51 protein-coding genes and 1 pseudogene (1 of these 52 running past the window's edge) are annotated in these 57,671 nt (G+C 47.7%); 38 read left to right on the forward strand and 14 right to left on the reverse strand.

Annotated features, from left to right (window positions below):
• Positions 1-337 (forward strand): hypothetical protein (locus Q4Q54_RS17245; RefSeq protein WP_311989083.1); only part of this gene is annotated, 337 nt, incomplete at its 5' end.
• Between the two features lie 171 nt (positions 338-508).
• On the opposite strand, the gene Q4Q54_RS17250 is transcribed toward Q4Q54_RS17245, so the two are convergent.
• Positions 509-631 (reverse strand): hypothetical protein, encoded by a 123-nt coding sequence (locus Q4Q54_RS17250; protein WP_311989084.1) that lies wholly within the window; start codon positions 629-631, stop codon positions 509-511.
• A gap of 224 nt (positions 632-855) precedes the next feature.
• On the opposite strand from Q4Q54_RS17250, the gene uvrD reads away from it, so the two are divergent.
• Entirely contained in the window at positions 856-3,024 is a 2,169-nt protein-coding gene (gene uvrD, locus Q4Q54_RS17255; RefSeq protein ID WP_006084318.1) for a DNA helicase II, read from the forward strand.
• A 138-nt stretch (positions 3,025-3,162) separates the two neighbouring features.
• Complete coding sequence (ubiA, locus tag Q4Q54_RS17260; protein WP_311989085.1) at positions 3,163-4,023, forward strand: 4-hydroxybenzoate octaprenyltransferase; 861 nt, start codon at positions 3,163-3,165, stop codon at positions 4,021-4,023.
• Here the strand turns inward: ubiA and torT are convergent.
• Positions 4,020-5,138: a TMAO reductase system periplasmic protein TorT gene (gene torT, locus Q4Q54_RS17265; protein WP_311989086.1), complete on the reverse strand. Its 1,119-nt coding sequence runs from the start codon at positions 5,136-5,138 to the stop codon at positions 4,020-4,022. The two genes, ubiA and torT, sit on opposite strands and share 4 nt — an antisense overlap.
• 296 nt (positions 5,139-5,434) lie before the next feature.
• On the opposite strand from torT, the gene Q4Q54_RS17270 reads away from it, so the two are divergent.
• From Q4Q54_RS17270 to Q4Q54_RS17285, 4 genes are all read left to right on the forward strand, one after another.
• Positions 5,435-5,830, forward strand: coding sequence for a VOC family protein (locus Q4Q54_RS17270; protein ID WP_006079934.1), 396 nt, complete (start codon positions 5,435-5,437; stop codon positions 5,828-5,830).
• A 34-nt stretch (positions 5,831-5,864) separates the two neighbouring features.
• Positions 5,865-6,914 (forward strand): nitronate monooxygenase, encoded by a 1,050-nt coding sequence (locus Q4Q54_RS17275; RefSeq protein WP_311989088.1) that lies wholly within the window; start codon positions 5,865-5,867, stop codon positions 6,912-6,914.
• Between the two features lie 132 nt (positions 6,915-7,046).
• On the forward strand, positions 7,047-8,225 hold the full coding sequence (locus tag Q4Q54_RS17280) for a hypothetical protein (protein WP_311989089.1): 1,179 nt from the start codon (positions 7,047-7,049) through the stop codon (positions 8,223-8,225).
• 153 nt (positions 8,226-8,378) lie between these two features.
• On the forward strand, positions 8,379-9,461 hold the full coding sequence (locus Q4Q54_RS17285) for an AI-2E family transporter (RefSeq protein ID WP_311989090.1): 1,083 nt from the start codon (positions 8,379-8,381) through the stop codon (positions 9,459-9,461).
• A gap of 3 nt (positions 9,462-9,464) precedes the next feature.
• On the opposite strand, the gene Q4Q54_RS17290 is transcribed toward Q4Q54_RS17285, so the two are convergent.
• Both Q4Q54_RS17290 and Q4Q54_RS17295 read right to left on the reverse strand, forming a co-directional pair.
• Positions 9,465-9,761, reverse strand: coding sequence for a helix-hairpin-helix domain-containing protein (locus Q4Q54_RS17290; protein WP_311989091.1), 297 nt, complete (start codon positions 9,759-9,761; stop codon positions 9,465-9,467).
• 107 nt (positions 9,762-9,868) lie between these two features.
• Positions 9,869-10,447 carry a nucleoside triphosphate pyrophosphohydrolase family protein gene (locus Q4Q54_RS17295; RefSeq protein WP_311989092.1) on the reverse strand — a complete coding sequence of 193 codons (579 nt, stop codon included), beginning with the start codon at positions 10,445-10,447 and terminating at the stop codon, positions 9,869-9,871.
• A gap of 218 nt (positions 10,448-10,665) precedes the next feature.
• On the opposite strand from Q4Q54_RS17295, the gene Q4Q54_RS17300 reads away from it, so the two are divergent.
• On the forward strand, positions 10,666-12,780 hold the full coding sequence (locus tag Q4Q54_RS17300; protein ID WP_311989093.1) for a M13 family metallopeptidase: 2,115 nt from the start codon (positions 10,666-10,668) through the stop codon (positions 12,778-12,780).
• Between the two features lie 51 nt (positions 12,781-12,831).
• Here Q4Q54_RS17300 and Q4Q54_RS17305 read toward each other — a convergent pair whose 3' ends face one another.
• Positions 12,832-15,225, reverse strand: coding sequence for a fatty acid cis/trans isomerase (locus tag Q4Q54_RS17305; RefSeq protein ID WP_311989094.1), 2,394 nt, complete (start codon positions 15,223-15,225; stop codon positions 12,832-12,834).
• Positions 15,226-15,487: 262 nt separating this feature from the next.
• Here Q4Q54_RS17305 and Q4Q54_RS17310 point away from each other — a divergent pair, with 262 nt between their 5' ends.
• A complete protein-coding gene (locus Q4Q54_RS17310) occupies positions 15,488-16,117 on the forward strand; it encodes a flavin reductase family protein (protein ID WP_259543525.1) in 630 nt (209 codons plus the stop codon).
• A 220-nt stretch (positions 16,118-16,337) separates the two neighbouring features.
• Positions 16,338-17,219, forward strand: a complete 882-nt coding sequence (locus tag Q4Q54_RS17315; RefSeq protein ID WP_006084283.1) for a LysR family transcriptional regulator — start codon at positions 16,338-16,340, stop codon at positions 17,217-17,219.
• A 19-nt stretch (positions 17,220-17,238) separates the two neighbouring features.
• On the opposite strand, the gene Q4Q54_RS17320 is transcribed toward Q4Q54_RS17315, so the two are convergent.
• From Q4Q54_RS17320 to ubiD, 3 genes are all read right to left on the reverse strand, one after another.
• Positions 17,239-18,930 carry an amidohydrolase gene (locus Q4Q54_RS17320; protein WP_311989096.1) on the reverse strand — a complete coding sequence of 564 codons (1,692 nt, stop codon included), beginning with the start codon at positions 18,928-18,930 and terminating at the stop codon, positions 17,239-17,241.
• 697 nt (positions 18,931-19,627) lie between these two features.
• Positions 19,628-20,338, reverse strand: coding sequence for an NAD(P)H-flavin reductase (gene fre / locus Q4Q54_RS17325; protein WP_311989097.1), 711 nt, complete (start codon positions 20,336-20,338; stop codon positions 19,628-19,630).
• Between the two features lie 114 nt (positions 20,339-20,452).
• Complete coding sequence (ubiD, locus tag Q4Q54_RS17330) at positions 20,453-21,934, reverse strand: 4-hydroxy-3-polyprenylbenzoate decarboxylase (protein ID WP_006079949.1); 1,482 nt, start codon at positions 21,932-21,934, stop codon at positions 20,453-20,455.
• Between the two features lie 159 nt (positions 21,935-22,093).
• Here ubiD and Q4Q54_RS17335 point away from each other — a divergent pair, with 159 nt between their 5' ends.
• Together Q4Q54_RS17335 and Q4Q54_RS17340 are read left to right on the forward strand one after the other, a co-directional pair.
• The gene (locus tag Q4Q54_RS17335; protein ID WP_311989098.1) at positions 22,094-22,903 is read left to right on the forward strand and encodes a hypothetical protein; all 810 of its coding nucleotides are present in this window, start codon (positions 22,094-22,096) and stop codon (positions 22,901-22,903) included.
• A 130-nt stretch (positions 22,904-23,033) separates the two neighbouring features.
• Positions 23,034-24,257, forward strand: a complete 1,224-nt coding sequence (locus Q4Q54_RS17340) for an MFS transporter (protein ID WP_311989099.1) — start codon at positions 23,034-23,036, stop codon at positions 24,255-24,257.
• Between the two features lie 88 nt (positions 24,258-24,345).
• On the opposite strand, the gene Q4Q54_RS17345 is transcribed toward Q4Q54_RS17340, so the two are convergent.
• From Q4Q54_RS17345 to arfB, 4 genes are all read right to left on the reverse strand, one after another.
• Positions 24,346-25,023, reverse strand: a complete 678-nt coding sequence (locus Q4Q54_RS17345; RefSeq protein ID WP_311989129.1) for an SDR family NAD(P)-dependent oxidoreductase — start codon at positions 25,021-25,023, stop codon at positions 24,346-24,348.
• 81 nt (positions 25,024-25,104) lie between these two features.
• Entirely contained in the window at positions 25,105-25,554 is a 450-nt protein-coding gene (gene accB, locus Q4Q54_RS17350) for an acetyl-CoA carboxylase biotin carboxyl carrier protein (RefSeq protein ID WP_311989100.1), read from the reverse strand.
• 35 nt (positions 25,555-25,589) lie between these two features.
• Positions 25,590-26,030 (reverse strand): type II 3-dehydroquinate dehydratase, encoded by a 441-nt coding sequence (aroQ, locus tag Q4Q54_RS17355; RefSeq protein ID WP_028759381.1) that lies wholly within the window; start codon positions 26,028-26,030, stop codon positions 25,590-25,592.
• A 208-nt stretch (positions 26,031-26,238) separates the two neighbouring features.
• Positions 26,239-26,670, reverse strand: coding sequence for an alternative ribosome rescue aminoacyl-tRNA hydrolase ArfB (gene arfB, locus Q4Q54_RS17360; RefSeq protein ID WP_311898526.1), 432 nt, complete (start codon positions 26,668-26,670; stop codon positions 26,239-26,241).
• A gap of 136 nt (positions 26,671-26,806) precedes the next feature.
• Here arfB and Q4Q54_RS17365 point away from each other — a divergent pair, with 136 nt between their 5' ends.
• From Q4Q54_RS17365 to Q4Q54_RS17395, 7 genes are all read left to right on the forward strand, one after another.
• Complete coding sequence (locus tag Q4Q54_RS17365; protein WP_011845671.1) at positions 26,807-27,172, forward strand: STAS/SEC14 domain-containing protein; 366 nt, start codon at positions 26,807-26,809, stop codon at positions 27,170-27,172.
• Between the two features lie 36 nt (positions 27,173-27,208).
• Positions 27,209-27,418 carry a DUF3012 domain-containing protein gene (locus tag Q4Q54_RS17370; protein ID WP_006079957.1) on the forward strand — a complete coding sequence of 70 codons (210 nt, stop codon included), beginning with the start codon at positions 27,209-27,211 and terminating at the stop codon, positions 27,416-27,418.
• 202 nt (positions 27,419-27,620) lie between these two features.
• The gene (locus tag Q4Q54_RS17375; RefSeq protein WP_311905669.1) at positions 27,621-28,064 is read left to right on the forward strand and encodes a hypothetical protein; all 444 of its coding nucleotides are present in this window, start codon (positions 27,621-27,623) and stop codon (positions 28,062-28,064) included.
• 368 nt (positions 28,065-28,432) lie between these two features.
• Entirely contained in the window at positions 28,433-29,905 is a 1,473-nt protein-coding gene (locus Q4Q54_RS17380; RefSeq protein WP_311989101.1) for a TolC family protein, read from the forward strand.
• Between the two features lie 10 nt (positions 29,906-29,915).
• Positions 29,916-31,181 (forward strand): efflux RND transporter periplasmic adaptor subunit, encoded by a 1,266-nt coding sequence (locus Q4Q54_RS17385; protein WP_311989102.1) that lies wholly within the window; start codon positions 29,916-29,918, stop codon positions 31,179-31,181.
• Between the two features lie 29 nt (positions 31,182-31,210).
• Positions 31,211-34,426 carry a CusA/CzcA family heavy metal efflux RND transporter gene (locus Q4Q54_RS17390; protein ID WP_311989103.1) on the forward strand — a complete coding sequence of 1,072 codons (3,216 nt, stop codon included), beginning with the start codon at positions 31,211-31,213 and terminating at the stop codon, positions 34,424-34,426.
• A 119-nt stretch (positions 34,427-34,545) separates the two neighbouring features.
• Positions 34,546-34,869, forward strand: a complete 324-nt coding sequence (locus tag Q4Q54_RS17395; protein ID WP_220591221.1) for an antibiotic biosynthesis monooxygenase — start codon at positions 34,546-34,548, stop codon at positions 34,867-34,869.
• Between the two features lie 93 nt (positions 34,870-34,962).
• Here the strand turns inward: Q4Q54_RS17395 and mscL are convergent, their stop codons facing one another.
• Together mscL and Q4Q54_RS17405 are read right to left on the reverse strand one after the other, a co-directional pair.
• The gene (mscL, locus tag Q4Q54_RS17400; protein WP_220591220.1) at positions 34,963-35,373 is read right to left on the reverse strand and encodes a large-conductance mechanosensitive channel protein MscL; all 411 of its coding nucleotides are present in this window, start codon (positions 35,371-35,373) and stop codon (positions 34,963-34,965) included.
• A gap of 217 nt (positions 35,374-35,590) precedes the next feature.
• Positions 35,591-36,244 (reverse strand): annotated as a pseudogene (locus tag Q4Q54_RS17405) (substrate binding domain-containing protein); the annotation flags it as partial.
• Positions 36,245-36,366: 122 nt separating this feature from the next.
• On the opposite strand from Q4Q54_RS17405, the gene csrD reads away from it, so the two are divergent.
• The 19 genes from csrD to Q4Q54_RS17500 all read left to right on the forward strand — a co-directional run.
• Positions 36,367-38,310 carry an RNase E specificity factor CsrD gene (gene csrD / locus Q4Q54_RS17410; protein WP_311989104.1) on the forward strand — a complete coding sequence of 648 codons (1,944 nt, stop codon included), beginning with the start codon at positions 36,367-36,369 and terminating at the stop codon, positions 38,308-38,310.
• Between the two features lie 246 nt (positions 38,311-38,556).
• A complete protein-coding gene (locus Q4Q54_RS17415; protein ID WP_311989105.1) occupies positions 38,557-39,435 on the forward strand; it encodes an MSHA biogenesis protein MshI in 879 nt (292 codons plus the stop codon).
• Positions 39,432-40,034 carry a hypothetical protein gene (locus Q4Q54_RS17420; RefSeq protein WP_006083273.1) on the forward strand — a complete coding sequence of 201 codons (603 nt, stop codon included), beginning with the start codon at positions 39,432-39,434 and terminating at the stop codon, positions 40,032-40,034. Before Q4Q54_RS17415 ends, Q4Q54_RS17420 begins: the two co-directional genes overlap by 4 nt.
• Complete coding sequence (locus Q4Q54_RS17425) at positions 40,031-40,681, forward strand: MSHA biogenesis protein MshJ (RefSeq protein WP_300478510.1); 651 nt, start codon at positions 40,031-40,033, stop codon at positions 40,679-40,681. The genes Q4Q54_RS17420 and Q4Q54_RS17425 overlap by 4 nt, the downstream gene beginning before the upstream one ends.
• On the forward strand, positions 40,668-40,988 hold the full coding sequence (locus Q4Q54_RS17430; protein ID WP_311906277.1) for an MSHA biogenesis protein MshK: 321 nt from the start codon (positions 40,668-40,670) through the stop codon (positions 40,986-40,988). The genes Q4Q54_RS17425 and Q4Q54_RS17430 overlap by 14 nt, the downstream gene beginning before the upstream one ends.
• A 14-nt stretch (positions 40,989-41,002) precedes the next feature.
• On the forward strand, positions 41,003-42,682 hold the full coding sequence (mshL, locus tag Q4Q54_RS17435; RefSeq protein WP_311989106.1) for a pilus (MSHA type) biogenesis protein MshL: 1,680 nt from the start codon (positions 41,003-41,005) through the stop codon (positions 42,680-42,682).
• Positions 42,683-42,688: 6 nt separating this feature from the next.
• The gene (locus Q4Q54_RS17440; RefSeq protein ID WP_261272932.1) at positions 42,689-43,597 is read left to right on the forward strand and encodes an ExeA family protein; all 909 of its coding nucleotides are present in this window, start codon (positions 42,689-42,691) and stop codon (positions 43,595-43,597) included.
• Positions 43,594-44,955: a tetratricopeptide repeat protein gene (locus Q4Q54_RS17445; RefSeq protein WP_311989107.1), complete on the forward strand. Its 1,362-nt coding sequence runs from the start codon at positions 43,594-43,596 to the stop codon at positions 44,953-44,955. Before Q4Q54_RS17440 ends, Q4Q54_RS17445 begins: the two co-directional genes overlap by 4 nt.
• Positions 44,952-46,712 (forward strand): GspE/PulE family protein, encoded by a 1,761-nt coding sequence (locus Q4Q54_RS17450; protein ID WP_115335629.1) that lies wholly within the window; start codon positions 44,952-44,954, stop codon positions 46,710-46,712. The genes Q4Q54_RS17445 and Q4Q54_RS17450 overlap by 4 nt, the downstream gene beginning before the upstream one ends.
• 2 nt (positions 46,713-46,714) lie before the next feature.
• Positions 46,715-47,935, forward strand: a complete 1,221-nt coding sequence (locus Q4Q54_RS17455) for a type II secretion system F family protein (protein ID WP_311989108.1) — start codon at positions 46,715-46,717, stop codon at positions 47,933-47,935.
• A gap of 50 nt (positions 47,936-47,985) precedes the next feature.
• Entirely contained in the window at positions 47,986-48,480 is a 495-nt protein-coding gene (locus Q4Q54_RS17460) for an MSHA biogenesis protein MshF (RefSeq protein WP_220591877.1), read from the forward strand.
• 75 nt (positions 48,481-48,555) lie between these two features.
• Positions 48,556-49,173 (forward strand): prepilin-type N-terminal cleavage/methylation domain-containing protein, encoded by a 618-nt coding sequence (locus tag Q4Q54_RS17465; protein ID WP_311989109.1) that lies wholly within the window; start codon positions 48,556-48,558, stop codon positions 49,171-49,173.
• A gap of 111 nt (positions 49,174-49,284) precedes the next feature.
• Complete coding sequence (locus Q4Q54_RS17470) at positions 49,285-49,806, forward strand: type II secretion system protein (protein WP_311989110.1); 522 nt, start codon at positions 49,285-49,287, stop codon at positions 49,804-49,806.
• A 170-nt stretch (positions 49,807-49,976) separates the two neighbouring features.
• The gene (locus Q4Q54_RS17475; RefSeq protein ID WP_311989111.1) at positions 49,977-50,474 is read left to right on the forward strand and encodes a type II secretion system protein; all 498 of its coding nucleotides are present in this window, start codon (positions 49,977-49,979) and stop codon (positions 50,472-50,474) included.
• On the forward strand, positions 50,464-51,018 hold the full coding sequence (locus tag Q4Q54_RS17480; RefSeq protein WP_311989112.1) for a type II secretion system protein: 555 nt from the start codon (positions 50,464-50,466) through the stop codon (positions 51,016-51,018). Before Q4Q54_RS17475 ends, Q4Q54_RS17480 begins: the two co-directional genes overlap by 11 nt.
• Complete coding sequence (locus Q4Q54_RS17485) at positions 51,018-51,866, forward strand: type II secretion system protein (RefSeq protein ID WP_311989113.1); 849 nt, start codon at positions 51,018-51,020, stop codon at positions 51,864-51,866. Before Q4Q54_RS17480 ends, Q4Q54_RS17485 begins: the two co-directional genes overlap by 1 nt.
• Entirely contained in the window at positions 51,856-52,335 is a 480-nt protein-coding gene (locus Q4Q54_RS17490; protein ID WP_311989114.1) for an MSHA biogenesis protein MshP, read from the forward strand. Before Q4Q54_RS17485 ends, Q4Q54_RS17490 begins: the two co-directional genes overlap by 11 nt.
• Positions 52,325-56,956 (forward strand): DUF6701 domain-containing protein, encoded by a 4,632-nt coding sequence (locus Q4Q54_RS17495; RefSeq protein WP_311989115.1) that lies wholly within the window; start codon positions 52,325-52,327, stop codon positions 56,954-56,956. The genes Q4Q54_RS17490 and Q4Q54_RS17495 overlap by 11 nt, the downstream gene beginning before the upstream one ends.
• Positions 56,957-57,296: 340 nt before the next feature.
• Positions 57,297-57,671, forward strand: partial view of a rod shape-determining protein gene (locus Q4Q54_RS17500; RefSeq protein WP_105251284.1) — the beginning only. Its footprint extends 675 nt past the window's final position; the window shows 375 of its 1,050 coding nt (coding positions 1-375); the start codon lies at positions 57,297-57,299; its stop codon lies beyond the right edge, outside the window.

The raw sequence follows: 57,671 nt of genomic DNA on the forward strand, positions 1-57,671 counted from the left end.
ATTAATTCTCTCTTGGTTTGTCATTGAACATATAATTCTTGATATTTTCTTAAATGAAGCTAGTGGTAAAATGACTGAAACAAACCACTCCCCTAGACTCGATGATATGCTTAAAAAAATAAAAAACACTGATAACTATCATGATTATGCATCAGTTATCCCATTGATAGAAAAAGCCAGAGATACACGAAATGGTTTCGCTCATCGAAATAAGCAAGTGGATAAGGATTCTGCAGAAAACTCTTTGAATGCAGCATTAGTGTTAGCTTCCTACAAATTGAAGATCGATTTGAAGCATAGTATTTGTGTCCCCCCGCTTCTTTCTTATGGCAATTAGGGTTTATCAAAGTTTATGAGTTTAACGAAACATCAATTGTTAAATTTTGCCTAAGCTATTGGTTCGTGCCTAACTTGTTCAAAGACAACGAGTTACTGAGCCACCCATTGTTAAATTTACAAAATACATGCTAGTCAGAAGACTTCCAGATTACTGTAGGGGTTGGCAAGATTAAGCACTGGCATGTAAGTGACCGTCTGTGACATGGATGTCACGGTCGAGCACACAGGGATGTGCTTGCTGCGAGTCACTGAAATGACAGTGATTAATCGTTGAGAATAAATTATTAATCAATTACTTAATTTTCTTTATTTTGAAAAGGCTCCGCCAGCCAAGACATTCATTTCTGCTTAAGTTCGATTAGGCACTGCGGCAATCTTGCAGATAAAGCACAAACCAAGGTGCGGCAATATACTACTCATCTTATGGCTATCGTCTTATGCAGCTTGTCTTGTGGATCAAACGCGCAGGCGGGTTTTCTTCTGTTATAATGCCCCCTCGATTTTTTGGAGGCGAGAATGGACGTATCTTCTTTACTAGACGGCCTGAATGATAAGCAGCGCGAGGCTGTCGCGGCACCGCAATCTAGCATGTTAGTGTTGGCGGGCGCGGGCAGTGGTAAAACTCGGGTGTTGACCCACCGCATTGCGTGGCTGATGCAGGTTGAACAGCAGAGCCCTTACTCGATTCTTGCGGTGACATTTACCAATAAAGCTGCGGCTGAGATGCGCGAGCGAGTTGAAAAAGTCGCTGGCACCAATATGGGCCGCATGTGGATTGGCACGTTCCACGGCTTGGCGCATCGCTTGTTACGCACTCACTTCCAAGATGCGGGTTTACCGCAAAGCTTCCAAATCCTCGATTCTGACGATCAAGTGCGTTTGATCAAACGTATTCTTAAAAGCTTAAATTTGGATGAGAAACAATATCCTCCACGCCAAGCTCAGGGTTATATCAATGGTAAAAAAGACCAAGGATTACGCCCTAAACATATCGATGCGGGCGGTTTTCCGCTTGAGCAGAATCTGTTAAAAATCTATCAGGTTTACCAAGAGTCCTGTGACCGCGCAGGTTTAGTCGATTTTGCCGAAATCCTGTTACGTGCCCATGAGTTATGGCTCAATAAGCCGCATTTGTTGGCCCATTATCAGGATAGATTTAAGCATATTTTGGTGGACGAGTTCCAAGATACTAACGCGATCCAATATGCGTGGATCCGTGTGCTCGCCGGTCAAACTGCCAATGTGATGATAGTCGGTGATGACGACCAATCGATTTACGGCTGGCGCGGTGCTCAGGTTGAAAACCTACATAGATTCTTAAAAGATTTCCCGACGGCGACCACGATTCGCCTCGAACAAAACTATCGCTCTAAGGGTAATATTCTTAAAGCTTCCAACGCCTTAATTGCCAATAACCCAGAACGTATGGGCAAAGAGTTGTGGACGGATGAAGCCGATGGCGATCCGATTTCGCTCTATTGTGCCTTTAATGAAATGGACGAGGCGCGCTTTATAGTCGGCCGGATTAATGATTGGCACGAAAAGGGCGGCAACCTCAGCGATTGTGCGATTTTATATCGTTCTAACGCTCAGTCGCGGGTATTGGAAGAAGCCTTATTACACAAAGGCTTAGCTTATCGAATCTACGGCGGTTTACGCTTCTTCGAACGCCAAGAAATTAAAGATGCCATGGGTTACCTGCGGTTGATTAATAACAAAGACGACGATGCGGCGTTCGAGCGTGTGGTTAACACACCGCCCCGTGGCATTGGTGATCGCACTTTGGATATTTTGCGCTCAACTGCGCGCCAGCATGAGTTAACCCTGTGGCAGGCGAGTGTACGTCTGCTCGACGAGAAAGTGCTCGCGGGCCGCGCAGCAAATTCTGTGCGTGGTTTCATGGACTTAATCATGACGATGCGTGAAGATACCCAAGATATGGTGCTGTATCGCATGGCCGATACTGTGATCCAAGCTTCGGGTCTTAAGGCCATGTATGAAGCCGAAAAGGGCGAAAAAGCCCACGCTAGAATCGAAAACTTAGAAGAATTAGTCACGGCGGCACGTACCTTCGAAATGCCAGAAGAGCTGGAGGACATGGGCGAACTTAACGGTTTCCTCTCCCACGCGGCGCTCGAAGCAGGCGAAGGTCAAGCCGATGCCTTTACCGATGCGGTGCAGCTAATGACGCTGCATTCTGCCAAAGGGCTAGAGTTCACTATGGTGTTCATGGCGGGTGTCGAAGAAGGGATCTTCCCGAGTAAAATGGCGCTCGAAGAGGGCGATAGACTCGATGAAGAACGCCGCCTCTGCTATGTGGGCATGACCCGCGCGATGGAAAAACTCTACATTACCTATGCGGAATCACGCCGTATTTATGGCCGCGAAGATTACGCTCGGCCATCGCGTTTTATCAAAGAGATCCCACCGCAATATGTGGATGAAATCCGCCTCAAGGCGCAGGTTTCAACCCCAATGGCGAATAATCGTTTTAGCACTCAAAAGTCGGCTGCCACAAACGATACCGGTTTTAACGTCGGCCAACGAGTCAATCACCCTAAATTTGGTGAAGGCAAGGTGACCAACTTTGAGGGCAGCGGTGCCCAAGGGCGCGTGCAAGTCAGTTTTACTGACTTTGGCAGCAAGTGGTTAGTAGTGGCTTACGCTCGTTTAGAAGCGCTGTGATGACTGACATCATCGCGATAAATGTCAGCTTTTTGTGACACGCTTTTAGGGTGTAAATTCGCATCGGGAGAAGCATGGGTATATGATGCTAAGCCTGAAAACGAGTGGAAACTTGAGGGTATTGGGAGTACCTAGTTAATGAATTTAAAGCAAAAGTGGGATGTGTATTCCCGTCTTACTCGAATCGACCGCCCCATAGGTACGCTATTATTGCTGTGGCCATGTTTGATGGCGCTAATGTTAGCTGCGGGTGGCATGCCGGATCTTAAGGTCTTGGTTATCTTCATTATTGGCGTAGTGATCATGCGTGCCTGTGGCTGCATTATTAACGACTATGCCGATCGCGATCTCGATTCTTTTGTTGCACGCACTCGATCACGCCCGCTAGCCAGTGGCGAAATCAGCACCAAAGAAGCGCTGATACTGTTCGTCATTTTAGGTTTATCCGCTTTTGGTTTAGTCTTATTACTCAATGGATTAGTCGTTAAACTATCCGTTGTTGGCATTATCCTCACGATTATTTACCCCTTCACTAAACGTATCACCAATATGCCGCAGATGTTTTTAGGCATAGTGTGGAGTTGGTCTATCCCTATGGCTTACGCCGCACAAACGGGTGAAGTGCCGATGGAGGCTTGGTGGTTATTTGCCGCCAATTGGTGTTGGACTGTCGCCTACGACACTATGTATGCCATGGTCGATAGGGACGATGATCTCAAAGTGGGTATTAAATCTACTGCGATTTTGTTCGGTAAATATGATCGCCAAATCATAGGGTTATTTCAGCTTGCCGCCTTGGCTTGTTTTATCGCCGCAGGTTGGAGCGCCGATCGTGGTTTGCTTTATGGTTTAGGCATTCTGACTTTTGTCGGTTTTAGTACTTACCAACAAATGCTGATTTTTGATCGCGAACGAGCCCCTTGTTTTAAAGCCTTCCTCAATAATAACTGGGCAGGACTGGCCTTATTTGTTGGGCTGGGTGCGGACTATTTGATTTAACGAGCATTGTTTAAGCTGGGGAGATCCTGATGGATCATCCATTGATTTTCCGGCGCTAATATTTGTTCTAAATCGATTTGGTGGATGTTGTCTTGGGAGATGACCTTGATAACAGGGCTCACTCTGTGGGGATAGGGCGCACCTTCGAGTGCGCGCACCGCCAGATCGATAGCAATTCGAGCCTGCAATACCGGTGAGTCGCTGACTGTCGCGAGTAGCTGCTTTTTCTGTACTAATTCTATGGTTTGCGCATTAGAGTAAAATGCGATGACTTTGCCGGTTTGATTCCGGCGTCCATCTAGAAAGCGCGCCGCGAACGTGGCCGCCACCGCATTGGCAATTACATAATCTACGCTTTGTTTTGCAAGTACTTTTCGCACCAAATCCGCTTGAACGAATAACTCAGTCGTACCGTAACCGCCTTCAATTGTGTCGAACTCTTGTTTAGCTGCCGCCCGTCTAAATCCTTGTTCCGCCGCCATCACCCAAGATGCACCCTTAGGCCCAGGAAACCACGCCACCTTAAGCTTAGGTGACTCCTGATTGATAGCTTCTCGCTGCTGCGCCGCAATATATTCTGTCGCCGCAACGGACATATCTTCAAAGCTGACTAAGGAGCGACTCGTGAGTTTGTCGGTCGCGATACCATTGACTAAATCGATAACCGGAATGCCCGCAGCGCTGAGTTGTTCAATATCCGCAATCAGTCCGTCAGCGGTATTGGCGGCAATAATATAAGCTTGAGCCTTGAGTGCATAACAATCATGGAGTTGCTGTCTTTGCTGCTCAATCTTGTCATATCCACCAGCATCATAAATGCCAAGCGTTACGCCTTGGCGCTCGGCTTCTTGTGATAATCCAAAGGCGACGCCCCACCAATATTGATCTTTACCGTGGGGAAGTAAGGCACAGATCCGCCATGCTTGATTGGCCTTAGCGAGTGGCGTGTAGAGGGTCTTTTGACCGTCGGCAATGACATCGGCGGGATACCAAGCTGCCTGCACTGCAAAAACGAAACTGCTAAGGATTAAGAGGAGGCAAATCCTGAGGAAACGGGCGAAGAATGCAGTCAAGTGCATAGGCTCATCATGGTAAGTGAACAGTGAACTAAGCATAGAACAAGGATCCGTAGTTGCTTAATCATAGTTAGATAAAGCTAATTTATTGTTTAATAACAAGCGTAAAGCAGTACTGTTATGGTTTGGTCGCAAAGATACAAGATGACTTAAACTCCATGGGGCAATGCATCTGCAGGCTTTACGCTTTGGCTAGTTCACTGAATGCTTAAGTTTACATTTCACGTTGAAGGCTTAATTGCAGCGGGCTAGTTTTCGCCATAGTGCTTAGTCTATAGTCATTGGCTTATAGTGGCTTTCTATTGTCAACATCATGCTTGTAACAAGGAGTCGTTATGTTTATTCCGCCAGGATTTGCACGGGTTAGCCCGTATATGATTATCAACAATGCCGATAGTTTAGTGGCCTTTATGCAAAAAGCCTTTGATGCTAAAGCGCTACATATTTCCCATCGATTGGATGGCAAAATAGCCAATGCGCAGATGCAAATCGGCGACTGCCTATTTATGTTAAGCGAGGCGAGTGAAGCGTTTCCGCCAATGCCAGCATCCTACTATTTGTATGTGGAAGATGCCGATAAGTCAGTGGCTCAGGCGCTCGCTGCTGCGGGCGAGTTAATCATGGAAGTGGCGGATAAACCCTATGGCGATCGCCAAGGCGGAGTGCGTGATCCCGTGGGCAATCTGTGGTGGATCTCCCAACGTTTAGCCGCAGGGCCATATCAGGATTGATCGTCAAGTGATAACCAGTCAAAGGAGGTGATGTATGCCGTGCCAGTTAACCCGATTATTTGGAATCGAATTGCCGATTATTCAAGCGCCTATGGCGGGTGTTCAGGGCAGTGCTTTAACGATAGCCGTGTCGCAAGCCGGTGCGTTGGGATCTTTGCCCTGCGCCATGTTATCCCTTGAAGCCTTAGATGCCGCATTGACACAGATCCGCGCCCAAACGACTAAGCCCATCAATGTAAACTTCTTTTGTCATCACGAGCCCGAACCGCAAGCGGCGAAACAAGCCATGTGGCTCAAGCAACTCGTGCCTTATTTTGCTGAGCTGGGTATCCATCCTGATACCCAAACTGCGGGAGCACAACGCGCGCCCTACACGAGTGCTCAGGCTGAAGTGTTAGCAAAATTCAAACCTGAGGTTGTGAGTTTTCACTTTGGTTTACCCAATGAAGACTTGTTGCTGGAGATAAAATCTTGGGGATCTAAGATCATCTCGACGGCGACCACAGTGGAAGAGGCGCTCTGGTTAGAAGCGCGTGGTGTAGATGCTATTATTGCGCAGGGCTTAGAAGCTGGCGGCCATAGAGGACATTTCTTATCCGATGATTTGACTGAGCAGCTCGGCACTTTTAGTTTATTGCCGCAAATCATTGCTGCCGTTGATGTGCCCGTTATCGCAGCGGGTGGCATAGTCGATGCAAAAACCGTGCGTGCCGCCATGGCGATGGGCGCTTCGGCGGTGCAAGTTGGGACGGCTTATTTACTTTGCCCTGAATGCACCACCAGTGAGATCCATCGCGCCGCACTGCAAAGCGAGGCGGCGCACCATACGGCTCTGACTAACTTATTTTCTGGTCGCCCCGCACGCGGCATAGTGAATCGTTTTATGGCTGAACTTGGACCTATCAATAACGCAGTACCGGATTTTCCGCTCGCCTCCAGTGCCGTCGCAGGATTGCGAAGCGCCGCCGAGCAACAAGGGTTCGGCGATTTTAGCCCACTTTGGTGCGGCCAAAATGCAACCGGCTGTCAGGCTATTCCCGCCGCAGAGCTGACGAGGCAATTGGCGTTAGGTTTGATGGTCTAATGATCAGTTTGAGCGTTTTTAAGCCAGCATTGTATTCATGGTTTTATCCATCATGTTATTGATAAGCCAAGCTACTTTTTTGGGTTTTTACTATCGCATAGGCTTGGCTAGATCAACTGACAAGGATGTTAAATGCTAAAAATTCGACTAAGACGCCCAGCTAAATATCGAATTTATTTTCTCATTTTGATGATTATTGTGTATTGGCTTGGGTTTAATTTACTGCCAGAACAGTTAACGCAAACAAGTGAGCAGTTGTCTTTGGCTGTCGTCAGTGCACTATATTTTGTGTTGTTACCTCTGCTTTATTGGTATTGGATTATCAAAATTGGTGCGCAAAAAAGCTGGAAAATATTAGTCATTCTCAGTTTGAGCAGCCTAATGGCTCGCCTCAGCTACCCTCCTCAAATTGCAGAGTATTTCGAGTTTATCGCTTGGCTGCGTTTCCCTATTATTGCGATATTGTTGCTCATCGAATTGTACTTGATGGTGAGTATTATTAAGGGATTGTGGCAGGCGAGGAAGGCTTCAGGCGATCCAAGATTAGCGATCATTGCTCAATATGCTGCCACTGTGGAGCAAGAGCTGGGTAATGGGGTAAATGAACTTAGAACGCTTAATATTGAGGGCGCATCAAACACTGATATGCCAAAGAATCAAATGCCTGACGATGAGAAGCTGACCTTAGGTTTAATACTCGCTACCGAACCCGCGAGTTGGTATTACGCTATCCCTTATTTTTCCCGTCGCCACCCAGCATCGATCACACCGCTTAAGTTACTGAGTGCCCAACCTTGGCATGCTTTGGTCATCATAATGTGTTTAATCGCGGCCTCCACACTGAGTTACATACTACTCGATGATGTGAGTCAAATTGCTGCCGTATTCGTTTCTGGTTTGATCTTATATTCAGTGGTATTAATCGCAGCCAATTACCGAATCAGTCGTTATTACTCCCTGTATCAAAGGGAAGGTAAGCTCATTATCAATAATGGTATCTGGGGTTTTATGGCGATTGATTTAACCCAGATAAGTGAACTGAAATTGGGAACATTTTTGACTCATGTACAACCACAGCAAATGGGGGGGAAATCGGTAGGTGATTCAACTGCAATCAATGCACCAGAAATCTTGACGATAGGACGGGGTGATACCGCGAATGTGCAGCTGATTTTTAAGCTGCCCCAAACTTATTATGGTGGCATGGGACAATTGCCTGAGCCGTTAAGTATGGTCAACCTCGTTGTAGATGATCCTCAAGTATTCGCTGATGCGTTTGGCATACTCCAAAATTACAAAAAAGTTTCTTAGAATAGATTTATAACCATGAAATCACATGCTAATTAGATGATTTATCGACCAATCTGAGTTAGTCTGCTTAGCGTTTATAAGAGTGTATTTGCGCGCTCAATGTGGCGTATAGCCTATTGTTTAATCATCTAAGTTTTTGGGAGCCGTACCACTATGACGCCGATTTTCAGTAATGCCGCTATTGGTCGTAGTTTGTTGGTTTTGCTCTTGTGTGCTGGCGTATTCTTTTTTATCGATTTTTTAGTGCCCGCCTTAGCTGCATTGATTGTGTGTTTTTCAAGTTGGCCTCTTTATCAAAAACTATTGGCAAAATGCGGTGGTCGCTCGGCGTTGGCGGCAACCATTGCCCTATGTTGTATTGTGCTCGGGCTGATTATCCCGCTGGTGTTTGTATTTTCCTATGCGTTACAAGAGATTAGGACTTGGGTTGATTGGTTGGTGTTTACTAACCAACACGGTTCGCCCGTGCCCTTGTGGATCAAAGATTTACCTTGGATGGGTGAATGGTTAACCCTGCAATGGCAGCAGTTTATTGGTGAACCCCATGAATTAGGCCAAATTATCAGTGCCATTAGTGGCCAGAATTTGAGTGGCATTTCCCGTTGGGTGCTGCAATTGGGTTGGAATACTTTAGGGTTGTTATTGACCTTACTTTTTATGCTGATCACTTTGTTTTTCCTGTATAAAGATGGTCCGCAAGTGGCTAAACAGTTGGATATCGTGGGTGAGCGAGTGCTGCCTGCTCGCTGGCATAGTTTTTCCCGTGTGGTGCCTGCAACAGTCAGTTCTACCGTGATAGGTATGACGCTTATCGCGATTGGTGAGGGCATAGTGCTGGGGATTGCCTATTGGATTGCGGGTGTGCCATCGGCCGTTGCTTTTGGGGTGTTAACCGCCTTTATGGCCTTGGTTCCCGGCGGCGCGCCAACCATGTTTACCTTGATTTCACTCTATCTTGTCGGCACTGGCGATATGACGGCGGGCGTCGGCTTGTTCCTTTGGGGCAGTATAGAGCTGTTTATTGTCGATAAAACCCTGCGACCTAATCTTGTCGGCGGGCCGATTAAATTGCCTTTCTTACCGACTTTTTTCGGATTGATCGGCGGCGTGAAAACCATGGGTTTTGTCGGTTTGTTTGTCGGCCCAGTATTGATGGCCTTGCTGGTGGCAATTTGGCGGGAATGGTTAAGGGAAGAACCTGAAATTATACAAAGTGATAAACAGGCGGGAAGCTAAAAGCTAAGGTTTAGTCTGCCCTAAGGTATTTTTGCGCTCATCGGTGTAAAACCACCAAGGTTTAGCATCTTCGCCCGCCATAAAACGGGTGATGGAGATAAACACATCGATCATGCACGGGTCGTGTCGCTGGCCCGTTTTGTCACATAGAGTTCGATACAAATTGTAGGGATTTTGCCCCAGCAGTTGCTCAGGTTTATCTATACCGAGCAAACGTAAATCCGCCGCACAAGCTTTGCCAATATTCGGCAAATCAGTTAATTGCTTCACCTCGGCACGCACGACTTTTGCTGGATTCATACGGATTGCCTCGTTAAAACACACGCTGAAAAGTCATTACTGCTGGATAATTGCCTTGGCGAAATAAGAGCCTGCGAATAACAGGCTCTTAAACAAAGCTATAAAATCTAGGCTTTAACCAGCTTAGTCAGATCCGCTGGGCGGTAGTATACCGATTTTAGTACCTTGCCTTGACGAACCACTTTACCTGCCATTTCCACATCTTTAGCACATTTGGCTATGATGAAGTCGCCTTGTTGACTACCAACAATTTCAACACCTTGTTTGGCATAAAAGGCAACTGTCTCAGCCAGTTCTTGCTCGTTGCGGCACACTTTACTCATATTGCTTGAATGGACTTCGTCCCAGCAGCCAATAAAGTCGATTTCACGGTTTTTAGCGACGCATAGCAACAAGTCAATCAGGTAGCTGATTTCGAGTCTGTCGGTCATGGCTTGTGCGCCTAAATGCACTAAACGCCCCATTAACACATACACAGAATCAACGATGGCATCGGCTTGCTCGATATGGCTATCGGCTTCTGCTAATTCTGTTAACTCTTCAATAATCAATGAGGTATGTAAGGTGTCGGCCTTGTCATCTAAGGAATCAACATCATTAACGGGCAAGTCGAAGGTGCTACGAAACTCACTGATATCACGATATAAGTGGTCATAAATAGGTTGAGTTAAGCTGGTGAGTTTCATTTGAATTGCCTTGGGATCAATAAACAATAAGTAGTTGGCGGCAATTTTAAAGAAATGCGCCGCAGAATACAAAGTTCAGGCTGCCTCAGTAGACTGGCTCAAAATGTTTGCATTAACTTTTTATCATAAAAAGTGGCTTTGTTTTACTTCTTCATTCAGAGCCAGTTACACTGCCAAACTTAGGATAAATACAATAATAAAAGAAAGAGGAGTCATTCATGTCGGACCGTCTTATTCCCGTGCTGTTACTGTCTACTTCAGTACTGACGGGGCTCACTGCTTGCAGTGATAACACCACAGAAAACACAGTTAAAACCAGCGAAAGCGCACCTAAGAGCCAAGACGTAGCCGCTCAAATGCCAGTAGGTATTAATGTCGCGGCGATGACGCCAACGGTAAAACCTGGGGATGATTTTTATACCTACGCCAATGGCGAGTGGATGAAAACGACAATGATCCCTGCCGATCGCTCCAGCACTGGCGCTTTCCTTGTTGCCTTTGAAGAAACTGAAAAGCATAAAACCAGTTTGATTGCCGAACTGGTAAAAGCGCAGCATACGGCGGGTAGCGACGAAGCGCGTATCGCCGATTTCTACAAGGCTTACACAGATACTGCCGCCATTGATGCCGCAGGAATGAAACCTGCTGAGGCGGATATCGCCCGTTATGAGGCCATTGCGAGCAAGCAAGATTTATCCGCAGCATTAGGTGAAAACCTGCGCGCCGATGTTGACCCTCTCAACGCGACCGATTTCCATACCGAAAACCTGTTTGGGGTCTTCGTCACCCAAGGTTTAGCCACGCCAGGCGAAGTTTTGCCTTACTTTTTGCAGGGCGGTTTAGGTTTACCTGAGCGCGAATATTACCTGTCTGCCGATCCTAAAATGGCCGACATTCGCAGCGCTTACCGTGCTTATATTGAAACCTTGCTCAAAGATGCGGGCGTGAGCGATGCCGCTGCCCGTGCCGATCGTATTTTCGCCCTTGAGAGCAAGATCGCTGCCGCCCACGCTAGCCGTGAAGATAGCGAAGATTTCGCTAAGTCTTCGGGCGTGTGGAGCCGTGCTGACTTTGATGCTAAAGCACCGGGTATCGACTGGACTGCTTTCCTCGCGGCGGCGCAACTGGGCAATCAGCCCAAATTTGCAGCCTACCATGCGACGGCAATTACAGGACTTTCTGCGCTAGTGGCCTCTGAGCCTTTAGAAGCTTGGAAAGATTGGCTCGTGTTCCACCAGATCAACAGCCACGCCGATGTGTTGCCATCGACTATAGACAACGCTTCGTTTGCCTTTAATGGCACTAAACTTTCTGGGACGCCAGAGCAGCGTAGCCGCGATAAACGTGCCTTAGCGGCACTCGATCAATACCTAGGTGATGCCGTAGGCCATGCCTATGCCGAGCAATATTTCCCTGCTTCGGCCAAGGCTGAAGTCAGCACTATGGTGGATAACATAGTGGCGGCTTTTGGTCAGCGAGTGGAAAAACTCGATTGGATGGACCCTTCCACTAAGAAAGAAGCCCTAGCAAAAGTGGCGACTATGGCGGTGGGCGTGGGTTATCCCGACAAATGGCGCAATTACGACAGCTATGCTGTAACGGCGACTAATGCCTACGCGAATGCCATCAATGGTGAAAAAGTAGAGTACAGCCATCAACTCGCCAAGATTGGCAAACCAATGGATAAAGGCGAGTGGTGGATGACGCCGCAAGTGGTGAATGCGGTGAACCTGCCCGTGCAAAATGCGCTTAACTTCCCTGCGGGTATTTTACAGCCACCATTCTTCGATGCTAAGGCCGATGCCGCCTATAACTATGGTGCGATTGGCGCTGTGATTGGCCATGAAATCAGCCATAGCTTTGATAACAATGGTGCGGCATTCGACTCGACAGGCGCTATGCGTAACTGGTGGACGCCAGCTGACTTTGCCCAGTTTGCTAAGCAAGGCGATGCCTTAGCTCAGCAGTTTGATACCTATGCACCATTCCCAGATTTACACGTGAATGGCAAGCTGACCTTAGGTGAAAACATTGCCGACGTGGCGGGTTTAGCCGCGGCACTCGATGCGTACCATGCCTCGCTTAACGGTAAAGAAGCCCCAGTGATTGAAGGCTTTACGGGCGATCAACGCTTCTTTATCGGCTTTGCGCAAACCTGGGCCACTAAGATGCGTGATGAAGCGCTGCGGGCTCGCGTCGCTACCGATGGCCATGCCCCTGGCATGTACCGCGCGCTGACAGTGCGTAACTTAGATGCTTGGTACAGCGCATTCGATGTTAAGCCTGGCGACAAGCTGTATTTAGCCCCAGAAGATCGCGTTAAGATCTGGTAAGTTTACTGGGTGGATTTGAAAGCAAGGGGAACGCTAGCGTTCCCCTTTTTATTAACGATTTTGCAGGCGGTTGTAATCCAGCCAACCGCTTTCTATCGGGTGATTGTCGAAAAATATCTGATTGAGTTTGTCACTAAAGGCCCAAAAGGTAGGATCGCTACGGCGTACAGCCGCAACATCGAGCAGTGCCTCATAGTCTTTTTCGGTTTGCATTTGCTCTACCGCCGCGACGATTTTAGGTAAGTCCTGTTCTTTCACCAGCCAGAAGGCTTCTGGGTAACTGCCCAATAAACCATGCACTAAGGTGACATCATCCTTTGCGGGTTTGCGGTTACTGGCCTCATTAAACAGGCTCGAAATATTACGATGGGCACTATTGCGAACTAAGGTAAAGACCTCAGCTTTACCTGCTTTTTCGGGCTCGACCATGATCATCGTCAGCTCAGGTAACAGGGTCGCTTGGGTGCCTTTTAATCGACCTAATGCCTGCAACAGCGCCTTGCTGTTGGCTTGCAAGTTGCTGTTTTCTATTTGATATCGATTCGGCTGTACCTTAGCGACTTTCTGCCCGAGTTTTTGATACAGTTCGCCCTTGAGGTCATCGCTATAGTAGAGCACGCCCGTGGGCTGATTAAAGGTGTTGATATCCCCCGCGATAAACGCCGTGAGCTGAGTGCCAGCCCCTTGATACCAATCACTAAATTGTTTGCGCCTTTCCTCCTGCGGTAACAAAGTTAGGAAATTTGATTCCCCCTCCATGCGTAAAAAATCCATGTATAAGCGAGTTAATAGCTGGTGGCCGTAGTTACCATACACATCGAAACCTGCGACCAGTAAATAGTGGATACGCTCCAATAAGGCGTAATCGATAATCCAAGCGGTTTTGGGCGGCTCACCGACTAAACCTTTGACCACAGTGGCATTATCGAAGTGGCGAAACACTGTCAGGCTAGCATTATCATTGTTGTCGTCGCCATCCCAGAGCCCGTCTATGGTGAGGTGTTGGCCGTTTTTAAACTTCTCGTTCAAGAACTGATTACGCGCCCGCATGTACTGGCCTTGCTTGGCGGCATATTTCACCCAAGTTACGGCGAGTGCAGTGCTTTCTTCCTCCGCAGGCATTCGTAGGTTTTCAATCTGGGAATGGTAGAAGGTCCTAAAATCCGCGTCGTCCATATAATCTGGGGTAACAAAGTACACCCAGAATCTGTCGTTAATCACATTGAGCGCCACCTGACCACGGCACACTGGGCCTTTGATAAAGCCCATAATGGTGTCTTGGGCGCGGTTCAGCATAAAGCGATAGCGCGCACCGGCAGGAATTTGAATAAAGGCTTCGAAGGGATTGGCCGCAATGCTCGGCTGGTAGCTCGGCAGCTGAGTCACTGAGTAATCCGCATCGATAAACCATTGCTGCCAGTCGTGCAGCAAGCCGGAATTTAAGGCATAGGGGATGTGGGTTTTATCGACTATGGTCGCTCGATAAGGTCGAAAACGGTAATAGACACGTTCCACCTTAGGATCGTCGAAGGGGCGGCGGGAGGCGATAATATCCAGCGCTTGCCCCGGCGGCGTCCTCGAACGGATTAACTCGAAAAATAAAGGCTGGGCGTTCGGCTGATTTAAAGATTCAAAATATAAGTGAAAGGCAAACAAATGCTCGTAGATGTAGCGTGCGCTTAATTGGCTTTTTAAACTGTCGCCGTTTAAAAATTGCTCCCAATGGGTGATTTCCGTTATAAATTCAGGGGCTAGCGATGGCGCGAACGGCAACGGCGCACCTTGTTCGAGCCAGTGCATCAACACTTGATGTTCATTCGCATTCAGCGCTGGCAAGCCATAGGGCATGCCCGCAAACGGTTGGCTTTGCTCGTATTTGTCCATTTCCTCTAGGTTGGCGCATTGCTGAACTCTGTCGAGGCTGAAATCAAAACGCTTATCTAAAATCTTGTCTTCGGGCAGGGGATGCATTTGCTTAAGCGTGAGCATTCTGGCCAATACTGAGGCTTGGGTATTGGCTTCTGGAGTTTGATTGCGCTCGTTTAACATGGGGTAAAAGCCGCGTTGACGCCAAGCTTCTGGGGTAAAGGCATCGACAAATAAGCGATTGGGCGTGGCGGCGACTAAACGTGTGCCTTGATAGACTTTTTCCTTACTCGCTCCGCGTTCTATGCCTTCGCTTGAGGTCATTTTGAGCTGGCAGGGAGCATCGTAGCAGGCATGGCACACCACGCAGCGGCTATTGAGGATTGGTTCAACTTCTTTGTGCACAAATTCGGCCTGTTGAACAAATTGGTTGTTAAGCTGTGCATTCTCGACGCGCTTTTGCGGTGAGCTAGTGCCAAACAGAGCATTGAAATCGATTTGCGCTACACTGGCACAACCCGTCGCCAACAGCACTGTGGCCAATAACAACCTTTTCCATATTCTTTTTATCGCGTCCATTCACGACTCCTTTATTTGCCACCTAGCAGAGTTAGCCATTTAGCCCACTGATCAGCATCACTTTAGCAGAAGAGTGTGTTGGATCTAAAATTTGCAGCCTTATTTTATCCTAGCTCTCGCTTAACTTATGCCGCAGAGTTTTGGCGACGGCCGCGGAACTTAGGTAAGATAGCGACCATAAAAGTGTGCCAGTGATGGCTGTGTGAATCGCTCAAGTCACGGTTGTGGCAATAACAATGTGGCAATAACAAAAGGATCAAGTATGACCGCTGATAACCGCTATTTTTACGAACCGAGCAAAGGCCATGGTCTTGCACACGATCCTTTAAATGCAATTGTGGGTCCTCGACCGATCGGCTGGATTTCATCACGCAATGCCGAGGGGCAACGCAATCTCGCCCCTTACAGCTTTTTTAATTGTTTCAACTACAAACCGCCCATCATCGGCTTTGCCAGCACAGGTTGGAAAGACAGTGTCGCCAATATCGTCGAAACAGGGGAGTTTGTGTGGAACCTCACCACTCGAAGCCTTGCCGAGAAAATGAATCAAACCTCCGCCATGCTGCCACGCGGTCAAGATGAGTTTAGCTTTGCCGGACTCACGGCTAAAGCTGGCACCATTGTTAAGGCCGATTTAGTGGCTGAAAGCCCAGTAAACTTCGAATGCAAATTGTCCCAATGTATCCAGTTAACCGCCGCTAATGGCGACAAGATCGATACTTGGTTGGTGTTAGGTGAAGTGGTGGCCGTGCATATTGCCAAGCATTTACTCAATGCCGAGGGGATTTATCAAACCGCCCTCGCCGAACCCGTATTACGTGCCGGCGGCCCATCGGCCTATTATGGGATCACCGAAGCGTTACGTTTCGATCTACATAGACCACAAGTGTAAGGGGGGGCTCAGGCGCCGCAGGGCTGGGTGTTTAAACTTCGTTTGAGTTTTGGGCATTATTTTAGCTTTTAACTTTTTAAATCAAAATCTAAATCTAAGTCGTGGGGCTTCACATCTGATTTTTAACAAAGTGTCTTGCATAGGTAAGTTAACATTGTGATTCCGTCTGACGGGTATTAAAGTCAAGTGCACAACGCGCTTATAAAATAGTAGAGCACATTTGAATATTCAACGAGTTAAAGCATTTGTATTGACGACTCAACTAGGCTCAGTTTCAGCCGCCGCTCGCGCTCTGGGCAAACGTCAGCCGCAAGTGAGTCAGTGGATTGCCGATCTAGAAGTCGACATCGGTGTGGATTTATTTGAGCGTAGTGCAAATCAAGTGGCACTCACTGCGGGAGGTGAGCATTTACTACCTAAGGCTATTTTAGCCTTGGCCCAATGGGAACAATTTACTCAATCGGCGACCCATTATGCTGAGCTTGGTAAAGGTCGGTTAGTGTTGGGGGTTGAAAATTATATTCCTTTAGAAGTCTTACGTTCGACGATTCAGCGCTATTTAATGCAGTTTCCAACGCTGGATTTTGTCTTAAAAGTGGATACTTTCGATGCTTTACACAGCGCTTTTTTATCCAATGATATCGACCTTTTACTGTTACATGAAACGGTTGAATTACATCAATCTCAATCGGGTTACTGCCGCCTTGGCGAATATCAAGAGGTAATGTTGATATCTGGACAGCATGCATTAGCTTCACAGCAGGTAATCGACCCCGCACAATTAGCGCCCTATCGTGAATATATTTGGGCAGGAGGGCAGACTGAAAGTGATGATCTCGAAGTCGGATTTAGTGGCCATTATTGCCAAATCCCCGATCTTGCTTTGTTAAAGTCCTTACTTGCCGAAGGGGATGGATATAGTTTTTTGCCGTTATCTTTAGCGCAGACAGAAATCGACAGTGGAAGATTAAAAGTTGTCCAATTGAGTAGTGAATTTGCGCCTATGAAGCGGCGGCTCGAAATGCGCTGGCATCATGGGTTTGAGGCCAGCACCTTAGGGTCTTCTTTGCTGACGTTAATAAAAGAGCAACTCAGCAAATAATTAGATTGATACGGGATTGCTATTGATCATTGAGATCGAACACTAGCTCCCCCTCTAACCACGTCATTAAAATTTGAGTGTCAGCAATTTGTTTTGCTGTAGCTTGGGTAATGTCTCGCTCTAATACAACAAAATCGGCAGATTTCCCTAGCACGATAGAACCAGTAATGTCACTTATGCCCAAGGCGTTAGCGGGATTTATTGTATAGGCTGCAATAGCACTGTGAATATCAGCGATGCCTGCATTTTGCAGATAGACTGCGTTAGCAATACCAACGAGTGGATTGATATCATTCACATTCCAGTCACTACTTAAAGTTACATTCGCGCCAGTCTTGAAAATAGGGTTAATAGGTAATAAAGCATTAGCTCGTTGCTTACCGATAAAAGGGATCGCCCACTCATGATCCTGCGCGGCAATGTAATCGCTACCCAATTGGAAATCGGCATCGACTTTGAGTGAGGCAAAGCGCTTGATATCTTGGGGAGATACCATTTCTAAATGCGTCATGGCATAAGGGCGAGTAGCTCCCTGAGATCGTAAAGTTTCAATGGCATCTAAGGTGTTGCGTACCCCTGCATCACCTATTGCATGAATATGTGCCCCGTATCCAATTTTGTTGAGTTCAGTAAGCCACCACGCCATTTTACTGGCAGGAACATACTCGAGTCCCCTAGGAAGTTCGGGGGTGTAGCTCCAATCATAGGGGGCTAATGTACTGGCAGTACCGTTTATGATGATACCATCACTGTAGATTTTGACCTGATTGATGAGCAGCAGACGTTGTTTATCATCAGAATGAATTTTTTTAAAGAAATCAAGCTGTGCTTGGGGTTCATCGGCAGGATAAATCCAAGGGCGTAGACTGACTCTGGCGGTTAATTCATCATGACTTTCGACGGCTAGCCATGTTTCTAACCAGTCACGTTTCCAATAGAGTCGTCCATCACCGATAGTCGTTATCCCGTGCTCGGCAGCAGCTGCCAGACCATTTAATAAACCTTGATAATTGGCTTGTTGTAGATTGGGTTGTGATTTCCATGCTTGTTCCATCACAAGATCGCCAGCATTATCGAATAAAATACCGAGAAGTTTACCGCTCTCTTCATCTTTGAGGATCTTGCCGCCTTGCGGATCGGCTGTATGAGCGCTTATCTTAGCTTTGGCTAATGCGAGGGAGTTGACCCACATAGAATGGGATGTTTGCTCCATAATAACGACAGGATTATCGGGGAAGATTTTGTCTAATATTGCCAAAGGAGTGGGGCCATTCTCTTGCATTACTACACTGAGTTGATGGCCATAGCCGAGTAACCACTCTCCCGTTTCCAACTGATTTTTACAGGAGGTTAATGTGCGGATATAGCCGTTGAGATTAGTGTCATCATCCAGTAAACAGTCGCTACCTATTTCACTCGCGGCTTCAAACACATGATTATGGTTATCAATGAAACCAGGTAATAAGTAATGACCTTTTAAATCGATGACTTTGGTTTGATTGCTCACGTGATCCATGGCGTTAATGCTATTCCCAATGTAGACAATTTTGCCATCCTTAATGGCTAAACTAGTCGCTTGATCATGGCCATAGACGTGGGTATTGGTGAGTAAAGTATCTGCAAGTTCGTCGTTTGCACAGGCAGATAGGGTGAATAATCCCGTTAAGGCTAAGCATTTAACGAGTTTGTGTGGCGTCTTAGTCTGTTTCATTTGTACTTGAATCCCATGTTGCGTCAGCTATTGACTCATTATGGGATAATTCCACAATAGTGAAAGTTAGTGACTATCAAGAAAATGAGATACCCATGGGAAAAGACTGATAAGCCATATTTTTGTTGGTACATTGTGACTGGTTACTATGGTTTTTTGTGAAAAAGAAAGAGCGGACAGGCATACATTTTATGCTAAAGATTACGCCAATTTCCCTGCGAAAGTAAAAAGATAGGACAGGAAAAAACTCTTTTGGGATAAACAGTCGACACCGATATCACAGAAGTTCACCTTCCCCTGCGAAGTTGCTGAAGGGCGTTGAAGAAAATAGCGTGACGCAGACAGGACGTCTGCGTCGCTTTCGGGGGGAAGGGGCGCCCCATCGGAAGCGTTAACTATTTTCGAATAAGCACGAAGCCAGTCACTAATGCATGTAACTTCGCTAGGGGCGTCTTGGAGAATCCAAGGAGGATAGGACGAGCAGTCCTCCTTGGTCGGGTGTGGGTTGAAGACCCACGACTTTAATCTTTTGCTTAAGCAGCAAATTATCTTTGGATAAGCAAATTTACTGAGTGGATGTATCCACAAAAAGTGAAATACGGCGTGACGTATAAAACAAAACCCCAGTAAAAACTGGGGGTTATTATTTAAGCCTATGCTGGCAAAGGTTAGCCAGCCAAGCATACAAATTATCGCGTTATTTGATAAACGCGAACGCATCACCGTAGAGATGTGCTTCTTCTACACCAATCTCACGGAAGATTTCCCGTGCTGCACCCACCATATCGAAACGGCCGGCGATGTAGATGTCGTAGCCATTTAGGCTGACAAAATCTTGTTTGATTTGCGCTAACAGATTGGCGGTTTTACCTTGCCAATTGGCTGGGGCTTCTTCGATAACTGGGACGAAGTGTAACCAAGGGTGAGCGTCGTGCCACTCGCGGGCGATGGTTTCAAAATACATGGCATCTTGGGTGCGACAACCCCAATACAGCATAGTTTCAACCTGTTGGCCGAGGGCGATTTGGTGCTCGATGATACTTTTAATGTAAGAGAAACCTGTGCCGCCGGCGATTAAGAGGCGAGGGCGTTGGCTTTCGTGACGCAGGTGGGCTTCGCCGCCTGGGGCTTCGATATCGATAGTGCTGCCATCAATGGCGCAGGCTTTCAGGCGCTCGACCACTTGCATTGGGTAGCTTTCACTTACAGCGGCGCCAATGTGTAATTCGATCAGCTCGGCGTTTGGCGCTGATGCGATAGAGAAGGGACGTTTATCTTTTTCACCCATGACAACACATAAGTATTGCCCCGCTTGGAAATCGAAGGCGGTTTCTGGCCTTAACAATACTTGATATACGGCATCGTTAAACGGGCTAACTTTCTCTATCTTACAACGTATGGTTTTCATCAAACTTCCTTTGCACCTTTCTTCAACAGTATGTGTCTAGGTGTCGCTTTAGCGGCCTGTTATTGGCCTATTCTCTTGGCTTAAGCCGATACTTGAGTAACGGCTTAAGCTGAATTATAGGGTTGGGCTGTCGTCTATGCCTAACTCATCCCAGATTGAGTCGATCTTTTGTTTTACTTTTGGATCCATCACGATTGGCGTGCCCCATTCGCGGTTGGTTTCGCCTTCCCACTTATTGGTGGCATCGAGTCCCATTTTTGAGCCTAAGCCCGCGACGGGTGAGGCAAAATCGAGGTAGTCGATCGGGGTGTTTTCGATCATCACAGTATCGCGTTTAGGGTCCATACGGGTGGTGATCGCCCAGATCACATCTTGCCAGTCACGGCAGTTCACATCTTCATCCACTATGACAATAAACTTAGTGTACATAAATTGGCGCAGGAAAGACCAAGCGCCCATCATCACTCGTTTGGCATGTCCCGGATATTGTTTGCGAATTGAGATCACTGCCATGCGGTACGAACAACCCTCTGGTGGCAGATAAAAATCAACGATCTCAGGATATTGCTTACGCAAAATCGGCACAAACACTTCGTTTAATGCAACCCCCAGCATGGCAGGCTCATCCGGTGGACGGCCAGTGTAAGTGCTGTGGTAGATTGCATCTTTACGGTGAGTGATGTGGGTAACGGTAAATACTGGAAACTTATCGGTTTCGTTGTAGTAACCCGTATGATCGCCGTAGGGGCCTTCTTCCGCCAGTTCTTCAGGATCGATATAACCTTCGAGGATGATTTCACTGGTGGCGGGCACTTCTAAGTCGCAGCTTAATGCCTTGCAGACTTCGGTACGTTCACCGCGCAGTAAACCGGCAAAAGCGTATTCGCTCATGGAATCGGGGACTGGGGTGACGGCACCTAAAATGGTCACAGGATCGGCGCCGAGTGCGACCACAACAGGATAACGCTCACCGGGGAATTGTTGTTTAAAATCAGCAAAATCTAACGCGCCGCCACGGTGGGATAACCAACGCATGATCAGCTTGTTTTTACCCAGTAATTGTTGGCGATAAATACCTAAATTCTGGCGACTCTTGCGCGGGCCTTTGGTGATGGTTAAGCCCCATGTCACCAGTGGTGCGACATCGCCCGGCCAGCAATGCTGAATAGGTAATTGGGTCAAATCGACTTCATCGCCGGTTTTGATCACTTGTTGGCAAGGGGGATTGCGCACTGTTTTTGGCGGCATATTCAAGGCTTGCTTGAACATAGGGATCTTAGCGATCGCGTCTTTAAAGCCCCGTGGTGGTTCGGGTTCTTTTAAAAAGGCTAACAGTTCACCCACTTCGCGCAACGCTAAGGGATCGTCTTTCCCGAGCGCCATGGCCACACGTTTTGGCGTACCGAACAGGTTTACCAACACGGGCATGTGATGATCTTTGGGATTTTCAAATAATAGCGCAGGGCCCTTAGCGCGTAATACGCGATCGGCGATCTCTGTCATTTCTAAATGAGGATCAACTGGGTAGCTAATGCGTTTGAGTTCGCCATTGGCTTCCAGATGATCAATAAAGCTGCGTAAATCCTTAAAACTCATGTGGAAATAGCCTCTGCAATGAAAATCCGTGTGGCGCGCACTATAGCATTTTTCTGTTTTAGGGTTAACCAATTCAGTGATCTTCAAGCTTAGGAAGCGTAAAATGGACGCCAGTAAGTCACGATTGATCTCGCTTACGCCCTTTATTTCGAGGTTTATATGAATATCCCAATAAAGTTTACTCAAGGAAAGTGTGTTCAAAGTCAATCACATGGCGTGCATAAGCGGCCGCTAAAGTGCTTGGTTTTGTCGCTGGCGGTGGGGATATCGCTCTTGGGCGCGCTCAGTATGTCGACTGCGGCGGTTGCCGGAAATCGGGACCATTCGGAGCAAGGCGAGCGCCAAGGTCATAGTGATAGCCACAGCCGTGGAGAAAGTCATTACAACAATCGTCATGACAACCATTACGATAACCGCCATGTGCGCAACGATAATCGCCACTATCGTCCCTACTACCGACCTTATTACCCTTGGGGTTTAGGACTGGGTTTAGGGCTCGCAACAGGTTGGGGTTCTGGCTGGAATGTCGGTTACGGTGTGAACAGCCAATGGAACAATGATTGGGGCTGGAATACTTCGCGTGACGTTTATACTCGAAATTACTGGAACTCGCCCTATTCGGGCATAGGCCTGTCGATTCCTATGCGCTACGACGATGAACCAGTGGCTATTTCTGCGCCTGTACGGGTCACAACCAGCATGCAATATTCTGCGAGTGAAGGCCGTATGGTATCGAGTATGCCTGTAAATATGGCCGGACAATCGACTGGGCAGCTGGTGTCGCAAACTAGTAACGTCACAGGCAAAACAGCTGCGACTCCCCGTCCACGGGCGGCGCACAGTGTGTCTAGCTTGCCGAGTAATGCTAGGGTTGTGCAGCAGGATGGTCGTACACTTTACGAGTGGCAAGGCACGCTTTACGCCTACGACTGGAACAGTCAAACCTATCAAGAACAGTTAGTCAGATAGATTTACATTAGGTAAATGACTGAGAAATTGGAGCCCCTTAGTGGGCTCCAATTTATTTATCATCTTTTATTATCTTTTTATTAGTTGGTTATCAGCTAGTTGTCGTTTTATAGCATAGCGGAGAAGAGGTTTGAATACTGTTAGAAATCAGGCTGTCCAAAATCAGCATAAGGGCGCCAGTACACTATGGGTATTGCTCGCCTTAGCGCTCGGGACGTTTGCCTTAGGTACCACAGAATTTGCTTCCATGACTCTAGTGCCCTATATCGCCAGCGATTTAGGGGTAGAGGTTGCTCATGTAAGTTATGCCATTAGCGCCTATGCGCTAGGGGTTGTGGTCGGTTCGCCGATTATCATGGTGCTGGCGGTTAGGGTCAGGCGGCGCACACTATTGATTGCTCTAGCTGCCTTAATGGCGGTGGCCAATGGCTTAAGTGCGTTAGCGCCATCATTGAATTGGCTAATCTTTTTCCGTTTTCTCAGCGGCTTGCCCCACGGTGCCTATTTTGGTGTGGCTATGTTGCTCGCGGCCTCTTTAGTGCCGCCAGAAATGAAGGCTCGCGCCGTATCGCGGGTGATTATTGGCCTTACACTGGCGACGATTATCGGTGTGCCGTTTGCGACTTGGATGGGGCAAATCGTGGGCTGGCGCTCGGGCATTGGCATAGTGGCGATTTTGGCGACTATTACCGCTGTGATGGTGTATTTTTTAGCGCCTGATCAGGCCGTGGCCGCTGATGCGAGTCCAAGGAAAGAGCTACAAACCCTGAAGAATCGTGAAGTCTGGTTGACGCTTGGCATTGCGGCGATTGGCTTTGGCGGTATCTTTTGCGTGTATACCTATCTGGCTGAAACCTTAATCCAAGTGACGCAAGTCGAGCCGTTTAAGATCCCGATCATGATGGCGGTATTTGGTATTGGCGCAACATTGGGCACCTTAGTTTGCGGCTGGGCGGCGGATAAGTCGGCCTTAGCTGCGGCGTTTTGGTCGTTAGTGTTAAGCACTCTGGTATTAGCGATTTACCCGAGTTTGACCGGACATTATTGGGCGCTGATGCCCGTAGTATTCTTTGTCGGTTGTGGATTAGGGCTTGCCACTATTGTGCAAGCCAGATTGATGGATGTGGCGCCCGATGGGCAGGCCATGACAGGTGCGTTAGTGCAATGTGCCTTTAATCTCGCCAATGCGATTGGTCCTTGGGTGGGCAGTTTAGTGATCCTGTCTGGACAAGGGATTGCCGCGACAGGTTATGCGGCGTCTTTGTTGTCATTAGGAGGACTTGTGATGTGGTGGCTGACCCACAGGGAGAGTCGCCGCGCGGTGAGCTTAAACACAGCCAATTGCGCTGACTAGCAAGCGGATCACTCAGGTTCGAGGTGCTGCTATCCTGCGTCTCGAACCTGTTTTGTGCGCAATCCGCCAACCTCATTTTCCGTGAGGGCTAGGCTCTTTGTATGGTGATATCGGCGATATAACCGTGCTGGGTGGCGATTAATGCTTGTTTGAGCATACCTGCGGCTTCATCGGCGGACATAAAACTTGAGGTATCTAATGCTTTACCGCTACTTGGCCAAAAGCCTGTATCCATGCCGCCGGGATACACGGCAATCAACTTCATTGGGCTTTGTTTAAGCTCTAATCGCACCGACTCGATAAATCCTCGTACCGCCCATTTTGCCGCGCAGTAAGTGGACTCTCCCGCTTTGGCGGCCAGTGCTGCGGTGGACATGACTACAACCACAGTGACCGCTTGATCTTTATAGCGTTTCACTAGCTCGCGCACTAACAAAATCGTTGAGGTGACATTGTTATTGAGCAGGCTGTGGATATCGCTGGCAGTTTGGGTTTCAATCGCCCCAAAGTAGCCGCTGCCCGCACAGTGGATCACGGTTTTAGGGGCTTGCGTCAGGCCATCGAACAGGGCTTCGAGACTCGATTCACTGGCGAGATCGGCGGTGATCGCGGCGATAGGCTTGTTGGAGAAGGGCGTTAATGCATTGGCGACGGTTTGTAGGCGCTCGGCATGGCGGCCTGTGAGTGTTAGCGGTTCATTTTCTTTGGCGTAGAGCGATGCTAGCGCCGCGCCTAAACCACTGCTGGCGCCGGTAATTAATATCATAGTGACCTCGGTTAATGCCGCCTTTGCTTGAAAACCGCAGCTTAAACTCAAGTGCGCTTCAATTCATGATAAGGCGAGCGGTTAGATTAAGGTAAATAGCGGCTGATCGAATGCCACTTCATCGCCGTCTTTGGCCCAAATAGCGCTGACCACGCCATCGCGCTCGGCTTGGATGGGATTCATCATTCTCATCGCTTCGATAATGCAGACAACTTCACCTTGGCTCACCTTTTGGCCGACTTTAACCAGCGGCGCATCATCAAGTTCTGCTGCCGTGTAGAAAGTGCCAACCATAGGTGAGACTTGCACAAAACCTTCCATACTTGGCGAAACGGCGGTTTGCTTTGCCTGTGTATTTAAAGGTGCCACGCGTGCTGTAGGTAGTGTTTGTGATGACTGCACATTGGCTGGCATAGGGCTGTAGCGAGTGATGCGAATCGATTCTTCACCTTCAGTGATCGCCAGTTCTGCTATGTCAGATTCTTGCACTAACTCAATGAGTTTTTTGATTTTACGAAGATCCATTGCCATTTATCTGCCCTTGCGAAGCACGCTATTGAATGGGATTACTGTGGCTGGTTGAGCCGCTTAATGGCTGCCGCCAGTGCAAACTCATAACCCTGTGAACCGAAACCGCAAATCACGCCTATCGCCTTATCGGAAAAATAGGAATGGTGGCGAAAGGCTTCACGGGCGTGCACATTGGATAAATGCACTTCAAAGAACGGAATTGCGACGCCAAGCAAGGCATCACGCAGGGCGACGCTAGTATGGGTAAAGGCGGCGGGGTTGATAATGATCATCTGTGCATCGGTCGCATGAATCGCGTTGATTAGCTCAAATTCGGCGTTGGACTGAATATGCTCAAGCTCAACTCCCGCCAACTTTGCCTGCTGGTTTAACTCCGCCACTATGTCGGCCAAGGTTTGATGACCGTAAACGCTGGGCTCGCGGCGACCTAAGAGGTTGAGATTGGGGCCATTGACGAGCAAAATTTTGTGACTCATTGCGCTTTCCTTTACGACATGCCTTGGAATTAAAGCTGGGAGGCATTTGTTAGTTTTGTAGATAGGTCACTAACTTAACCTGTTCAAGTCGATTTTGCATTATCCGTTAGTCAATTGTGTGTGAGCTGAGCATGTGCGAGCCGACTATACCATTGAAATCCAGCGCCATTGTCGGCCAGTTTCAACTGCGGCCTAATGCTGATTAACGCTAATAATCAGTCTTTTGCTGACGCATGGCTTTAGTGGCGGCTTTTTGTTTCTTGGACTCTAATCGCCGCGTTTGGCTGCCTTTGGTGGCGCGGGTAGGAATGCGTTTTTTCTGCACTTCACCGACGCTGGCGACTAAGGCGATAAATAGCTCCAACGCCGTTTGGCGGTTGGCATCTTGGCTACGGCTCGCTTGGCATTTAATGATGATTTTGCCGCTTTTAGTGATGCGGTGATCGGCCTTGTTGAGCAAGCGTTCTTGGTAATACTCGGGTAATGATGAGCTTTTAATATCGAAAATTAGCTGCGCAGCGGTGGACACTTTATTTAAGTGCTGACCGCCTGCGCCACTCGAACGGATAAATTGCCACTCGATTTCATTTTCCTGAAGTTCCACACGGTTTGAGATTTTTATCATGGCAAACTTAGGCATTTTTCAGCATGGATTGAGAAGCCATCAATAATCACTTATGGCTTTTCAATAGATTTGTTATCATCGGGCGCATTCTTTGCCATTGCATTGGTCAAGGCCATTGCTTGCAAAAGTGTTCTCGATTCGGAGTGCCTCTATGTTATGCCAAATCCCCGATATTGCTAAGGGTGTTATCAGTCTTTTTGCCAGTGGCCGACTATCCTCCACCGATTATCGGACCCGTTTACAGCCGGCGATTAAGAGTTATCGTAAGGATTGGGGCCAAGTTTGCCTGTATATTGAGGCAGATGTGTTACTCGAGGGCTGGGAATTTGAGTCACTCACAGGTAGTGGTGAAGTCCAATTACCTAATTTTGAAGCCTTAGTATTTGTGGGCGGACCTGATTGGGTGGGAAATGCGGTGCGCTTACTTGGTCCTTTTATGCAGGGCGAAGTGGCATGGTTTCCCCTAGAGCAGAAAACCAAAGCGATTGCTTGGATCACTAAGCGTTCGAATATCTAATGGTCTAATGTAGACCGTATTTACAAGGAATGAAGTATGTCTTTATTTAAATCGCGCGCTTTTTCTAAGCAAAATGTTTCAAAAATCAGTGCTATTGCGTTGGTGCTGGCGTTTACCGCTGGTCTGAGTGCCTGCGCGCCAGAAGTGGGTAGCGATGCTTGGTGTAAGCAGATGAAAGATAAGCCGTCTGGCGATTGGACTGCTAATGAAGCCGCAGATTACGCTAAACACTGCGTGTTTAAATAAGTGTTGCGTGTTTAAATAAGCACTGAGTATTTAAGTCAGCGTTAGCCTTTAGAGATCACAGCTTGAAAGACTTTGCTTGCGAGCTGTGAACTTATGTTTATCATACGGGTCAGATGTTCCGTTATCCGTTATCCGTTATCCGTTATCCGTTATTTGCTATAGGTGATATTTGAATTCTACCGCTAAGCCATTTTTTACTCGAATGGTGACCTTACTGATAGCCATTATCGTGCTGCAATTTGCTGGCGCGAATTTAGGTGCGCATCAGTTACATGCGGGCAATGGCGCGGAAGAAGCCGATAATCATCCCCATCTGCAATTTAGCGCCCAAGTGACCACTTTGGCCCAATGTGTCGATTGCGTTTGTCCAAGCGAGCAAGCCCTAGGTTTTGCTGACTATACGGGTGTCACGAGTCATCATGCGGGTGAAAACCAAAGCAACGAATTGCATTCCCACTTAGTGAAAACCACTGAATTACAAGATTTTGACCTGTGCCTCGATTGCCAATGTCATGGCGGCCATGTGGCTCTGTTATCTCCTGGGCTAAGCCAGCCTGTACAAGCGTTAGAAAGCGTCTTTCTCGCTGCCAATGTATCCTATTTCCAGCCCGATAATTTACCTAAGTACCGTCCTCCAATAGCTTAATCCCCCAATATCCAGCTTATTCCTCGGTCTAAAGATCTTGATTCATCTTCTTGGATCTCAATCTATTTCGCCGCGCGATAAGCCTTTTATATTCATCCCCCAAATGCGATTTAACTGATGCTCAGCAGCGTGAGTTGTTGTACCAGCCATCGGCCTTTAGCCATGCGGTGTGTTGGTTATGCATAGCTTAAGTTACGCATAGTTTTAGCTATGTTTACTTAGCGGGATGATTCGAACGGCGCTTATTTGCCATGCCCAGAACGATAGGATTGCTTTGCATTGAGCTATTTCAAATGAAGCTCGAATCTAGCAGTCACGCTTTGGGCGCAAAGTCAGCCGATCCACATTCGATATTGTTAGGATTTGCGATGAACAAAACGACTCTCGCCCGTACCTTGGCTTGCCTGTTTCGATCGGGCTTGTTGAGCTGCGGATTAGTATTGGCCGCCGGATTGTTAGCCTTTGCCCTCGCGGCAGAAAATGACACTCTTGAAGTCTTTCTTGAAACCAATCCCTTGGAAACCAAAGCCATTGAAACCCAAGCCCCTGAAGCCGAGGTGTTTAAGGCTAAATCACTGGGTTTGCCCGCCAAAGAAACCGACACGCCATATGTCGCTTTAGGCCAATGGTTGCCCGCGTTACTCACACAGTTCAATCAGTTACCTGAAGTGCAGGCGCAGCTTACACGACAGCAACAAGCAGAGCTTGCCATTCAGGCGGCGGATCGCGCCGTGTATAACCCTGAGCTTGGGCTTAACTATCAAAATGCCGACACAGATTCCTACAGTTTAGGTCTGAGTCAAACCCTCGATTGGGCTGATAAGCGCGGCGTGGCGACAAAACGTGCCGAGCTTGAAGCCCAAATCCTGTTAGCGGACATAGGTTTAGAGCGTAACCAAATGTTGGCCGAACGCTTACTGGCATTGGCAGAACAGGCGCAAAGCCGTAAGGCGCTGATCTTTGCCGAGCAGCAATTAAGGTTCACTAAGGCGCAGCTCAGTATTGCCAAGCAGCGGTTGGCGGCGGGGGATTTATCCAACGTTGAGCTGCAATTGATGCAACTCGAGTTAGCAACTAACACCGCCGATTACGCCTTAGCTGAGCAGGCGGCCTTAGTGGCCGACGGCAAAGTGATTGAGTTACTTGGAAATAATAATTTTGCCTTTAGCGAGTTTATTAAGGAGATCCATGTCTTCGTGACTCAGGCTAAGCAAGCGCCAGCAACCGAGTTGAGCCCCTTAACATCCACTTTGCCGGCTCTGGCGAGTGCCTATCAGCAAGTGCTGCTGGCACGAGTCAATGCCATGCAAGTCAAGGCCGATACGTCAGCAGACCCGACCATTAGTCTAGCCGCCGAAAAGGAAGGTACGGACAATAAACTTGGGGTTGGTGTGTCGATTCCTCTGCAAGTTCGCAATAACTACAGTGAGTTACAAGCAGTGGCCGATAAGGGTATCGCGATCGCCGAGCAAGGCTATCTTGCCCGTGAGCGAGTACTTACTGCTAAGCAGAAACAATTCCTCTATGCGTTGCCGCGTTTGCTTGAGCGTTACCAAGACTGGCGCGAGTTAGTGCAAGTGTCAGGTGCTAAAGCGGCTAAATCCTTAAGCCAACAATGGCAGGCGGGGGATGTGAGTACCAGTGAGTACTTACAGAGTCGTCGGCAGTTAGCCGCCAGTTATTTGGTGGGCTTAAACCTAGAAACGGCTATCTATCAGAGCTGGTTAACGTGGATGGGCGAAAGCGGCCAGCTTATGCCTTTTTTGGATGGTAGCGCTGAACAGATCAGCCAAGCACCTTCGCACATGCCCAATGCCGCCGCGCGCGCAGTAAACCCATGAGGTCACAATAATGAATTCACATACTCACCACAAAAATGTCCTTCAACTGGATGCTGTAACAACGCCTGAAAAGCGTCGGTTTAACCTATCAAAAATCGCGCTCGCATTATTCGTGCTGAGCACGTTGGTATTTAGCGCTCAGCCTGTATTGGCTGGCGGTGATCACGCACCCGCGGCTAAGGAAAGCAGCGATTCAGTAACGCAAACGGCGCCGACGGATGAACACGGCGAACAGGCGCTGAAATTGACCGAAACGCAGCAAGCCTTGGCGGGCATTAGCTTGTTACCCTTGTCGAGCGATAGCTTGAATATCGCCAATTTGAATCTGGATATCAGGGCGACGGCGACCTTAGTGGTGGATCGCGATCGCACCGCGACCCTTGCGCCGCAGCTCGATGTGCGCGTGTTGGCGCGCCACGTAGTGCCGGGACAAGAAGTCAAAAAAGGTGAGCCTTTACTGACCTTGGGCGGCGCAGCCGTTGCGCAGGCGCAGGCGGACTACATCAATGCTGCTGCTGAATGGAGCCGAGTTAAGCGCATGAGTGAAGGTGCGGTTAGCGTTAGTCGGCGGATGCAGGCTCAGGTGGATGCCGAACTTAAACGGGCGATTTTAGAGGCGATTAAGATGACGCCAACACAAATTCGTGCACTGGAATCGACGCCCGAAGCGATTGGAAGTTATCAACTTTTAGCGCCAATTGACGGCCGAGTGCAGCAAGATATCGCCATGTTAGGCCAAGTGTTTAGTGCGGGCACGCCGTTAATGCAGCTGACCGATGAGTCTTATTTATGGGTCGAAGCACAGTTAACCCCAACCCAAACCGCGCATATCTGTGTCGGTGGTCCGGCCTTAGTGCAAGTGGGGGATAAAACCTTGGCGGGCAAGATCATAGGTCGCTCCCATGAACTCGACAGTGTAACGCGCACCGAGCAAGTGCTGGTGAGTATGCCCAATCCTGATCATGTGTTGCATGCGGGGCAATTTGCTGAACTCTATTTTGCTGGCTCTACTACCGATCCAAACGGCAGTGGCATAGTGCTGCCCGATGCGGCGCTGACCCGTGGCGGCGATGGCGACTGGCAGATTTTTATTCAAGATGAGGATGGCTTCGAGTCCATTGAGGTAGAAGTGGTGCAGCGTCAACGCGGTTTGAATCTAGTGCGTGGGCCAGAGCTTGAAAAAGCCCAGCAGGCACAGCGCAAGGTCGTGGTGGCTGGCGCGTTCTTCTTGGCATCCGAGCAGGCGAAAGCGGGCTTCGATATTCACGCCCACTAATATGAGCGCCCTCATTTTGGAGATTTTCTATGTTGCAAAAGTTAATCGAAGCCGCGATTAAAAATCGGCTGTTAGTGGTATTGGCTCTGCTCGCCGTGATTATGGGCTGCGTGGCCATGTTGCCAAAATTGAATCTCGACGCCTTTCCCGATGTGACTAACGTGCAAGTGACCATCAATACTGCGGCTGAAGGCTTAGCCGCAGAAGAGGTGGAAAAACTTATCAGTTATCCGGTGGAGTCGGCCATGTACGCCTTGCCAGCCGTGACAGAGGTACGTTCCTTGTCGCGCACAGGCTTGTCGATTGTGACTGTGGTATTTGCCGAAGGGACGGATATTTATTTCGCCCGCCAGCAAGTGTTTGAGCAGTTACAGGCGGCGCGGGAGATGATCCCAAGCGGTGTCGGTGTGCCGGAAATCGGCCCGAATACTTCGGGATTAGGGCAGATTTATCAGTACATTCTGCGCGCTGAACCTAGCTCAGGTATCGATGCCGCCGAGCTGCGCAGTTTGAACGATTACCTGGTAAAACTCATCATGATGCCCGTTGGCGGCGTGACTGAAGTCTTGTCTTTTGGTGGCGATGTGCGCCAATACCAAGTGCAGGTCGACCCGAATAAATTGCGCGCCTATGGCTTGTCGATGGCGCAAGTTACCGAGGCATTAGAGAGCAATAACCGCAACGCTGGCGGTTGGTTTATGGACCAAGGCCAAGAGCAACTTGTGGTACGCGGTTACGGCATGTTGCCCGCAGGAGAAGAAGGCTTAGCGGCGATCGCGCAGATCCCTCTTACGGAGGATAAAGGCACGCCCGTGCGGGTGGGCGATATCGCTCAGGTGGATTTCGGCAGTGAAATCCGTGTTGGTGCTGTAACTATGACTCGCCGTGATGAGACGGGAAATGTGCAATATCTCGGCGAAGTGGTGGCGGGGGTCGTGCTCAAACGCATGGGGGCGAACACTAAGGCGACGATTGACGATATCGGCGCGCGGGTGAACCTTATCGAGCAGGCATTGCCCGATGGCGTGTCCTTTGAGGTGTTTTACGACCAAGCGGATCTGGTCGATAAGGCCGTGACCACAGTGCGCGATGCGCTGCTAATGGCCTTTGTGTTTATCGTAGTGATCTTGGCGCTGTTCCTCGTGAATATCCGCGCGACCTTGCTGGTGCTGCTGTCTATTCCTGTGTCTATCGGGCTCGCACTTATGGTGATGTCCTATTATGGTCTGTCGGCAAACTTGATGTCGCTCGGTGGGTTAGCCGTGGCCATTGGTATGTTGGTCGACGGTTCTGTGGTGATGGTAGAGAACATTTTCAAACACTTAACCCAGCCAGATCGCCGACATTTGCAAGAGGCAAGAACTCGGGCGGACGGTGAAATAGATCCATATCATAGCGATGAGGACGGTGGTCAGCAGGCCAATATGGCTGTGCGTATCATGCTCGCGGCGAAAGAGGTTTGCAGCCCAATCTTCTTCGCGACCGCCATTATCATAGTGGTGTTTGCGCCGCTATTTGCGCTGGAAGGGGTTGAGGGCAAGCTGTTCCAACCTATGGCGGTCAGTATCATTCTGGCTATGATATCAGCGCTGCTGGTGGCCTTGATTGCCGTGCCAGCCCTTGCTGTGTATCTGTTCAAGCGTAGTGTGGTACTCAAACAAAGCGTGGTCTTAGCGCCGCTGGATGCCGCTTATCGCAAGCTACTGGCGGCAACACTTGCTAGGCCAAAGGTGGTGATGCTCAGCGCCTTATTGATGTTTGCTTTGAGCCTCTTATTGCTACCAAGACTGGGTACCGAATTTGTGCCTGAGCTGGAGGAAGGCACGATTAACCTCAGGGTCACGCTGGCACCAACCGCGAGTTTGGGCACGTCTTTGGCGGTCGCACCCAAGCTTGAAGCCATTTTGCTGGAGTTTCCCGAGGTGGAATATGCCCTGAGCCGCATTGGTGCGCCTGAGCTTGGTGGCGATCCTGAGCCCGTGAGTAATATCGAGGTTTATATTGGGCTTAAGCCGATATCTGAATGGCAATCGGCAAGCTCGCGCTTAGAGTTGCAACGCCTGATGGAGGAAAAACTCAGTGTGTTCCCCGGCCTCTTGCTGACTTTCTCGCAGCCGATTGCGACTCGGGTAGATGAATTGCTCTCGGGGGTAAAAGCCCAGTTAGCGATCAAAATTTTCGGTCCAGATTTAGCGGTATTGTCTGAGAAAGGGCAAGCGCTTACCGATCTTGTCGCGAAAATCCCTGGTGCCGTGGATGTATCGCTTGAGCAAGTGAGCGGCGAGGCGCAATTGGTCGTGCGGCCCAAACGCGAGCTATTGGCGCGCTACGGCATCAGTGTTGATCAAGTGATGAGCCTTGTCAGCCAAGGCATTGGCGGCGGGAGTGCAGGTCAAGTGATCGATGGCAATGCCAGATACGACATCAATGTGCGCCTTGCGCCCGAGTTTCGCCAAAGCCCTGATGCGATTAAGGACTTGTTACTCAGCGGCACGAATGGCGCCACTGTGCGCTTAGGCGAAGTCGCCAGCGTCGAAGTGGAAATGGCGCCGCCGAATATTCGCCGTGACGATGTGCAGCGCCGTGTTGTGGTGCAGGCCAACGTGGCGGGGCGCGATATGGGATCGGTTGTAAAAGACATTTATGCTTTAGTGCCACAGGCCGATTTACCTGCGGGATATACAGTGATCATTGGCGGCCAATATGAGAATCAGCAGCGGGCGCAGCAAAAGTTGATGCTGGTGGTGCCGATTTCTATCGCTTTGATTGCCTTGTTGTTGTACTTCTCCTTTGGTTCATTCAAGCAAGTGTTGCTCATCATGGCGAACGTGCCCTTAGCCTTGATTGGCGGCATAGTGGCCCTGTATGTCAGTGGCACTTATTTATCTGTACCTAGCTCTATTGGCTTTATCACGCTATTTGGGGTTGCGGTGCTCAACGGCGTGGTGCTGGTGGATTCGATTAATCAGCGCAGGCAAAGCGGCGAAGCACTCTATGATTGTGTTTATGAGGGCACGGTTGGGCGTTTGCGACCCGTATTGATGACGGCACTGACCTCGGCCTTAGGCTTGATCCCGATTTTATTATCATCGGGGGTTGGCAGTGAGATCCAAAAGCCGCTGGCAGTGGTGATTATCGGTGGCTTGTTTAGCTCCACTGCGCTGACCTTGCTAGTGTTGCCGACCTTGTATCGCTGGCTGTATCGCTGGCTGTATCGCGGCGATAAGCAACAGATACTCGAATAGCTTTAAATGGCGTTTTGTGGCGCGGCTCAATGTTAAAGCCTAAAAATCAGCGAGCTATAGCGTTCGATATAGTCTAGGCTTAGCACTTGGATTAAGGATTAATATCTCCGGAGTACATTATGATCGCGGTAATTTTTGAAGTCATCCCGACAAAGGAAGGGAAGGAAGAGTATCTGCATGTGGCAGCCGAGATGCGCCAGTATTTAGAAGGGCGCAAGGGACTGATCTCGATCGAACGTTTTCAGAGCTTAACCGACGATGGCAAAGTGCTGAGCCTGTCGTTTTGGGAAGACCAAGCTTCTATCACCCAATGGCGCAATCAGATGGCCCACAGTATTGCCGAGCAAACGGGCATAGTGCCGTGTTTGTTTAACTCTTACCGCATTCGAGTGGCAGAAGTGGTGCAAGATTACAGTGAAACTGTGCACATTGAAGTTGAGTAATCGTTTATCTGCTTGATGTAAAACATCGCCGATATAAAAAACAAAACCCATCGAGTTCGATGGGTTTTTTATGATTTGCGCTTAAGATTTGGCTTATTTTTCTTGCTGAGCTTTCAGTAGATCGCGGATCTCAGACAGCAGTTCTTGATCTTTAGTCGGTGCAGCTGGTGCTTTAGGTGCTTCTTCTTCCTTGCGTTTTAGGGTGTTGATGGCTTTTAGACCCATAAAAATGGCGAAGGCGATAATCGTAAAGTCGATAATAGTCTGAATGAATTTACCATAGGCAATCACCACAGAAGGCGCGTCGCCTTGAGCAGCCTGCAGCACTATGCTCAAATCACTAAAATTCACTCCGCCTAAGATGATACCAATCGGTGGCATTATGATATCGGCCACGAAGGACGAGACTATCTTGCCGAATGCGGCACCTATGATGATACCAACGGCCATGTCGATCACATTGCCACGGGACGCAAAAGCCTTGAACTCTTTAATTAAGCTCATTAGGTTTCCTCCAAAATTGAGATTAAATGTTAAATTTTATTATGCAAACTGTATCAGGAAAACCTAAGGTCTTTTGCTGCCTGTTACCTTGCCAAGCTTATAGAGGCTTAAGGATTAAGGCAATTATGACATAGCGGATTTATCCCTATGGCAGCGATTTAAGCTTTACAAAGTTATATTTGTTACTGTTTTGATCGCTTTATTTGTTCGATTTTGTTTATTCGCCCTGATCGGCTTGGCCGATAAAATCGGGCACTTCCAATACTTGCGATCCCCAACGTTTAAATAATGCGGAATAGATAAACTCGATAAAGACGCGATATTTTCGGGGTAAGTAGGCCCGCTGTGGATAACTGAGCACGACCTTAGTTTGTACCATAGGATAGTCATCAAGCAGCGGGATTAAGTAGCCTTTTTCTAATGCCACTTGGGCAATGATGGAGGGCACCGCTGTGATCCCAAGCCCTGCAATGGCGGCCTCGCGGGCTAAAGTGACATTGTTTACTGTCAGTTGAGTCATGGGCTCGGCGACAATCCAAGTTTTGCCATCGAATAACTTCCATGCTCCTTCAATATGCGCTGACTGTAAGCGGATCGCTTTATGTTTGGCTAAATCCTGTGGCACTTTGGGGGTGCCATGCTCAGCCAAATAAGCAGGGCTTGCCATTAACGATTTATGGGCGTTGACTAAGGCATAGCTTTGCAGGCGAGTGTCACCCGAATCGGCAATTTGAAATAACAGATCTATGCCTTCTTCTATGACATCGACCTTACGGTTTGTGAGTTCAGCCTCTATGGTGATATCGGGGTAAAGCGTTAAAAACTGAGCGAAAATCGGTCCTAAAAACAATTGGCCTAATTCAATCGGACATTAAAGTCACAGCGTCTTGGTTGCCTTTTAGGTTATGCTACTGAATAATCAACGGACAACTTTGTTGTAATCCTGTTAAAATCGCACAAATAATTATAATAATCCTGCAGGATAGCGGATAGATGAAATTCACCCGAATGTTAACTACAAAATTAACCAGCTTTTGGTTAATGTCATTAGCCGCTATCGCCTTCGTCTTTTTGCTGAGCGCTATGATGAGTTTCGTGCAGTTGACCTATAAATTTCAGCAGCAGAAAGTCGCCGAACTCGAAACTATGTTAGTGGACCAATATCAACACCAACCCGATTGGGATTTGGAAGCTTGGCTGCCGCCCATGCTACTTGCCTACAATGCTGTTGATTTTCGGCTGACCTTGAAAGATGAAGTGATCTTTGCCTATGAAGGCAATCTGACTACGCAAAATGCCATGGTGTATGACCATGTGTTAGAACCTAAATCTGGCCTGCGTATGCAGCTGACCTTAACCCAACCCTTCGAGCATTACACTTTTAGTTGGTATGAAATCCTCATCCTGTTGGTCGGTGTGTTAGCTGTGGCTACCTTAGTGCGTTTTGGCTATTTATGGTTTTCCCAACAGTTGGATGGCATTGAAGAATTAGCCTTACGCAGCCGATTGATTTTGCAAGGTAAGCACGAGCAAGCACTCGCGACCCCCGGAAATGGCAAGCCAAGGCTGATTAACCGCGCTTTGACCAAGTTGTTAGAAGAATTACAAGACGCACAAAAAGAACGTGGCCGTTTTGACAAGTTCATTCGTTCTAATACCTTTCTCGATGCGGAAACGCGCATTGGTAATCGGCTCTTTTTGAATAACCGTCTCGACGCCCTTAGTCATAATCAGGCGATGCTCGCCCATGGGGTGATTTATTTATTAGAGATGGATGATCTGGATTTATTGCAGCAATCCCAAGGTGAAGCGGTAACTAAAGAGTTATTAAATTCGACCGTCAACGCGATAAGCCAATTGCTGCAAACCCAAGCTAACAGTATTTTTGCCCGTCGTTCTCACAATCAATTTGCCATAGTCGTGCCGCAAATCTCGTTAATTGAAGCGGACCAATTCGCCAGTAAGTTGCTTAAGATATGTTTGAGCCAGCCTTTACCCGAAGTCGACAATAGCGATAACTTTTTCCACCTCGGATGCGCTTATTTTACCGCAGGCGATAATGCGGCACAGTTAATTGAAGAAGCCGATATGGCTTTGAGGGCGGCACAATTACAGGGCAATAGTAATTGGTTTATGTACGACAAAGGCGCAATTGATGAAGAGTTTGCTAAAGGCTCAGTACGTTGGCGCAGCTTTTTAGAAAACGCGTTAGTGCAAAGGCGATTCTTCCCCTTTAGCCAGCCTATAATCGATTCTGATGGTAATGAGCATCATAAAGAAATATTTACTCGGGCGCGGGATAATCAAGGAGCGCTAATTCGTGCCACACTGTTTATTCCAATGGCGAATAAATGTGGTTTAATGCCGCAGGTCGAACGGCAAATTATTGAGCGGGTATTGTTGTTACTGTCGAATGAATTAGCGGGTGGCGTATCGAATACTCAAACAAATAAAAAACCAGCGTCACAGATATACAGTATTAATCTGAGTTTGGATTCGCTAATGAGTCGAGCTTTTACCCAATGGCTAAAAACGACGCTGTTAGAATATCGCCATCTGACCACGCGACTGATTTTCGAAGTGTCGGAAGATATCGTGATTCAACATCAAGAAAAATTACAGCCAAAATTAGACATGATCCGTAAAATGGGTGCGAGATTATGTGTTGATCATGTGGGTCAGCAGGTCGTTGGCACTTACTATATTCGTGAATGTCACTTTGATTTAATTAAGCTACATAGATCGATTGTACGGCATATTCATTTACGCCCAGAAAACCAATTATTCATCCGTAGCTTGATTGGCGGTTTGTATCGAACGGAAGTGCAAGTCTGTGCCGAGGGGGTCGAAGTCTTCGAAGAATGGCAGACACTGCAAATTCTCGGTGTTGGCGCAGCGCAGGGAATGTATTTCAGCGAACCCATAGAGGCTAAGTAATGAAAGTGTGGTATTAGGGTGATAAATGTCGTCTTATAAGGCAAATTAATCCGATTATTCACGTATTTATCTATAAAATACGAGTATTTGCAGCTAAACTATTCAGTGCCAAAATAATGACGTTTGCTGTTTAAATTAGCGATAAAGCAAGTCAGAGGGCAAGGAACACTGGAGAGTGGAGTGACAGGACGTTTAAGCAAAAGAGACTACTCACGCTTTTAAATTCAGTTGGTTACAGGCATCTTTATGGAAAAAAGTCTTATAGGTCGACTCGCCTTTTGGCAGAAAAGAACGGATCCGACTAGCCTTGGCGTCTATGTTTGTGCCGATAAATTATGGGTTTACGCACCTGCTCAAAGTGATCGTACTGAACTGTGGTTACCGTTTGAGCTTAAAGATGAGCACTGGTCATCGGCGTTTGCTGCCGTCGCTAAATCCTTCCCTAATGCCCAATTACAACTGGTTTTAGCTTCAGGGCTTTATCAATTACTGCTGACTGATAAACCCAATGTCGATACTGTCGAATTATCCCAAGCCTTGCTGTGGTCAATTAAAGACATGGTGACGCTACCTGTGCCGCAAATCCATTTGGACTATTTCGAGTCACCTATTCCCAGTAATAAAATCAGTGTAGTGGTGGTCGATAAAGCTAAACTCGTGAGTATGGTGCAGGCCATTCATGAACAAGATTTACAACTTATCGGTATCAGTATCGAAGAGTTAGCCATGACCAACTTATTTGGTGATGACAACCAAGCACGTCTGGTGGTCAGCCATATTCCAGGGCAAGAATTGTTATTGACTGTGGTTAAGCAAGGTCAGCTGTATATGCAGCGGCGTGTGCGCGGATTTACCCAGTTGGATAAGACCCAAGCCGATGAATTAACTTATGGCATGGCAGACAATTTAAGTTTAGAAATTCAGCGCTCTATGGATTACTTTGAAAGCCAGTTAAGGCAAGCTCCGGTATCTTCTATTGAACTTCTCGCTGATGGTGCCGTGGATACTTTAGCTAAGCTAGTGTCGGCAAACTTTAATCAAGCTGTGAATGTTATCGATAAAAGCTGTGTTGGCGCGCGAATGGCGGGATTAGCCTTTGCCGAATTTTCCAGAGGTGCTGAGTGATTAAATACCGAGTCAATCTCTACACTCCTTCCTTACTTCCGCCGAAGCAAAGATTAACCTTTGCACGTTTGGGGGCTTATGCTGCGGGATTTTTGGTCCTATTTGCGGCTTTAGGCGGTTATAGCTACTGGCAAGTCAGTGAGCTGCAACAGGCTCAGCAATTGGCTGCCCAGCAAAAGCTGCAATTCGATACCCAAAAACAGGCATTAGAAGCACAGATAGCTGCGCGTAAACCCGATGCCGATCTTGTTGCGCGAGTCGATTTAGCGGCACAACAGTTAGAGCTGAAGCAGTTACTCATGGGTGAATTGAGCCTTAGAGCCTCTTTAACTAGCCGAGGTTTTGCGCCAGTGCTTAAAGATTTAGCGGTCGTGTCGGATGCTAGCGTGTGGCTCAGTCATATCGTCATTAATGAGCAAGATTTTATGTTCGAAGGTTTTGCCGACCATCCTCAAAGCATTCCGCAGTGGATTGGCAAACTTAAAACAACGCAGACTTTAAAGGGGCAAGCTTTCTCGTCGATGAGTATGGATCGCGGTGAAGATAAACCTTTGGCCTTTACCTTGAAGAGCGATAACAAGGAGGAGGCCGCGCAATGAAGCAAAAGTTAGCCCAACTAGGGCAACAGTTTGATGCGTTAAGTCGCCGCGAGCGAGTGCTGATCTCAGTCGCCATTCTGGCCGTGGTCGGTATGCTGAGTTATTTACCCTTAGAGTCCCTATGGAAAACCCATGTGGCGTTGTCACAACAGCTAAAAGCCTTAGAGCAAGAAAACGTGATTTCGGCCCAGCAGGTTGACTTGTATCAGCAACGTTTAGCGTTAGATCCCAATCAAGATTACCAACAGCGTTTAGTGTTATTAGAGCAACAAAATCAAGCTTTAGATGCCCAGCTCAATGAGCAGATGGTGGACATGGTGCCTGCAGACTATATGCCAGAGCTACTGGGAAATTTACTGGGACAAGTCCAAGGGATTAAATTAATTAAGTTTATGTCGATTGCACCCATTCCTCTGTTGGCTGTGGGTGAAGAGAAGAAACTCAATCTGTATAGCCATGGTATTCGTATGAGCTTAGAGGGCGATTATTTCTCTGTGCTGCGCTTTGTGGAAGCCGTTGAGGCCATGCCTGATAAACTTTATTGGAAGCGTCTCGACTATAAAGTCGCAGAATATCCCCAAGCGACAGTAGAGATTGAACTTTATACCTTAAGCATTAATAAGGACTTTATCAGTGTCTCTAAATAAGTCTTATATTATCAGTGTGTTGTTATTGGTCAGCAGCCCTATAGCGTCTGCTGAATCACTGCGCGACCCTACCTTGCCTGGTAAAGGTTTTGCCGTGGTCGGTCATGCGAGCCAAGCGCAGGCTCAGGCAATGGTACTTAACAGCATAGTGAGTTCAGGCAACACGGCTTATGCTGTGATAAATAACAAAATATTGTCTGTTGGCGACAGCATTGAGGGGCAGAGTATCGTCAAGATCACCCCCACTTATGTGTCGCTGTCCGATGGACGGAAATTGACATTGTTTCAAGCAATAACAGAGAGATAGGGAATACACCTCAGATGAAAGCGATTAAATACTTTACACCTCTGCTCTCACTTTGCCTTGTGGCGTGTCAGACCACAAATAGGCCACAGCCGGAGGCGAGTAAGGCGGCACTAGCGGCCTCAATGGCGACGGCGACGGCATCAACGACGCCACCGCCTGCGACTATGCCGGATGCGGTTCAGCGAGAATTGAATTCGGGCGCTTTACTGTCAGGCTTAACCCCTGCGCTGGAAACTGAGCGTCGTTTCGATGTCTCTGCCCATGATGTGGATGCCAAAGTATTTTTTCCAAGCTTAGTCCAAGGTACGCCGCTGAGTGTTGCCGTACATCCTGATGTGCAAGGTACGATTTCGCTATCCCTTAAAGGTGTAACCTTAAGCGAAGCGATTCAAGTGGTTGAAGATATCTACGGTTACGAAGTGAGCCGCGAAGGGCGCATTCTAAGAGTATTCCCCGCTGGAATGCGTACCGAGACGTTTCCGCTGAATTATCTCTATATGGAACGTGACGGCTTATCTGTGACCTCAGTGAGTTCTGGACGCATTTCCGATAGCAATAATTCCAATAGTAATTCGAACAATAACAATTCAAATAACAATGGTTCGAGTAATAATAATTCCAACAGCAGTAACGGCAACAACTCCAGTAGTAATGGCAGCAGCGATAGCAGTAACGGAACATTTATTCGCTCGCGCACTAAGACTGATTTTTGGGGCGAGCTGAAAGAAACGCTGACGGCGATTATTGGTGACACTGGTAATGGGCGGCAAGTGGTGGTCACGCCGCAGGCGGGGTTAGTCACTATTCGTGCTTTCCCAAGTGAATTACGCCAAGTGCGTACTTTCTTGAATTCCGCCGAGAGTCACCTACAGCGCCAAGTGATCTTGGAGGCTAAGATCCTCGAAGTCACATTATCCGATGGCTATCAGCAGGGTATCCAATGGGACAATGTGCTGGGTCATGTTGGCAATACGAATGTGAATTTTGGGACTTCGAAAGGCCCTGGTTTAAACGATAAAATCACCTCGGCGATTGGTGGCGTGACCTCGTTGAGCATTAAAGGCTCCGACTTTACAACTATGATCAATCTATTAGATACCCAAGGCGATGTGGATGTATTGTCTAGCCCAAGGGTGACTGCATCGAATAACCAAAAAGCTGTGATTAAAGTGGGTACCGATGAGTACTTTGTCACCGACGTGTCATCGACTACCGTTGCGGGCACAACGCCAGTGACCACTCCACAAGTCGAGCTTACGCCGTTTTTCTCAGGCATTGCCTTAGATGTCACGCCGCAAATTGATAGTGACGGCAATGTGTTATTGCACGTGCATCCATCCGTTATCGATGTGAAAGAGCAGACTAAAGATATCAAAGTGAGTGATGCTTCGTTGGAGCTACCTTTAGCGCAGAGTGAAATTCGCGAGTCTGATACCGTTATCCGCGCCGCTTCCGGTGACGTAGTCATCATAGGTGGCTTGATGAAGAGTGAAAACATTGAAGTGGTATCGCAAGTGCCCTTGTTGGGTGATATTCCCTTCCTCGGTGAATTGTTTAAAAACCGCAACAAGCAGAAGAAGAAAACTGAGCTGATTATTCTGTTAAAACCTACGGTAGTTGGCGTCGATACGTGGAAAACTGAGCTACAACGTTCTAAGACATTATTAGATCGTTGGTATCCGGAGACAAAGTAAGCTTCTATGTATCAGAAGCATTTTGGCTTAAACCAAGCCCCATTTTCACTGACACCTAATACCGGATTTTTTTTCGGCCTGTCGCCACACGTGGAAGCCTTGCAAGTGTTGCAAACTGCGCTACAAACGGGCGAAGGTTTTATCAAGGTGACAGGGGAAGTGGGGACAGGAAAGACTCTGATTTGCCGTAAGCTTATCAATGAGCTGCCGGATAAATTTCATTGCGCTTTTTTGCCTAATCCTTATCTCACACCTGCAGAGTTACGTTGGGCATTGGCGAGTAAGCTGGGGCTCAAATTCGCCAGTGATATGGATCAGCAGCAGCTCACTGGTCGTATCCAAAAGCAGCTACTCGCGTTAAGTGCTCACGGTCACACCATCGTATTAGTGCTCGATGAAGCACAGGCATTGCCGGACGACAGTTTAGAGGCGCTGCGGTTATTCACTAATCTCGAAACCGAGACGCGTAAGTTATTGCAGGTGGTGTTATTTGGGCAACCTGAGCTAGATGACAGGCTTAAACGCCAAGAATTCAGGCAATTAAGACAACGTATTACTTTTAGCTACAATCTTCGTCCACTGACATGGGATGAAACCGATGCTTATATTCGTCACAGATTAGCCATAGCTGGGCGTGCGGGCGAACCACTCTTTACATCACGGGAAACACGTCAGATTGCCTATGCGTCCCGAGGGATCCCCAGATTGATCAATATTCTTGCCCATAAAGCCTTGTTACTGAGTTTCGGCGAGGGCGCTACGCGCGTGCAAACCTCCCACGTTAAAGCGGCGATTCAAGACACTGAAGATGCAAGTGTTCGCCGATTATTATCGTGGAAATGGCTGCCTTTTTTCACTCTGATAACTGTGGCTTTCGGTTTGGGATTACAACACGTTTTGAGGAGTGTTGTATGAGCGTGATCAATAAGATGCTGCAGGATCTTGATAAACGTCAGCAGGGGCACGAACTCAGTAACGTCACTAAACCGCAGGTGCAGTATTTAGCTCGCAGGCGCGCTCCGTTTAACGGGCTGCTGCTCTGTGGAGTGTCACTGCTACTCGGTGGCGGCACGGTTTATGGCTGGCAATCTTTCATGGCAAAGCCTGCAGAAGCGACTATTTCGGCTCAAGTTCAGGAACAAAATACTTTAACCGCTCAAACTGAGCCTGTGCGAACGGAGAGCATTGCCTCAAACGAATCTGCACCTAACGTCGATGCCGCTGCAGAACCCTTGAAGCTTGCGACTGCGCAGAAGATTGCGACAACGATGACAGCGAATAGTGAAGAGTTTGAACCAAGTGCCACCGAAGTGGCATCGAGTCAGGTACCTGAATTGGGAACCGCAAAAGAGGCTGAACCTGAGCAACAAGCTCAGTCGCAACCACAACAAAAACCACAAGCAGATGTGAGCCTTGCACTCGCAGATGATCAGGTCGATACGGTAAGCGACCCAAGCCACTCGCAGCCAAGCCATTCACAGCCAAGTAGTGCGACATCGAGTGTGCGTAGCGCCGAGGTCACTGTAGCTGCGCCCTCTGCGTTAATGATGTCGGAGCGGGCCAGTGTGGCCGCCGATAATGAAGGTAATGCGAGTAATGGGCTTAACGTACAAGAAGTTAACGCTGATGCAGGCACTCATCGACTTGCGCCCAAAGCACAAGGGCAAATGGCGATTACTGAGGTGAAGCTAACCCCAAAGCAGCTAGCAAAGAAGCGGTTTACACTTGCGAGTGAGGCTGAAAAGGATGGCAAGCTCAAAGAAGCCATTAGTTATTATGAGCAAACATTAGGCTTTGATCCCAGTATGCATGAAGCGCGCAAGCAGTTAGCTGCGCTGCACTATGGGCAAGGTCAATTAGCCAAAGCCAGCGAAGTGTTGCAGCAAGGTATGCTGTTATTCCCGCAGCAATTAGACTTTGCCTTATTGCTCGCTCGGGTTCAGCAAGCCGCTGGTCAGGCTGATCTCGCATTAGCGACGTTAGCCAACATACCTGATACGCATCCGCTGGCGAGACAAAAGTGGATGGCACAATCGGATTTGGCGCAAAAGCTAGGGCAGTTTTCCGTGTCGGAACAAGCCTATAGACAACTATTACAACAAGAACCCCAACAGGCTAAATGGTGGATGGGACTGGCTTATGCGCTTGATTCGCAGCAGCAATTCCCCCAAGCACGCCAAGCCTATCGGACTGCATTAGGCCACAGAGGCTTATCGGCGCAGGCGAGTGCCTTTATCGAACAACGTTTGACTCAGCTAGGAGATAGCCAATGAAACCCAGATTAAAAATGCGTTTGGGCGATCTGTTAGTTCAAGAAGCCATTATTACCGAAGCGCAATTGCAACAGGCGTTAGGCGAGCAGCGTAATACGGGCAAAAAACTGGGTCGTACCCTCATTGATCTGCAATCGATTACAGAGCATCAGTTGCTGCAGTTCTTGTCGCAACAATTGAATGTGCCTTTGCTCGATATCAGTAAAATGCCAATCCCAGCTGAAGTCGTTCATCTTATTCCTGAGGTGCAAGCCCGACGTTTCCGCGCTTTAGCGGTTGAAGACAGGGGCGATAGCGTACTGGTAGCTATGAGTGATCCTGCCGATTTGCAGGCGCTCGATCACCTCGAAATGCTTATCGCACCTAAGCGTTTGAAGTTAGCGGTAGCGCCCGAGCAACAACTGCTGCAAGCGTTTGATAACTTATATCGCCGTACAGACCAAATTGCTCAGATCGCCGGTAAGCTCGAAGAAGAATACGCCGCCGATGAGATGTTCGATTTAGCCAGTCTGACTTCGGGCGACAGTGACAATGAAACCACAGTGGTTAAGTTGCTGCAGTCGATTTTTGAAGATGCGGTGCAAATGCGCGCCTCGGATATTCATATCGAACCCGGTGATAAAGCCTTGCGTATTCGCCAGCGTATCGATGGCCAGCTACACGAAACGATTCTGAATGAAGTTAATATTGCCGCAGCTTTAGTATTGCGACTTAAGTTGATGGCAGGACTCGATATTTCTGAAAAACGTTTGCCGCAGGATGGCCGTTTCCACATGGAAATCAAAGGTCACCATATCGATGTGCGTATGTCGACTATGCCGATTTACCACGGCGAATCTGTGGTAATGCGGTTACTCGACCAATCGGCGGGTTTATTGACCCTAAACGAAACCGGTATGCCGCCTGCTATTTTGGCGCGTATTCGTAAACAGATTAAACGCCCCCACGGCATGTTGTTGGTCACAGGCCCCACGGGTAGCGGTAAAACCACGACTTTGTACGGTATTTTGAGCGAGCTCAATACCGCCGACCGTAAGATCATCACTGTGGAAGATCCGGTCGAGTATCAATTGCCACGGATCAACCAAGTACAAGTTAACCATAAGATTGGCTTAAACTTTTCCAACGTTTTGCGCACCACCTTACGTCAAGACCCCGATATCATCATGGTAGGGGAAATGCGTGACCAAGAAACCGTTGAGATTGGCCTGAGGGGCGCATTGACGGGTCACTTTGTGTTATCGACCTTGCACACTAACGATGCGGTCACCAGTGCGCTGCGTTTACTCGATATGGGCGCTGCGAGTTATTTAGTTGCCAGTGCCTTAAGGGTGATTATTGCCCAGCGTTTAGTGCGCCGCGTTTGCCATAACTGTGGCGTTGAGTATCAGCCGACACCGCAGGAAAAAGCTTGGCTGAGTAGTGTGAGTCGCAAAGATTTTACCCATGCAAACTTTAGAATCGGTACCGGTTGCCAGAGTTGTAACGGCAGTGGTTATCGTGGCCGTATTGGTATTTTTGAGATCCTCGAGCTCGACGAAAAGATGATCGATGCGATGCGTACCGGTAATCCGCAGGATTTCGCCAGAGCCGCGTTGCAGAGCCCTAACTTCACCCCACTCGCCGAGTCAGCGTTGCAATATCTGAGCGAAGGCATGACGACCATTGAAGAGGTGGCTAAGCTGGTAGAGGATGTGAGTGAATCACAAATACCTTTGTCGAAGGATATTATTAGCCAACAAGGCGTTGAGGCGTAATTATGCCGATTTATCAATACCGTGGACGCAGTGGTCAAGGTCAATCCGTTACGGGGCAGTTGGATGCCGCGTCGGAAAGTGCTGCCGCTGACATGCTATTGGCGCGGGGGATTATTCCCCTCGAAGTCAAAGTCGACAAAGTGGTTAAGTCGTTCTCACTGACTAAGTTATTTGGCGGTAAAGTCGCGTTAGAAGAATTACAGATTTTTACTCGGCAAATGTACTCCTTGACCCGTTCTGGCATCCCGATTTTGCGGGCGATTGCGGGCTTGTCTGAAACGGCGCATTCCCAGCGGATGAAAGATGCGCTCAATGATATTTCTGAGCAGCTCACCGCAGGCCGACCCTTATCATCATCCATGAATCAACATCCCGATGTATTTGATTCCTTGTTTGTTTCTATGGTGCACGTGGGAGAAAACACCGGTAAGTTAGAAGATGCCTTTATTCAGCTTTCGGGTTATATCGAGCGTGAGCAGGAAACGCGGCGACGAATTAAATCGGCCATGCGTTATCCCATGTTTGTATTGATTTCGATTGCACTCGCTATGGTGATCCTCAATATCATGGTGATCCCTAAGTTCGCCGAGATGTTTTCCCGCTTTGGCGCCGACTTACCTTGGGCGACCAAAGTGTTGATAGGTACATCGAATCTGTTTGTGAATTATTGGGCGCTGATGTTGGTGGTGTTGATTGGCACTATTATCGGCATTCGTTACTGGCACCATACGGAAAAAGGCGAGAAGCAGTGGGATAAGTGGAAACTGCACATCCCCGCCGTAGGTTCGATTATCGAGCGCTCAACGTTAGCCCGTTATTGTCGCAGTTTCTCTATGATGCTCAGCGCTGGCGTGCCGATGACGCAGGCCCTAAGTTTAGTGGCTGATGCGGTAGATAATGCCTACATGCACGACAAAATAGTCGGTATGCGCCGTGGGATTGAGTCTGGCGACTCTATGTTAAGGGTATCGAATCAGAGCAAGTTATTTACGCCACTAGTGCTGCAAATGGTGGCCGTGGGTGAAGAAACAGGGCAAATCGATCAATTACTCAATGATGCGGCAGACTTCTATGAGGGCGAAGTAGACTATGATTTAAAGAACCTCACCGCTAAATTGGAGCCTATTTTGATCGGTTTTGTGGCCGTAATTGTTCTCGTGTTGGCCTTAGGGATATACCTGCCCATGTGGGATATGCTCAATGTGGTCAAGGGCGGTAAATAATCGATATGGATAATGTTTATCTCCTCTCTTATGTGTGGGGCTGAGGTTAAATGCAGACTCAGCAAAAGGCAGAAAGCGATCTATTACGCCTCTATGGGCGTATGATAACCATAGGGTTAGTGTTGGTTATCATGGCGGTGATTGGTGCTAAGTACTTTTTTACCTTACCGCAAATCGCTGCCCGTGGATTAGAAGTCGATCATGCACGTTTCTTAAATGTGCTGGTGATGGTGCGCTCCCAATGGCTATCTTTGGGCAAGCCGCCGCAGATGCAGTTGAATTGGGAGGCGTTTGACAACATATCCAAAGACACTGAGTTTAGTGTCGTCGATATCAATAGTTTAGGATGGCCACAACCTAAGCAGTTAAACGGCCAAGGTTGCCAAGATTTGTGGCAGCAACTTATGGGTGCCGAAGTGGATAACGCAGGGCTGGTTGCTGACTATTTAGTTAAGGATAACAGCTGTCACTATCGGTCGCACAATGGCGATAGTTTAGGCTATCAACTGAACTCTGGCAGGGTCATTTTTTTGACTGCACCCTAAAATATTGTTAACTCAAAGGCTTTTTAAAATTGATTTAGCTGTTAGAATAAAATTTCTTAAGTATGGGGCATATATATGAAAACTAAGCAAACAGGTTTCTCATTAATAGAGCTTGTGATTGTGATTGTGATTTTAGGGCTACTCGCCGCAACCGCGATCCCACGATTCTTAAATGTCACCGATGATGCTGAAGACGCCAGTGTTGACGGCGTGGCCGGTGGTTTATCGACTGCCGTTAGCTTTGTGCGTTCGCAGTGGGAAGTCGATGGGCGCCAAAATAGCAGTGTGATCTTAGATGGTACGTCAGTTTCGCTCGATCCTCGTTTTGGTTATCCAACGGGAACTTCAGTGACGGATGTGACTGCTATGACTGATGCGAGTTGCCAACAAGTATTTAATACCGTGCTGCAGAGCGCTCCTCGTAATGTGCTCTACACTCAAGATGCGCGTAATCAACGTTATACCGTGCGCGTGATTGATGGCGCAGGTGGTAGCGCTAATTCGATTACAGGCACTGTCGTTGCTGGTTTAGATTTATGTGTTTATCACCAAGTGGCTTCACTGGTGCTTGATCAAACCACTGGCGTACCCACTCCTACACCAGATTTATCAACAGCTGGTGCGAAAGGAATCGTGTATAACCCAGGTACAGGTAAAGTGCTAAGCTTTACCCAAACGCCATTTGTGCCATAGGCTGTAATTAACAGTTTTATTTTGTTCATGTTTTAAGTAACTTAGTTCAGAAGTGACTTAACTTAATTAGTACTCATACGAGTACTCACTGATAAAGAAAGGTAGTTTGATATGAAAAGACAACAAGGTTTTACCTTAATTGAATTAGTCGTAGTGATCATTATCTTAGGTATTCTTGCTGTCACAGCGGCACCTAAGTTTATTAACCTGCAAGGTGATGCCCGTGCATCTGCAATCCAAGGCATGAAGGGGGCTATTCAAGGTGCAAATAGCTTAGTTTATTCAAAAGCAGCATTAGCAGGTAAAGAGACAAAAGCAACTGATACATTGGATATCGCAGGTACTAGCGCAACTACCGATGATGTCGCCATTGTTTATGGTTATATGGATGCGACTAAAGCGGCCTTAGAAGCTGGCATGGATGTTAAATTTGATGCTGGTACAAGCCCCACTGCTACTGGTTCAAATGATTGGGTTATTAATGTTGATACCACTGCCAAAACTGCAACTATATGGCAACGTGGCGCACCTGCCGATGTCGCTTCTCCTGCAGCAAGCTGTAAGATTGTATATCAAGCACCTGCTAGTGCTGGCGCTTTGTCAACTATTACTCTTACAGATAATGGTTGTTAATTTGAATTATGGAAAAAGGCCTGCCTAGCAGGCCTTTTTTTTAGGTAAAATGCGGTTCTTACAGGATTTTAAAAATGAGTCCGCCAAGAATTTACCGACATTTATTTGCGTTAATCATACCGTTGGCAGAAACTGAACTTAGCACTTGAAATCAGCAATTAACCCGAGCGATGCTTAACTTATCTATGTCAAAACAGGCCGGATTTACCTTAGTCGAATTAGTGACGACCATCATCTTGATTTCAATTCTTGCTGTGGTTGTACTGCCTCGCCTGTTTACCCAGTCTTCCTACAGTGCTTATAGCCTACGTAACGAGTTCATTAGCGAGCTGCGTCAAGTACAACAAAAAGCGCTCAATAATACTGACAGGTGTTTTCGTGTAACTGTTTCTGGCACTGGTTATCAAGTGAGTCAATTCTCTGCCCGAAATGGGGCAGCTTGTTCTGGTACTGCATTATCGCCAAACCCGCTTTATAGCCAAGCTTTTCAAGGTGGTGCTCAATTAGTGTTAGTAAGCCCTAACAGTACTAACAGTAGCAACTTCAGCCTAGATTTCGATATCGATGGTAGCACTTCGTTGGCTTGTAATGGGCAATGCATTAATGTGATTGCTAATGACACTGTGATGATTAACGTCTCCAGCGAGGGTTATATTTATGCGAATTAATCCTCTACTGTTTTCAATAAAAAAATCAATAAAAGCATCCCAAAAAGCCAAACCACAGCAGGGTTTTACCCTTATCGAATTAGTGATTGGCATGCTGGTGATTGCCATTGCGATAGTGATGCTAACCAGTATGTTATTTCCACAGGCGGATCGTGCGGCTAAGACTTTGCATAGAGTGAAGAGTGCCGAGCTTGCTCATTCGGTGATGAATGAGATCTGGGGCAAGCGTTACGATCAAAACACTAATGCCAATGGCGGTACGCCAGCTTGTGGTAGTCCGCTAGGAGGCAATTGTTCCACTTCCTTGGGTCCTGAGGTGGGTGAGAGTCGTAACGACTTTAACGATGTGGACGATTACAACGGCTTAAATGAAACAGCGACTATGCTCAACTCAACCCAAACCTATGCCGCTGCTTATCCTAACTATCGTTTAAGTGTCACTGTCGCCTATGGGCCTGCGCCCAATACTAAGCTAGTCACCATTAATGTGACGACGCCGGACAATGAAGTGATCACTTACAATCTGGTAAGGAGCAATTACTAATGAGCTCTTTTTCAGCCAAGCGTATGCAAACATCCACACGGGGTTTTACCTTAGTCGAGATGGTCACAGTTATCTTGATTCTGGGGATTCTTGTGGTCGGGGTGAGTAGTTTTATTATTTTTGGTACGCGGATTTTTGTGGAGTCGAGCTCGGTCGATCAGGTACTAAGCCAGAGCCGTTTTGCCGTTGAGCGAATGACCCGTGAGCTGCGTAGTGCTTTGCCCAATAGCCTGCGAGTTAATACCGATTCGCTGACCTATCAATGTATTGAATTTGTGCCTATCGAGACCAGCACGACTTATCTCACTATGCCAATAATCCCCGCAGCTGCCGCGAGTACTGGGATAGTTATTCTAGATAATACTGCGAGTGCGATTCGCGTGAATCAATTCGCTTGGATCTATCCCTTGGTTGATGCCGATGTGTATAGCAGTGCGAGACAAAAACGGGCACAGGTTAAAACGATTGCGATCTCGGGTAATCAAGTTACGCTGACTTTTACTGCGCCAACACGTTTTGCCGAAGCATCACCACGACAAAGGATCTATTTGGGTTCGAGTCCTGTGAGCTATTGCTTTGAAAAGGGGACAAGCGGTAATGATTTGCAAATAGTGCGTTATGCTGGTTATAACTTTAATACCGTTCAACCAAATCCTACCACTATGGGCACGGGCGTGCTAATGGCGCAAAGTGTGGCGAATCGCCTCGATAATAGTTATGACTTGCCACTGATCTTAACACCGTCAAGCTTAGTCAATAATGCCATGGTGCACTTGCAGCCAAGATTTAATGTCAATGGTGAGACGTTCCAATATCGACATCAAGTGCAGGTGATCAATGTTCCTTAATTCACATAGTCGCTCGGTAGGGCGTAACTCAGCATCCAGATCATCATTATTAAGATCAAAATCTTATGCTCTGCCTGTGCGGCAGCGGGGAAGTGCGTTAATCATTGGCGTGTTTGTGATTACCGTGATGTTTCTGCTGGCATCGGCACTGATTAATATTGTGGAAGATGGTGATACCGGGCTCACCCAAGAAGTGTGGGGAACTCGTGCCTTTGCCGCTGCAAACAGTGGCGCCGATGCCGCGCTGGCTAAGTTGTTTCCTTTGAATGGCAATGCGGGAGCGTGTTTAGCATCGGATGTTTGGACACCGCCCGATGTAACTGGTTTTCATGCCTGTAGTGTGACGTTGACTTGTACAGCATATGCGCTAGACACAGTCACTCAATATCGAATCAGCAGTAAAGCGGTATGCGAAAGCGGCGAAACGCGCGTCAGCCGACAAGTTGAGGTAGAAGCCCGTGGGAATTAATCTTTTTCATCGTGCCATATTGGCAGTACTTATCTTGAGTTTCCCTTCTGCTGTGATGGCATTCGACCCTATTGACCAGAGTGTTATTTTTGCCAAGGTTGCTCAAGGGCATCATGGCGATAACTCTAACGTATGCCATCAGATATCATCGCCACAGCTGATGATAAACGGTAATGGCATTATTAATGGTACTGGTGGTGCTGCATTAGATTATTGTTCGAGTAACGATGGCAGCGGGCTTGCTAATAACAGTTGTGATAACGGTTCTGGTGGAGTGCGTAAATGTACTATCGATGGCAGTGATATTCGAGGGTTAAAATTAACTGGGAGCAATGCTTTTTTATCGAGTAGCGGCGCTGGTGGCGGTTATGGTTCTTGTAATAGTGGCGAGCAATTAACACTTGGTGCTAATGGGCAAAATCAGTTTAGCAATGTTTCGCTTTATTCTGCTTGTACTCTGACTCTATCGGCAACTCAAAATGAGTATCGATTTAACACTATCGCTATTGGGGGCGGGGCGACGCTCGTTTTATCCGAGGGGGACTATTGGGTAGATAGTTTTACCTTGAACCAAAATGCTAAGGTGATTTTGCAAGGTAATGTCCGCATTTTTACCAAACAAAAATTTGAGTTAAATGGCGGTAAATTTAATGAAAATAATACGGCTTCTGCACTTATTATCGGTTATAGCGATATTCAGCTAAATAGTGATGCTTTACTCAATGGGCGAGTTTATAGCGATGCAACATTAAGTTTAAATAATAACTCGATTATTAATGGTCGTGTCACGAGTCGTTATTTAGTCATGAGTGGTGGCAGTATTAATGAAGATTTGCCTGTTGCACCGCTACAATTACAGTTTGGTAAAGCGACCACTACTTCAGTGACGTTTGCCAATGCTTTCCCTGTTGGCGTGAAACCACTTATTTTCCTTATGCCGACAATATCAACGGCGAATACTAGCAACGATGGACCTGCATCAACCTTTGTATCATCTGTGACTAATACCGGATTTACTTGGGTGCAAAGTGAACCAACGAGTCCCTCAAACCGCTATATCGCTTCGAATAGTATGCCGGAAGTGCATTGGATTGCTGTGACGGCAGGTTCACATGTTTTATCCGATGGCAGTCAACTTGAAGCAGGTAGAATCTCTACCGTGAACGCATTGAACATGAGTAACTCTGCCTGGACGAATGTGCCGCTGAATACGTCTCTGAATGTCGTATTGAATCAGTTGCAGACGCGCAATAATTCTTCCTGCTGGCTGACAAGCGTGGCACAGCGAAATTCGAGTGGTATTCAACTCAATTTAGATACCTCTGAGGTCCGTTCTGGAACTCAATGTAAACCTGGTAATCTGCGAAGTTTACAATCAGAAACGATTGGTTATTTAGCGGTAAAATCCAGTGTTGGCACAGTCATACTGAATGGTGAGGATGTTCACTATCAATTCGGTACTGCACTTACCCACACAGGCGGGGGAAATACTAAAACGCTGGCTGAGCAATGTGCTTACAACACGAGTTTGACTGGATTTGTTAATCCTCCGACTTTAGTCGCGGGGAAAGATTCTCGTCGAGGTGGCGATGGTGGCTGGCTAAGACGCTGTAATTTGAGTGCAACTCAAGTCAGTATGGTGAACGACGAAGATACCTATGGCGATAGTGATCGTAGTCATCTTGCTGAAGACTATGGCTTTGTTGCGCTGGAGAAAGTCGCGCCAGTTGAAGAGTGTTTTACTGATGACTTTTCCCGCAGCAGCTTAGGTAACGATTGGGCAACGAAAGTGCTGGGTTCTTCTACTCCGCCGGCTATCAACGGGGGGCGATTAAGAATCACGCCAGCATTGGGTAATCAGGCCACTGCAAGTACTTACCAGCGGTTATTTCCTGCTGAAGGCAATCTCGTCACGATAGAGTTTGATTATTATGCTTGGTCACCTACATCTGGAACGGGAGGTGATGGGGTTGCGGTTATTTTATCGGACGCTTCTGTTACACCGCAACCTGGCAGCTTTGGCGGTTCACTCGGATATGCACAACGTGATGATGGTACGCCGGGCTTTGCGGGAGGTTGGATTGGTGTCGGTTTGGATGAGTATGGTAATTTTTCCAATCCGAATGAGGGGAAGATCGGTGGCCCTGGATTTAGATCTCAATCGGTAACATTACGCGGTTCTGTGGCGGCAAATTATCAGTATTTGGCTGGTACCGCGGCGAATTTGAATCCTAGAATTGATGTTCGTAGTACGTCAACCGCAGCACCCAATCATAAATATCGGATTAAAGTTGATTCGACTATCACAGGTCAAGCTTGGGTATCGCTAGACAGAGATGTGCGTGATGGTAATGGATATCAGGTACTTGTCCCTCGATTTAATGCGAGAGCGATATCAGGTCAAGATTCTGTTCCTGCCGATTTTTATCTGTCATTTACGGGTTCTACTGGTGGCGCCAATAACAACCACGAAATCGATAATTTTAAAGTTTGTGCAATAAAATCCAAACCGATTGGCTTACAAGTACATCATTTTGAATTTGATTACTCATCATCACCGCTCACCTGTAAGGCAGAGCCTATGCAGATCAGAGCGTGTGCTGATGGAAATATTCCTTGTACCCTGTTTACTGATCCAGTTAGTGCGCAATTGTCACTGAATCCTGCTAGTAATGGCGGTTGGTACCAAAATGGCAGTAGTGTTAGTAATGTCGGTTTCATCAACGGAATCGCCTCTGTTGACTTACGTCATAATGTCACCACCCCAGTAACAATCGGAGTCTCGAGTTCAAATCCTGCCACCGTCCCTGGTAGTAATACCTTGTGCCGCAGTGGCGCTGGCGCGTTATCTACCGCGGCTTGTACGCTGTCATTTGCAGATAGCGGCTTTTTAATTGATATGCCAGATAAATTGGCCAATAAAGCCCAAAATGCGACTATTTCTGCGGTCAGGAAGTCAAACGACAACCTAGAGTGCGTGCCGACGTTTGCTGGTCAAACAAAAAGGGTCGATTTATGGAGTCAATATATTTCGCCTGTCGCTGCATCTATGTTTACCCCAACAGCCGTTAGCGTTAACTCAACGCCTATCAGCGGTTCGAGTTCGTCACCTTCTCCCCTGAATTTATCCTTTGATGCCAGCGGTAAAGCAACAATAGCTGTTAATTATAGCGACGCTGGTAAAGTTGGGCTAAACGCCAAATATACTGGTGTCGCAGGCACTCCCGATGAAGGGCTGGTGATGATAGGTAGCGATCCCTTCGTCAGTTTTCCAGTTGGTCTGTGTGTTACGCCCAAAGACAGCGGTGCTTTGTGCCCTGCGGGAGACGTTAGCTGCGCTGTGTATAAAAAAGCCGGTGAGAGTTTTAATTTGCAGATTGCTGCTAAAGCCTGGGTTGCAGATAACGACACTAATTATTGCGATAACCCAAGTACGCCTAATTACGTTCAATCCAGTATTGTATTGTCGAGTCAATTGGTGGCGCCAAGCTCTGGTGTTCAGGGGGGAGTAGGTATTGCCAGTTACGATCAAGTGGCTGCGACAAATAATCTTAATACAATTGTCCAAAGCATCAGTGAAGTCGGGGTGTTTACATTTAGCGCCGCACCTCCAGCGAGTTACTTGGGATCGAGTTTTTACTCATTACCCCTGGCAAAGAGTGCCAATATCGGCCGTTTTGTGCCTGACAGATTTTTAGTCAGTGACATATCTGTCATACCTGCCTGTGGCGGCTTTAACTATATGGATCAGCTGTTTCCTATGTCGATGAAGCTCAGTGCTTTAAATGTCGCGGGGGATATAACGAAAAACTATTTCCCGCCATTCTCCCTGGCTACTGCCAAATTAGTGGGAGAAAACAACAATAATGGTGTCGATTTACAGAGTCGCTTAAGTGCCTTACCTATAAAGACTGATAGTTGGGATCAAGGCGTGGCGATGGTTGATGCTTCTTACCGAGCTAACTTTAGTCGGGTGACCCCAAATGTGGCGACGAACTTGTATCAAGATGGTCCTTTCGAGCTGCTTGATATTGGCGTGCAATTGATGGATAACGATCCTCGGCCCAATGGGGTATATAGCTATGTCGCCTCACCCGATATGGATGCTGCAACGACGGGCAATTGCACTAACTGTAGTGCTAAGAAAATCAGCACTCAAATCTTGCGTCATGGCCGTGTGGTGATGGATAACACCTATGGTCCTGAGACAGAAATACTGCGTATGCCGACTCGGGCCGAATATTGGGATGGCAGTCGTTGGGTACTGAATACCAACGATAGCTGCACAACGGCTGTGTATGGTTTGGGTTCGCAGGTGGACAATGCTGGCCTTGGCTACAACTTTGATCCCGACTTAGTGGCGGGGCAAAGTGTTGTACGTTCTGGCGGGACTGCTACATTCCAAGCTGGCCAATTTGAGTTGCTCTGGCAAGCGGTCACCTCAAGTGGTGCGCCATACCGCGGTCAAGTGACGGCGCCCTTGGATGTGCCGCCATGGCTAGAATGGTACTGGAATTGGAATGGCGTATCACCAAGCATTCTCACAGAACCGCGGGCGAGCGCGTATTTTGGCCGTTATCGTGGCCATGACAAAATCATCTATTGGCGTGAGGTAAACTAATCTGAGTGATTTCAGCTATTGAATTAAACTGAGCCTTTCGTATGAAATGCGCATCAGTTTCATTTATTGAAGGTTGATGAAAACCCTAGTGACAGATTTTAAATGCAATTTCTGAGTTTGACATTTGTTGCTTATTTGTATGTTTCTTCGTTTTAAGTTGTCGATATTTTCGTCAATAAACAGTATTTTCCGCTTAAATACTGTTTTTTAGAGGACGATTTGAAAAAAAATCACTCCATTAGCGATTGTTAACCTCAACGGTCTTGTGGAATCAGGGTGGCATTGATAAAGTTAGCTGATTTTTCTTTTCTTCTGACTCCACAGAATACAGGCTAGTTACATGTTTAAGAAGCTACGCGGCATTTTTTCTAATGATCTATCGATCGATTTGGGTACAGCTAACACATTAATTTATGTTCGTGGCGAAGGCATAGTCCTCAATGAGCCTTCTGTTGTTGCTATACGTGGTGAGCGTAGTGGCTCCGGTCAGAAATCTGTTGCCGCGGTTGGCACAGAAGCTAAACAAATGCTAGGTAGAACGCCTGGCAATATCCAAGCTATCCGCCCAATGAAGGACGGTGTAATTGCAGACTTTTATGTGACTGAGAAAATGCTGCAGCACTTTATCAAACAAGTGCACAACAATAGTTTTTTTCGTCCAAGTCCACGGGTTCTAGTGTGTGTGCCGGTAGGTGCTACTCAAGTTGAACGCCGT

This window comes from Shewanella sp. SP2S2-4, assembly GCF_031932025.1.
GTDB classification, from domain to species: Bacteria; Pseudomonadota; Gammaproteobacteria; order Enterobacterales; family Shewanellaceae; genus Shewanella; species Shewanella baltica.

Excerpts from the sequence above, each read along its gene's own strand:
- uvrD (WP_006084318.1), top strand. The coding sequence starts at position 856 with ATGGACGTATCTTCTTTACTAGACGGCCTGAATGATAAGCAGCGCGAG.
- ubiA (WP_311989085.1), top strand. The coding sequence starts at position 3,163 with ATGAATTTAAAGCAAAAGTGGGATGTGTATTCCCGTCTTACTCGAATC.
- torT (WP_311989086.1), bottom strand. The coding sequence starts at position 5,138 with ATGCTTAGTTCACTGTTCACTTACCATGATGAGCCTATGCACTTGACT.
- Q4Q54_RS17270 (WP_006079934.1), top strand. The coding sequence starts at position 5,435 with ATGTTTATTCCGCCAGGATTTGCACGGGTTAGCCCGTATATGATTATC.
- Q4Q54_RS17275 (WP_311989088.1), top strand. The coding sequence starts at position 5,865 with ATGCCGTGCCAGTTAACCCGATTATTTGGAATCGAATTGCCGATTATT.
- Q4Q54_RS17280 (WP_311989089.1), top strand. The coding sequence starts at position 7,047 with ATGCTAAAAATTCGACTAAGACGCCCAGCTAAATATCGAATTTATTTT.
- Q4Q54_RS17285 (WP_311989090.1), top strand. The coding sequence starts at position 8,379 with ATGACGCCGATTTTCAGTAATGCCGCTATTGGTCGTAGTTTGTTGGTT.
- Q4Q54_RS17290 (WP_311989091.1), bottom strand. The coding sequence starts at position 9,761 with ATGAATCCAGCAAAAGTCGTGCGTGCCGAGGTGAAGCAATTAACTGAT.
- Q4Q54_RS17295 (WP_311989092.1), bottom strand. The coding sequence starts at position 10,447 with ATGAAACTCACCAGCTTAACTCAACCTATTTATGACCACTTATATCGT.
- Q4Q54_RS17300 (WP_311989093.1), top strand. The coding sequence starts at position 10,666 with ATGTCGGACCGTCTTATTCCCGTGCTGTTACTGTCTACTTCAGTACTG.
- Q4Q54_RS17305 (WP_311989094.1), bottom strand. The coding sequence starts at position 15,225 with ATGGACGCGATAAAAAGAATATGGAAAAGGTTGTTATTGGCCACAGTG.
- Q4Q54_RS17310 (WP_259543525.1), top strand. The coding sequence starts at position 15,488 with ATGACCGCTGATAACCGCTATTTTTACGAACCGAGCAAAGGCCATGGT.
- Q4Q54_RS17320 (WP_311989096.1), bottom strand. The coding sequence starts at position 18,930 with ATGAAACAGACTAAGACGCCACACAAACTCGTTAAATGCTTAGCCTTA.
- fre (WP_311989097.1), bottom strand. The coding sequence starts at position 20,338 with ATGAAAACCATACGTTGTAAGATAGAGAAAGTTAGCCCGTTTAACGAT.
- ubiD (WP_006079949.1), bottom strand. The coding sequence starts at position 21,934 with ATGAGTTTTAAGGATTTACGCAGCTTTATTGATCATCTGGAAGCCAAT.
- Q4Q54_RS17335 (WP_311989098.1), top strand. The coding sequence starts at position 22,094 with ATGAATATCCCAATAAAGTTTACTCAAGGAAAGTGTGTTCAAAGTCAA.
- Q4Q54_RS17345 (WP_311989129.1), bottom strand. The coding sequence starts at position 25,023 with ATGATATTAATTACCGGCGCCAGCAGTGGTTTAGGCGCGGCGCTAGCA.
- accB (WP_311989100.1), bottom strand. The coding sequence starts at position 25,554 with ATGGCAATGGATCTTCGTAAAATCAAAAAACTCATTGAGTTAGTGCAA.
- aroQ (WP_028759381.1), bottom strand. The coding sequence starts at position 26,030 with ATGAGTCACAAAATTTTGCTCGTCAATGGCCCCAATCTCAACCTCTTA.
- arfB (WP_311898526.1), bottom strand. The coding sequence starts at position 26,670 with ATGCCTAAGTTTGCCATGATAAAAATCTCAAACCGTGTGGAACTTCAG.
- Q4Q54_RS17365 (WP_011845671.1), top strand. The coding sequence starts at position 26,807 with ATGTTATGCCAAATCCCCGATATTGCTAAGGGTGTTATCAGTCTTTTT.
- Q4Q54_RS17370 (WP_006079957.1), top strand. The coding sequence starts at position 27,209 with ATGTCTTTATTTAAATCGCGCGCTTTTTCTAAGCAAAATGTTTCAAAA.
- Q4Q54_RS17375 (WP_311905669.1), top strand. The coding sequence starts at position 27,621 with ATGGTGACCTTACTGATAGCCATTATCGTGCTGCAATTTGCTGGCGCG.
- Q4Q54_RS17380 (WP_311989101.1), top strand. The coding sequence starts at position 28,433 with ATGAACAAAACGACTCTCGCCCGTACCTTGGCTTGCCTGTTTCGATCG.
- Q4Q54_RS17385 (WP_311989102.1), top strand. The coding sequence starts at position 29,916 with ATGAATTCACATACTCACCACAAAAATGTCCTTCAACTGGATGCTGTA.
- Q4Q54_RS17390 (WP_311989103.1), top strand. The coding sequence starts at position 31,211 with ATGTTGCAAAAGTTAATCGAAGCCGCGATTAAAAATCGGCTGTTAGTG.
- Q4Q54_RS17395 (WP_220591221.1), top strand. The coding sequence starts at position 34,546 with ATGATCGCGGTAATTTTTGAAGTCATCCCGACAAAGGAAGGGAAGGAA.
- mscL (WP_220591220.1), bottom strand. The coding sequence starts at position 35,373 with ATGAGCTTAATTAAAGAGTTCAAGGCTTTTGCGTCCCGTGGCAATGTG.
- csrD (WP_311989104.1), top strand. The coding sequence starts at position 36,367 with ATGAAATTCACCCGAATGTTAACTACAAAATTAACCAGCTTTTGGTTA.
- Q4Q54_RS17415 (WP_311989105.1), top strand. The coding sequence starts at position 38,557 with ATGGAAAAAAGTCTTATAGGTCGACTCGCCTTTTGGCAGAAAAGAACG.
- Q4Q54_RS17425 (WP_300478510.1), top strand. The coding sequence starts at position 40,031 with ATGAAGCAAAAGTTAGCCCAACTAGGGCAACAGTTTGATGCGTTAAGT.
- mshL (WP_311989106.1), top strand. The coding sequence starts at position 41,003 with ATGAAAGCGATTAAATACTTTACACCTCTGCTCTCACTTTGCCTTGTG.
- Q4Q54_RS17440 (WP_261272932.1), top strand. The coding sequence starts at position 42,689 with ATGTATCAGAAGCATTTTGGCTTAAACCAAGCCCCATTTTCACTGACA.
- Q4Q54_RS17445 (WP_311989107.1), top strand. The coding sequence starts at position 43,594 with ATGAGCGTGATCAATAAGATGCTGCAGGATCTTGATAAACGTCAGCAG.
- Q4Q54_RS17450 (WP_115335629.1), top strand. The coding sequence starts at position 44,952 with ATGAAACCCAGATTAAAAATGCGTTTGGGCGATCTGTTAGTTCAAGAA.
- Q4Q54_RS17455 (WP_311989108.1), top strand. The coding sequence starts at position 46,715 with ATGCCGATTTATCAATACCGTGGACGCAGTGGTCAAGGTCAATCCGTT.
- Q4Q54_RS17460 (WP_220591877.1), top strand. The coding sequence starts at position 47,986 with ATGCAGACTCAGCAAAAGGCAGAAAGCGATCTATTACGCCTCTATGGG.
- Q4Q54_RS17465 (WP_311989109.1), top strand. The coding sequence starts at position 48,556 with ATGAAAACTAAGCAAACAGGTTTCTCATTAATAGAGCTTGTGATTGTG.
- Q4Q54_RS17470 (WP_311989110.1), top strand. The coding sequence starts at position 49,285 with ATGAAAAGACAACAAGGTTTTACCTTAATTGAATTAGTCGTAGTGATC.
- Q4Q54_RS17475 (WP_311989111.1), top strand. The coding sequence starts at position 49,977 with ATGCTTAACTTATCTATGTCAAAACAGGCCGGATTTACCTTAGTCGAA.
- Q4Q54_RS17480 (WP_311989112.1), top strand. The coding sequence starts at position 50,464 with ATGCGAATTAATCCTCTACTGTTTTCAATAAAAAAATCAATAAAAGCA.
- Q4Q54_RS17485 (WP_311989113.1), top strand. The coding sequence starts at position 51,018 with ATGAGCTCTTTTTCAGCCAAGCGTATGCAAACATCCACACGGGGTTTT.
- Q4Q54_RS17490 (WP_311989114.1), top strand. The coding sequence starts at position 51,856 with ATGTTCCTTAATTCACATAGTCGCTCGGTAGGGCGTAACTCAGCATCC.